43 protein-coding genes (1 of these 43 cut by a window edge) are annotated in these 43476 nt (G+C 47.4%); 29 read left to right on the top strand and 14 right to left on the bottom strand.

Translation table 11 applies throughout. The features are described 5' to 3' along the window. The 5 genes in view from ACO0KV_RS06745 to ACO0KV_RS06765 are tightly spaced (at most 54 nt apart) and all read right to left on the bottom strand, a layout consistent with a single transcriptional unit that may run on beyond the window. Positions 1-158, bottom strand: the 5' end (the start) of a protein-coding gene (locus ACO0KV_RS06745; RefSeq protein WP_423041181.1) for a BLUF domain-containing protein. It extends 268 nt beyond the left edge of the window; only the first 158 of its 426 coding nucleotides appear in the window; its start codon is at positions 156-158; the stop codon falls past the left edge of the window. Between the two features lie 17 nt (positions 159-175). Further along, the gene (folE, locus tag ACO0KV_RS06750) at positions 176-883 is read right to left on the bottom strand and encodes a GTP cyclohydrolase I (RefSeq protein ID WP_423041183.1); all 708 of its coding nucleotides are present in this window, start codon (positions 881-883) and stop codon (positions 176-178) included. 54 nt (positions 884-937) lie between these two features. Next, positions 938-1141 carry a cysteine-rich CWC family protein gene (locus tag ACO0KV_RS06755; protein ID WP_423041185.1) on the bottom strand — a complete coding sequence of 68 codons (204 nt, stop codon included), beginning with the start codon at positions 1139-1141 and terminating at the stop codon, positions 938-940. Continuing rightward, positions 1138-1365 (bottom strand): zf-HC2 domain-containing protein, encoded by a 228-nt coding sequence (locus tag ACO0KV_RS06760; protein WP_423041187.1) that lies wholly within the window; start codon positions 1363-1365, stop codon positions 1138-1140. The genes ACO0KV_RS06755 and ACO0KV_RS06760 overlap by 4 nt, the downstream gene beginning before the upstream one ends. Positions 1366-1383: 18 nt before the next feature. After that, positions 1384-1950 (bottom strand): sigma-70 family RNA polymerase sigma factor, encoded by a 567-nt coding sequence (locus ACO0KV_RS06765; RefSeq protein ID WP_423041189.1) that lies wholly within the window; start codon positions 1948-1950, stop codon positions 1384-1386. 98 nt (positions 1951-2048) lie between these two features. Here ACO0KV_RS06765 and argB point away from each other — a divergent pair, with 98 nt between their 5' ends. The 4 genes from argB to ACO0KV_RS06785 all read left to right on the top strand — a co-directional run bounded on the left by argB (position 2049) and on the right by ACO0KV_RS06785 (position 5162). Then, entirely contained in the window at positions 2049-2972 is a 924-nt protein-coding gene (gene argB / locus ACO0KV_RS06770) for an acetylglutamate kinase (RefSeq protein ID WP_423041191.1), read from the top strand. A gap of 84 nt (positions 2973-3056) precedes the next feature. Then, positions 3057-3770, top strand: coding sequence for a pyrimidine 5'-nucleotidase (locus ACO0KV_RS06775; RefSeq protein ID WP_423041193.1), 714 nt, complete (start codon positions 3057-3059; stop codon positions 3768-3770). Between the two features lie 220 nt (positions 3771-3990). Further along, entirely contained in the window at positions 3991-4566 is a 576-nt protein-coding gene (slmA, locus tag ACO0KV_RS06780) for a nucleoid occlusion factor SlmA (protein WP_423041195.1), read from the top strand. Between the two features lie 116 nt (positions 4567-4682). Further along, positions 4683-5162 (top strand): DUF962 domain-containing protein, encoded by a 480-nt coding sequence (locus ACO0KV_RS06785; RefSeq protein WP_423041197.1) that lies wholly within the window; start codon positions 4683-4685, stop codon positions 5160-5162. A 48-nt stretch (positions 5163-5210) separates the two neighbouring features. Here ACO0KV_RS06785 and ACO0KV_RS06790 read toward each other — a convergent pair whose 3' ends face one another. Beyond that, a complete protein-coding gene (locus tag ACO0KV_RS06790) occupies positions 5211-6506 on the bottom strand; it encodes a diguanylate cyclase domain-containing protein (RefSeq protein ID WP_423041199.1) in 1296 nt (431 codons plus the stop codon). Positions 6507-6891: 385 nt separating this feature from the next. Between ACO0KV_RS06790 and pabB the strand changes: the two genes are divergently transcribed. From pabB to ACO0KV_RS06835, 9 genes are all read left to right on the top strand, one after another. Beyond that, positions 6892-8790, top strand: coding sequence for an aminodeoxychorismate synthase component I (gene pabB, locus ACO0KV_RS06795; RefSeq protein WP_423041201.1), 1899 nt, complete (start codon positions 6892-6894; stop codon positions 8788-8790). Positions 8791-9026: 236 nt separating this feature from the next. Further along, positions 9027-10190 carry an ABC transporter substrate-binding protein gene (locus ACO0KV_RS06800; RefSeq protein ID WP_423041203.1) on the top strand — a complete coding sequence of 388 codons (1164 nt, stop codon included), beginning with the start codon at positions 9027-9029 and terminating at the stop codon, positions 10188-10190. A gap of 205 nt (positions 10191-10395) precedes the next feature. Then, a complete protein-coding gene (locus tag ACO0KV_RS06805; protein WP_423041205.1) occupies positions 10396-11463 on the top strand; it encodes a branched-chain amino acid ABC transporter permease in 1068 nt (355 codons plus the stop codon). Then, positions 11460-13277 (top strand): ABC transporter permease subunit, encoded by a 1818-nt coding sequence (locus tag ACO0KV_RS06810; protein ID WP_423041207.1) that lies wholly within the window; start codon positions 11460-11462, stop codon positions 13275-13277. Before ACO0KV_RS06805 ends, ACO0KV_RS06810 begins: the two co-directional genes overlap by 4 nt. Continuing rightward, positions 13274-14011 (top strand): ABC transporter ATP-binding protein, encoded by a 738-nt coding sequence (locus ACO0KV_RS06815; protein ID WP_423041209.1) that lies wholly within the window; start codon positions 13274-13276, stop codon positions 14009-14011. The genes ACO0KV_RS06810 and ACO0KV_RS06815 overlap by 4 nt, the downstream gene beginning before the upstream one ends. 128 nt (positions 14012-14139) lie before the next feature. Beyond that, a complete protein-coding gene (locus ACO0KV_RS06820) occupies positions 14140-14526 on the top strand; it encodes a tautomerase family protein (protein WP_423041211.1) in 387 nt (128 codons plus the stop codon). Positions 14527-14544: 18 nt separating this feature from the next. Continuing rightward, a complete protein-coding gene (locus tag ACO0KV_RS06825) occupies positions 14545-14721 on the top strand; it encodes a hypothetical protein (protein WP_423041213.1) in 177 nt (58 codons plus the stop codon). 32 nt (positions 14722-14753) lie between these two features. After that, complete coding sequence (locus ACO0KV_RS06830) at positions 14754-15296, top strand: hypothetical protein (protein ID WP_423041215.1); 543 nt, start codon at positions 14754-14756, stop codon at positions 15294-15296. 403 nt (positions 15297-15699) lie between these two features. Next, positions 15700-15912: a cold-shock protein gene (locus tag ACO0KV_RS06835; protein ID WP_186912779.1), complete on the top strand. Its 213-nt coding sequence runs from the start codon at positions 15700-15702 to the stop codon at positions 15910-15912. Between the two features lie 608 nt (positions 15913-16520). On the opposite strand, the gene ACO0KV_RS06840 is transcribed toward ACO0KV_RS06835, so the two are convergent. Both ACO0KV_RS06840 and ACO0KV_RS06845 read right to left on the bottom strand, forming a co-directional pair. Continuing rightward, positions 16521-16847 (bottom strand): c-type cytochrome, encoded by a 327-nt coding sequence (locus ACO0KV_RS06840; protein ID WP_423041217.1) that lies wholly within the window; start codon positions 16845-16847, stop codon positions 16521-16523. Positions 16848-16882: 35 nt separating this feature from the next. Further along, positions 16883-17857: an alpha/beta fold hydrolase gene (locus ACO0KV_RS06845; protein ID WP_423041219.1), complete on the bottom strand. Its 975-nt coding sequence runs from the start codon at positions 17855-17857 to the stop codon at positions 16883-16885. 275 nt (positions 17858-18132) lie between these two features. On the opposite strand from ACO0KV_RS06845, the gene ACO0KV_RS06850 reads away from it, so the two are divergent. Beyond that, positions 18133-19557 (top strand): hypothetical protein, encoded by a 1425-nt coding sequence (locus ACO0KV_RS06850; RefSeq protein WP_423041221.1) that lies wholly within the window; start codon positions 18133-18135, stop codon positions 19555-19557. A gap of 71 nt (positions 19558-19628) precedes the next feature. Here ACO0KV_RS06850 and ACO0KV_RS06855 read toward each other — a convergent pair whose 3' ends face one another. Both ACO0KV_RS06855 and ACO0KV_RS06860 read right to left on the bottom strand, forming a co-directional pair. Next, positions 19629-19859 carry a hypothetical protein gene (locus ACO0KV_RS06855; protein WP_423041223.1) on the bottom strand — a complete coding sequence of 77 codons (231 nt, stop codon included), beginning with the start codon at positions 19857-19859 and terminating at the stop codon, positions 19629-19631. 180 nt (positions 19860-20039) lie between these two features. After that, positions 20040-21335: an acetyl-CoA hydrolase/transferase family protein gene (locus ACO0KV_RS06860; RefSeq protein WP_423041225.1), complete on the bottom strand. Its 1296-nt coding sequence runs from the start codon at positions 21333-21335 to the stop codon at positions 20040-20042. Here ACO0KV_RS06860 and ACO0KV_RS06865 point away from each other — a divergent pair. Continuing rightward, positions 21329-21520 carry a hypothetical protein gene (locus ACO0KV_RS06865; RefSeq protein ID WP_423041227.1) on the top strand — a complete coding sequence of 64 codons (192 nt, stop codon included), beginning with the start codon at positions 21329-21331 and terminating at the stop codon, positions 21518-21520. The two genes, ACO0KV_RS06860 and ACO0KV_RS06865, sit on opposite strands and share 7 nt — an antisense overlap. Positions 21521-21982: 462 nt before the next feature. Continuing rightward, positions 21983-22594 (top strand): glutathione S-transferase family protein, encoded by a 612-nt coding sequence (locus ACO0KV_RS06870; protein ID WP_423041229.1) that lies wholly within the window; start codon positions 21983-21985, stop codon positions 22592-22594. Positions 22595-22639: 45 nt separating this feature from the next. On the opposite strand, the gene ACO0KV_RS06875 is transcribed toward ACO0KV_RS06870, so the two are convergent. Together ACO0KV_RS06875 and ACO0KV_RS06880 are read right to left on the bottom strand one after the other, a co-directional pair. After that, entirely contained in the window at positions 22640-23023 is a 384-nt protein-coding gene (locus tag ACO0KV_RS06875; protein WP_423041231.1) for a DUF423 domain-containing protein, read from the bottom strand. Then, complete coding sequence (locus ACO0KV_RS06880) at positions 23020-24504, bottom strand: peptide MFS transporter (RefSeq protein ID WP_423041233.1); 1485 nt, start codon at positions 24502-24504, stop codon at positions 23020-23022. Before ACO0KV_RS06880 ends, ACO0KV_RS06875 begins: the two co-directional genes overlap by 4 nt. A gap of 813 nt (positions 24505-25317) precedes the next feature. Here ACO0KV_RS06880 and ACO0KV_RS06885 point away from each other — a divergent pair. From ACO0KV_RS06885 to ACO0KV_RS06910, 6 genes are all read left to right on the top strand, one after another. Beyond that, a complete protein-coding gene (locus ACO0KV_RS06885; RefSeq protein ID WP_423041235.1) occupies positions 25318-25710 on the top strand; it encodes a ParB N-terminal domain-containing protein in 393 nt (130 codons plus the stop codon). 36 nt (positions 25711-25746) lie between these two features. Next, entirely contained in the window at positions 25747-26865 is a 1119-nt protein-coding gene (locus ACO0KV_RS06890) for a cysteine synthase family protein (protein ID WP_423041237.1), read from the top strand. Positions 26866-26888: 23 nt separating this feature from the next. Further along, positions 26889-28109 (top strand): ATP-grasp domain-containing protein, encoded by a 1221-nt coding sequence (locus ACO0KV_RS06895; protein WP_423041239.1) that lies wholly within the window; start codon positions 26889-26891, stop codon positions 28107-28109. Between the two features lie 141 nt (positions 28110-28250). Beyond that, positions 28251-29447, top strand: coding sequence for an MFS transporter (locus tag ACO0KV_RS06900; RefSeq protein ID WP_423041241.1), 1197 nt, complete (start codon positions 28251-28253; stop codon positions 29445-29447). After that, positions 29444-30382, top strand: a complete 939-nt coding sequence (locus tag ACO0KV_RS06905) for an ATP-grasp domain-containing protein (RefSeq protein ID WP_423041243.1) — start codon at positions 29444-29446, stop codon at positions 30380-30382. The genes ACO0KV_RS06900 and ACO0KV_RS06905 overlap by 4 nt, the downstream gene beginning before the upstream one ends. Positions 30383-30415: 33 nt before the next feature. Then, positions 30416-30952 (top strand): GNAT family N-acetyltransferase, encoded by a 537-nt coding sequence (locus ACO0KV_RS06910; RefSeq protein ID WP_423041245.1) that lies wholly within the window; start codon positions 30416-30418, stop codon positions 30950-30952. A gap of 139 nt (positions 30953-31091) precedes the next feature. Here the strand turns inward: ACO0KV_RS06910 and ACO0KV_RS06915 are convergent, their stop codons facing one another. Then, positions 31092-34673, bottom strand: a complete 3582-nt coding sequence (locus ACO0KV_RS06915) for an indolepyruvate ferredoxin oxidoreductase family protein (RefSeq protein WP_423041247.1) — start codon at positions 34671-34673, stop codon at positions 31092-31094. 337 nt (positions 34674-35010) lie between these two features. On the opposite strand from ACO0KV_RS06915, the gene ACO0KV_RS06920 reads away from it, so the two are divergent. Then, positions 35011-37326, top strand: coding sequence for a methyl-accepting chemotaxis protein (locus ACO0KV_RS06920; RefSeq protein WP_423041249.1), 2316 nt, complete (start codon positions 35011-35013; stop codon positions 37324-37326). A gap of 103 nt (positions 37327-37429) precedes the next feature. Here the strand turns inward: ACO0KV_RS06920 and ACO0KV_RS06925 are convergent, their stop codons facing one another. Beyond that, positions 37430-37924, bottom strand: coding sequence for a porin family protein (locus ACO0KV_RS06925; RefSeq protein WP_423041251.1), 495 nt, complete (start codon positions 37922-37924; stop codon positions 37430-37432). Positions 37925-38131: 207 nt separating this feature from the next. Between ACO0KV_RS06925 and dapF the strand changes: the two genes are divergently transcribed. The 6 genes from dapF (at position 38132) to dksA (ending at position 43172) form a co-directional block, all read left to right on the top strand. Next, positions 38132-38983: a diaminopimelate epimerase gene (gene dapF / locus ACO0KV_RS06930; protein ID WP_423041253.1), complete on the top strand. Its 852-nt coding sequence runs from the start codon at positions 38132-38134 to the stop codon at positions 38981-38983. An 8-nt stretch (positions 38984-38991) separates the two neighbouring features. Next, positions 38992-39651, top strand: a complete 660-nt coding sequence (locus ACO0KV_RS06935) for a DUF484 family protein (protein ID WP_423041255.1) — start codon at positions 38992-38994, stop codon at positions 39649-39651. A 19-nt stretch (positions 39652-39670) separates the two neighbouring features. Further along, positions 39671-40630, top strand: a complete 960-nt coding sequence (gene xerC, locus ACO0KV_RS06940) for a tyrosine recombinase XerC (RefSeq protein ID WP_423041257.1) — start codon at positions 39671-39673, stop codon at positions 40628-40630. Between the two features lie 175 nt (positions 40631-40805). Continuing rightward, positions 40806-41297, top strand: coding sequence for a Fur family transcriptional regulator (locus tag ACO0KV_RS06945; RefSeq protein WP_423041259.1), 492 nt, complete (start codon positions 40806-40808; stop codon positions 41295-41297). Between the two features lie 63 nt (positions 41298-41360). After that, complete coding sequence (locus tag ACO0KV_RS06950) at positions 41361-42446, top strand: CobW family GTP-binding protein (protein WP_423041261.1); 1086 nt, start codon at positions 41361-41363, stop codon at positions 42444-42446. Between the two features lie 321 nt (positions 42447-42767). Continuing rightward, entirely contained in the window at positions 42768-43172 is a 405-nt protein-coding gene (dksA, locus tag ACO0KV_RS06955) for an RNA polymerase-binding protein DksA (protein ID WP_423041266.1), read from the top strand. The last annotated feature ends 304 nt before the right edge of the window (positions 43173-43476 follow it).

The raw sequence follows: 43476 nt of genomic DNA on the forward strand, positions 1-43476 counted from the left end.
CCTTCCAATACCTGCATAAAAACGGTATCTGTATGGCATAACACACCAGTAATACCATTTTGAGGATTGTGCGAACGCGAGGTTTGCATGATCGATTGCACGGTATCGCAAATATTCGTATCGATAGCACGGCTAGCATACAACAAACGAACTAACATAGGATTCCCTGTCTGGATTAACGTTTAATAAGCGATAAAAATTCACGACGCAGATTAGGGTCTTTTAGGAAAGAACCATGCATGACGCTATTGATCATTTTGGCATCGGTATCTTTCACGCCGCGCCAATGCATGCAGAAATGATCTGCTTCCATGACGACAGCCAGACCATCCGGTTGCATTTTTTCTTGCAAGGCATCAGCCAACTGAACGACGGCTTCTTCCTGAATCTGCGGGCGGCTCATGATCCATTCAGCAATCCGTGCATACTTGGATAAGCCGATCAGATTGGAATGTTCGTTTGGCATGACACCAATCCATACCTTGCCCATAATCGGACAGAGATGATGTGAACACGCGCTTCTGACGGTGATCGGACCAATGATCATCAGCTCGTTCAGATGCGAGGCATTTGGGAATTCGGTCACGGATGGCATCGGTACGTAGCGTCCATGGAACACTTCGTTGATGAACATTTTCGCGACACGGCGTCCGGTATCTTGGGTATTGTGATCACTTTCTGTGTCGATCACCAGACTTTGAAGCACAGCCCGTAATTTTTCTTCGACTTCCGCTTGCAACTCAGCAAGTTCGCCAGGTTCGATGAACTTGGCGATATTGTCATTGGCGTGAAAACGCGTTTTACTCGCGAGCAAACGTTCGCGAATACGTTGGGAAGTGGGGACGCTGACCGCTTGGTAAGCGATGGACGTATCATTAGACATGCATAATTCCTATCGGAAAGGCCTATACGAGAACGACTATGGTAACTGAATTCTTTATAGTTTGCTTTTGGCTGCAATAAGTTCAGTTTTCCAGACCGGCAGACACACGGCACACAGGCAAGTGGCGTCAGGATTGACGCTACCCTCGGGTAAAACTGAGACGTCGAGTGCGGGTAAAACCATACACCAGCATGGCTGGCCGGTGTTGTCTGCTACCGCACAAACGAATTGAGTCTGACAACGTTGGCAAATGCTCATCGTTGTTCAGGCTTTGCGGGTGGTTGATTCGTCGGGTCAGGGTCTTGTGAAACACGGTGCATCGCTTTGCGTAAAAATTGCATCTGACCATTGAAATTGGTGCAGGCGTTGCAAATGGATAAGTGCATCTTCAGACGTGCCCGTTCGCTCAAACGCAATGGTCTGTCTAGCCCTTCAGAGATCATTCTGTGAGCTTGTTTGCAAGAGTATAAGAAAAATTGCATCAATTGGTTCCGATCTATTTAGTGATTGCCAAACCAATTCAGATCTAAGCATTCGCGAAGACGTAAACGTGCACGATACAACACCACCCATAAATTAGACGCGGTTAAGCCTAATTCCTTACAAATTTCTTCGGCATCGAGTTCAAGCCATTCCCGCATCATAAAGACCCGAGCCGTTTTCGGTGGCAAATTCTCAAGGCACATTTCTAGTACACGAAAAAAATCTTTTTCTTGCAATGTCGGTTCAGGCTCGCCCCATGCGCTCGGCATACTGACTGTGTGGCCGTTGGTGTTAAATAAGCTATCAATCAGATCAGTCTCAGACTCGTCCGCGGTGGTATCCAACGGCACTTCTCTCTTAAGACGGCGCAAGTGATCGATAATTTTGTATTTTAATATACCTGTCACATAGGTTCGCAGGCTGGACTGACCGGCAAAACTGTCTGGTTTTTCCAGTACCGCAAGTAAGGCTTCCTGAACAGCATCCTCAGCAGCGTTGTCATTTCGTAATTGCAAATAGGCGAAGCGAAGCAGGACCGGCCGCATACTTTCTAGTTGCTGATGCAAATCGATGAGGGATGTCATAAATTCAAAATGAATTGGTACCAGTAAAAGCGCTATTATCCTGTAAAATTCGGGTCTATCGAATAAACCCTTCATGATACCTTCAGGATACCGTCATTATGAGCGATTTGAACGCAAACGCAGAAGTACCAGTTGATAAATTAGCCGGTGTCGAACCCGCCATCAAAGCGGAAATTCTGGCAGAAGCCCTGCCCTACATCCGTAAATTCCATGGTAAAACCATTGTTGTTAAATACGGTGGCAATGCAATGACTGAGGAGCGCCTGAAGCATGGTTTCGCTCGCGACGTGATTCTATTGAAGCTCGTTGGTATGAATCCCGTGGTTGTGCATGGTGGTGGCCCACAAATTGACAATGCCCTTAAAAAAGTCGGCAAGCAAGGTAATTTTGTTCAGGGTATGCGTATCACCGATGAAGAAACCATGGAAGTGGTTGAATGGGTGCTTGGCGGTGAGGTTCAGCAAGATATCGTAATGTTGATTAACCACTATGGTGGTCAGGCTGTGGGTCTGACTGGTAAAGACGGTGGCTTGATCCGTGCACGTAAAATGATGATGCCGGATCGTGAGCATCCGGGCGAAATGCTCGATATCGGTTACGTTGGTGAAATCGATGCGATCAACCCAGCGGTAGTGAAAGCGTTGCAGGATGATGCGTTCATTCCGATTATTTCGCCAATCGGTTTCGGTGAAGATGGTCAGGCTTATAACATCAATGCTGATCTGGTCGCTGGTAAGATCGCCGAAATTCTCAAAGCTGAAAAGCTGATTATGATGACCAATATCCCAGGAGTCTTGGATAAACAAGGTAATCTGGTGACGGATTTGTCCGCGCGTGAAATTGATGAGATGTTTGCTGACGGCACGATTTCTGGCGGTATGTTGCCAAAAATCTCTTCCGCATTGGATGCTGCAAAATCCGGTGTCAATACCGTGCATATTATTGACGGACGTATTGAACATTCCTTGTTGCTCGAAGTGTTGACCGAACAAGCGTTCGGTACCATGATCCGCAGTCACTGATTTGTTACGGTTCTGCTTTTTCATTGACGCCTTACCTGTTGCTGGGTCTGGCGTCACTGCTTCTGCTGCGAGCCGGAGCGTGGCATGAAGCGTCGCGTTCCGCCTTCCCCATTGGTCTGGTTATTTGATCTGGACAATACCCTGCATAACGCATCGCATGCCATCTTTCCGGCAATTAACCGGAATATGAATGCCTATATTGCAAAGGTGCTGGGGGATGGATTGCACCCTGCGGACGAAGCAACCGTCAATGCGGTTCGGCAAGATTACTATCAGCGTTACGGTATTACGATGCTGGGCATGGTGCGTCATCATGGCGTTAAGGCAGAGGATTTTCTGCAAGAAGCGCATACCTTTGAGGATTTGCCGCAGATGATCCGAGCGCAACGGGGTTTACTCAGACTCTTGCGCCAATTGCCAGGCAAAAAAATATTGCTGACCAATGCCCCGCGTGACTATTCACAGCGTGTCATGCGTCACTTAGGTTTGCACAGGCACTTTGATGGGCACATCTCTGTCGAAGAAATGCGGGTTCACGGCAAATTACAGCCGAAGCCTTCCCGTGCGTATTTGCGTAAATTATTAGCGATGCACGGGTGGACACCAGAAAATTGTATTCTGGTGGAGGATAGCCTAGATAATTTACGTGCGGCAAAAACAGTCGGATTGCGTACTGTATTGGTCAATGCTTACACGCCTGCCCACTTACGCCAGCGTCCGGCGGCTTGCGTCGATATTTGCGCTAAATCCGTCGCTACGCTGCCCAGACGAAGTCGACAGTTTTTATCCTCATCTTGAGAATATCGTTTAAGCTGATGAAATAGTGGCTTAAGTCAAGCCTAATTTCTGACAGAATATTCTTTTTATCACTTCACATTCATGGTGGGTTTCACATAGAATCTAAAGCCCGCGACGAACGCGGATGCAGAAACCGTGAATAATTCAAGCGCCAGCAGCAAGTGCTGGTGTCTGCATTATTCGCCCCATGACATTATCTCGTTACTCAGATCAAAGAAAAATGGCAAGTACCAAACCCGGCGAGCGCAAACTACAGATACTCCAGACGCTGGCAAGCATGCTCGAAAATCCGAAAGGCGAAAAGATCACGACCGCTGCCCTAGCAGCGAGAGTCGAGGTCTCGGAGGCCGCTTTGTATCGTCATTTTGCGAGTAAAGCGCAAATGTTCGAAGGATTGATCGAGTTTATCGAGACGTCCATCTTTGGACTGATCAATCAAATTAGCGACCAGCAAGAAGATGGGTTGCTGCAGGCACAGGCGATTATTCAGATGTTGCTCAATTTCGCTGAGCGCAATCCCGGCATGACAAGAGTGTTGATCGGTGACGTATTGGTCAACGAAGACGAGCGTTTACAGTTGCGGATGAATCAGCTCGCAGAACGTATCGACATGGCATTTCGGCAATCTCTACGTCTTGCTGCCTCTCAGGGGCACTTGCCAGAGACGGAAGCGGCTCCGCGTGCTTCTATGTTGTGTAGCTTTATCCTTGGCCGCTGGATGCGTTTTGCTAAGACAGGCTTTAAACAATTGCCTACAGAGCAAGCAACAATTCAGATCGCTATGTTGTTACGTTAACGCTGCAATTTACGCCACGTTTCCTGTTTCCGCAGTATGATGTAGCGCCGGTACGCCAAGTGCCGAGCGCCTGACATCATAAAACTACACAGACCCAAACTGTGACAGGAGACAACATGAAACTTTCTGATAGCCACGCTGGCGAAGGCCAGGGCGCGCAGGTGAGGCGTCGTCATATTGATACTTTGCTCAGTAAATACGCTGAAAGCCATCTGCATCCGATCAACGAAATTATTCATTGCATCTGCGTTCCCGCCATCGTTTTTTCTTTTTTAGGAATGATTTGGTCTGCACATCCACTGGCAGCCTGTGCTGCGGTCATGACGAGCCTGATTTATTATTTCTCTTTGTCCGTACGTTTTGCAACAGGCATGCTCATCATGTCAGCGGCGATGTTGCTTCTGTTGCAGCAACTACCGCAGTCATCGGTGTGGAAAATTTCTTTGTTGGTTTTTGTTGTTGCCTGGATAGGTCAGTTTATTGGGCACAAAATTGAAGGAAAAAAACCATCATTTTTTGACGACCTGCGTTTTTTGTTAATTGGCCCCTTATTTGTGCTGGGTATTCTGTATCGTCGGCTGAATTTAAAATATTAGTCAACCAGCGTTATCATCTGACTGCGAGCTTAAGTATGAATGCCAAAGTCACACGTTGATATCGCCATTTTTCATGGTATCGGGATCATACAAAGACCAGGTATTACGGCCGGCACTCTTGGCGTCTTTGAGTGCTAGATCAGCAAAGTGCAAGAACAACCGTTGATCGATTGCGTGCAAAGGACAGCAGGCGATACCGATACTGCCAGTGACCGCAAAGTGCTGTCCTTTCAGTGTCATCGGCCTTTGCATCGCCAGAACCAGTCGGGCCGCAAGGTTTTTGACGGTGTCCAGATTCTCGACATTGGGTAGGACGGCGGCGAATTCATCTGCATCAACTCGGCATAAGCTGTCAGTATTGCGCAGTACCTCAGACAAACGCTGTGCAACGATCACTAAAATTTGGTCACAAACATCGTAGCCATGCGCATGGCTGATGTCTTTGAAGTGATCAAGATCGATAAACATCAATGCCATCATTTCGTGGTTCGCAATAGCATCTTCGACATGATTGGTGAGCAAACGATGAAAATAGTGGCGGTTGGGGAGTTTGGTCAAGCTGTCGTGATTATCTAAAATATGTAGCCGATTTTCTGCTTCACGACGTTCATGGGTCTCACTGTGAACGTCAATCTCCCAAGCCTCAATCCGCGTTAGCATCAGGTTGAAATGTTGATGCAGATTGCCCAGATCCTGACTGGGTTCAATCGTTGAGCGAACGCTGAAATCACCTGTTGCAGCCACTTTTTCTGCGATCTCTGCGAGGATGAAAGTCGGCTGTAGAAGTTGAATCTGGCGTTTGGCGAGTACATACGCGGTAACAATGGCTAGAATGATGAAGCCAGCAAGATTGAAGATAAATAACTGAACAATCCGGCGATATAACGGAGTTACTTTGCTTTGAGTCACTAACTGACCATGAATGCCTGTTGTATCAGAGACAGGTGTACTGATAACCAGACTGGTGGTAGAAAAATAAACCTGTGAGGTTTTCTCTAAGTTGATATCTGTTAGTTTGTCGGTACTGATTAACGTGCCGTTATTTGAGCTCAGGACTGCATGTCCTTTACTGTCGTATAGGGTGACCTCGATAATGTCCGTGTCTCTCTCTGTATTGAGCACCAGGTTTTGCATTCCACGTAAATCACCGGCCACCAGCTGATCTGATAAATTGTTCGCCAGCATTACCGTTTTCAGCAGCATTTCATTGCGGATTTGTTTGTATAGTTCACCCCCCGCAAATGCGGTGCAGAACAGCAGCGCTACGCCCATTGTCAGCGCTAATAAGCGCAAATGCTGCGTAAACATCAGTGCAGCCGGAGAATCAAGGGGTTTTTTTTCCATGTTAAGATGAGATTTGTCGATGTTGTTGCCAATGTTGGATAAGCGTTAAGCGGTTGCGGATGACCAGAGATGGTTCCGTGCCAGCAATTTGCTCAATGTGACGCTGAGGTCTTATAAGACTATCTTGGCACGGACAGGTTGTCTTGTCTCTAACTAAAGTGTAAAGGTTGGTGTTAATTGAACCTTTTTGTGTCAAAAAAATAACTTTTAATATTTTTTAGCAATTTATTGGCATTATGAAACAAATCGGGCGAACATGTTTTCATTTTCATAATGCTAACGGTGACAGTCTTTGCGTCCACTTTTCATTGACGTACAAGTCAATTGATGCAAAGCACTGCATCTGCGAGTAAACTCTGACACCATTTCATGCTTAGTTAAAACCGTGTCTCCAATTTTTGATAGTTCCGCTGTTGTCGCTGGTCTGCAGCAGACAAACCAGGCATTTGCTTTGCTCGATGACGCCCAAGCAGAGGCGTCGCAGTCTCGACTGTATGTCCATTTACAGAAGACGTTATTGTGCGAAAAAAAGTCTGAATGGCCGGCGTTTATACAACAGCTCGAAGCAGCCTTGCAGCAGGGCTATTTTGCCGTGAGTCTGTTGTCTTATGAGACGGGCGCACAATTACACGACATTGCCCCGCGTGAAACTCCCTCCGTTTCAAAAATTCTCATCTTTAAAACTTGCTATCAATTAAGTCAGTTACAGGTTCAGACTTTTTTGGAGACAATGACGGTACAGGCGCAGGCGCAGGCGTCACATGCCACAATTGCTGGCATTGCCCATATTCGCCCGACAATTAACGAACAGCAATTCGAGGCGGCCATTGCCAATGTGCAAGCCTATATTGCCGCTGGTGACACGTATCAGGTCAACTATACCTACCGCTGGCACTTTGATGTTTATGGAAGTCCGTTACAGTTATACCGACGCCTGCGTGAACGTCAGCCAGTGCCATATGGCGCGCTGATCGTATTGCCGGATGGCGAGGCGATAGTGTCTATGTCGCCGGAGTTGTTTGTCCGCCATCATCGCGGGCATTTACAAGCGCGTCCTATGAAAGGTACTGCAGCTGCGACTGGCGATACAGCGCAAGACCAGCAGGCTGCTGCAGCGCTGGCGCAAGATACGAAAAATCGTGCTGAAAATTTGATGATCGTTGATTTGTTACGCAATGACCTCGGACGCATTGCCGAAGTGGGTTCCGTCACCGTCCCTCAATTATTTGAGGTCACCCGTTTCTCTAGCGTATTGCAAATGACATCGACGATCGATGCGCGTTTGCGTCCACGACTGCAACTCGTCGATATCTTGTCTGCTTTATTTCCGTGTGGTTCGATTACTGGTGCGCCTAAACGTCGCACCATGGAAATCATTCGTGAAATTGAAACAGCACCACGGGATTTATATACGGGTGCCATTGGTTGGTTTGATCCTCCCTCTGACGATGTGATGCCGGGTGATTTTTGTTTATCTGTACCGATCCGTACCCTACTGCTACAGGCCCCACAGCCGCAACATCAGCCTCAGCGTACTCCCCAGCGTCGACGTGGTGTGATGGGGGTTGGTGCGGGTATTGTCTACGACAGTGTGGCTACCGAAGAATTTGCTGAGTGCCGCTTAAAAGCGCGATTTCTGACCGGATTACAACCGCAGTTCGACTTGTTTGAAACAATGTACGCAACGCATGAGGATGGTTGTCGTTACCAGCACCAGCATTTAGCGCGCTTGCGCAAATCTGCCGATTATTTTGGTTTTGCGTGGAATGAGTCCAGAATTCATCACCTTTTACAAGATACCTGTAACGCTCTGCCACCTCAAACCCCATACCGACTGCGGCTCAGCTTGCATCCTCAGGGTGAAGTGCAGGTGCAGACTGGTGTCTTAACGCCGTTGAGCGGACGTCCAACCGTGTTGATATCGGCTTTAACGACAGACAGTAACGATTTGTTCTTGCAGCATAAAACCAGCGTCCGTCAGCAATATGATGAGGCGTGGCAAATGGCAGAAAAGCAGGGTGCATTTGATATGGTGTTTTTCAATGAACAGGGGCACCTGACCGAAGGTGGGCGTAGCAATATTCTGTTATTTGTTCATGGGCGTTGGGTGACGCCGCCGTTAGCAGACGGTGTGCTACCAGGGGTGATGCGCTCAGTGGTACTCAATGATTCCCGTTATCGTTTGACTGAGCAGTCCTTAACCCGTGCTGATCTCATGAGTGCGGAACGTATCATGCTTTGCAATGCACTCAGAGGTGTTTTTGGAGTGGACTTGGCTGTCTAAAAGTCGTATGTCCTCGTCGGTTAGAATGGGTAAGGGCAGAGGTATGAGCAGTTGTGAGCTAGCTACGACGTATTCTCTTTAAAATACCTGTTCGACTGGTCGAGAGTTTGTACTTTTTCCGAGTAGCGGGTTAAACTCAAACGAAAGGCAGGAACATGCCTGATCGTTGAATTGCTGATTGTCCAGCAGACCAACTACCCGATTAATTATACTACTCACTATCCGGAGACTTACCCATGAAGCAACGTTTTGTTCTTGCAGCCTTACCCGCGCTATTATCCTTATTCCTGAGTGCTCCAGCGTGGTCACAGATCAAGGTTGGTGTGAACGTATCCGCCACTGGTGCTGGTGCGTCATTGGGTATCCCTGAGAAAAACACATTCGCCTTGTTGCCGAAAGAAATCGCGGGTAAAAAAGTCGAGTACATTATTTTAGATGACGCATCAGACACCACTACCGCAGTAAAAAACGCCCGCAAACTAGTATCCGAAGACAAAGTTGATTTACTGATTGGTTCGACGATTACACCGCCTTCGCTGGCGATGATTGATGTTGCCGCAGAAAGCGAAACACCGATGATTTCTATGGCGGCATCAGCGGTGATCATTTCGCCGATGGATGCAAAACGTTATTGGGTGTTCAAGTCGCCACAAAATGATTCGCATATGTCAACGGCAATCATCAGTCATATGGCAGATGCGGGTGTCAAAACCGTGGCCTTTATCGGTTTTAACGATGCTTATGGTGAAGGCTGGTACAAAGAATTTTCAAAACTGGCAGAGTTGAAAAAAATTAAAATCGTTGCCAACGAACGTTTTGCTAGACCCGATACGTCCGTCACCGGACAGGTATTAAAAATCGTCGCCAGTAATCCAGATGCTGTCCTGATTGCTGGCGCTGGTACCCCTGCTGCGCTGCCCCAAAAGACACTCAAAGAACGCGGCTATAAAGGCAAAATCTATCAGACCCATGGCGTTGCCAATAATGATTTCTTGCGCGTTTGTGGGAAGGATTGCGAAGGAACTTTTTTACCGGCAGGACCCTTGTTAGTGGCGTCACAGTTACCAGCGGATAATCCAGTGAAAACCTCTGCACTAAAATACACAGCAGCCTATGAAAAAGCCTATGGCGCGGGTAGTGTATCGACATTTGGTGGACATGCATGGGATGCAGGTATGCTGTTAGCGAATGCCGTTCCAGCTGCGCTCAAAAAAGGACAACCTGGTAGCAAAGAATTCCGTGCTGCGTTACGCGCTGCCATCGAAGGGACCAGCAACTTAGCGGTTTCACATGGCATCGTCAATATGAACCCTACCGACCATCTTGGCTTCGATCAGCGTTCTCGTGTGATGGTACAAATTGTCGGTGGTAAGTGGAAGCTGATTGGGCAGGGAAACTAATACGGTTTTCTATCGCCATGATTGAACCATAGTAGCATTGCACCGATGATGGCATCCTTCATCGGTGATTGTTTTGTGCTATTTGTCTGAAGACTGAATTAAATCAGAATTAAATCAGAATTAAAACAAGAGTAAGTAACGCCATGCCATGGTGTTTTACCTTTTCATAGCGTGTCGTCCTTACCGTTCAGAGAGTCAGTGATTTATGGATTTTTCAATTGCCGCCATTCTGGCGCAAGATGGTATTACCAGTGGGGCGGTCTATGCTTTGCTGGCACTAGCCCTGGTGCTGGTATTTTCGGTAACCCGCGTGATCTTTATCCCTCAAGGGGAGTTTGTCGCTTATGGTGCTTTAAGTTTGGCGACTATTCAGAGTGGTAAAGCGCCACAGACCGCCAGTTTGTTACTCGTCCTAGGCCTGCTGTGCTGGCTCAAAGAGATGTACGCTGTTTTACGTAAGACAGCGTCGCATACAAGCACTCCCAATCCCTTATCTGGCACACTAATATCCGGATTCAAGCTAGTGGTTTTTCCGCTTGCTTTGTGGGGTTTGACACGTCAATTTGCAATGCAAGACTGGCCATTAGTGGTGCAGGTTTTATTGGCCTTAATGCTGGTGATTCCGATGGGGCCAATGATTTATCGTCTGGCTTATCAGCCTCTGGCAGAGGCTAGTACATTAGTGCTGCTGATCGTTTCGGTGGGAGTGCATTTTGCGTTGACCGGATTGGGGCTGGTGATGTTTGGTGCAGAAGGCTCGCGCACTACCGCATTCAGCGATGCCCGTTTTGAGATTGGTGCATTGACGATTTCTGGACAAAGCTTGGTAGTGATCGCCGTGTCAATCTTGCTCATCGCCGTGCTGTATTTTTATTTTGAACGGAGCTTGTCAGGCAAAGCCTTGCGGGCGACAGCGGTTAATCGTCTGGGTGCCCAATTAGTGGGTATCGGGACAATACAAGCAGGGCGCACGGCGTTTACGCTGGCAGCAGCGATTGGTGCGCTGTGTGGTGTCCTGATTGCACCCATGACGACGGTGTATTACGACGGTGGATTTCTGATCGGTCTCAAAGGCTTTGTCGGTGCGATTGTTGGTGGTCTGGTGAGCTATCCGCTCGCGGCTGCAGGTGCGCTGTTGGTGGGCTTGCTGGAATCGTATTCTTCATTCTGGGCAAGTGCTTATAAAGAGGTGATCGTTTTCACGTTGATTATTCCTGTGCTGTTATGGCGTTCGTTGACGGCGGGTGCGCATGACGAGGAGGATGAAGTATGAAAGCGCTGAGACAATACGGCCGCTATGTCTTCATGGCGTTGATGTTATTGGTGCCTGCGTTGCCGGTGCCAGAATTCTGGATTACGCTGGGTAACTATATTGGTTTATACGCCATCGTTGCACTGGGTCTGGTTTTATTAACGGGGATCGCGGGGCTGACGTCGTTTGGCCAGGCGGCTTTTGTAGGAATTGGTGCATATGCCAGTGCTTATTTAAGCACGACGCTCGGCTATTCGCCTTGGTTAGGACTGCTTGTGGGTCTGGGCATTACCATAGTGGCCGCCATCACAATTGGCGGGATTACGATGCGCCTGTCCGGACACTATCTGCCATTAGGAACGATTGCGTGGGGCTTGTCGTTGTTTTATCTGTTCGGTAATACCGAAATGTTGGGTAAATACGATGGCTTAAATGGCATCCCAGTAATTTGTATTTTTGGGATGACGCTCGATAGTGGTCGCGCGATGTTTGCGTTGATCTGGGTGATATTGTTTCTATGTCTGATTGTGCTTCATCACTTGTTGCAGTCCCGCCCTGGGCGTGCCATTCGCGCACTCAAAGGTGGCGTAGTGATGGCAGAAGCCATGGGCGTCAATACCTTCAGAATGAAGTTAATTATTTTTGTGATTGCCGCGATGCTGGCAAGTCTTTCCGGCTGGCTCTACGCGCATTTACAACGTGCAGTCAATCCGACACCGTTTGGTCTCAATGCTGGAATTGAATATTTGTTTATGACCGTTGTGGGTGGTGCCGGATATTTATGGGGCGCGGTGCTGGGCGCAACGATACTTACGGTACTTAAAGACAAATTACAAACGATATTGCCTGCGTTGTTGGGAAGTGAAGGTAATTTTGAAATTATCGTTTTTGGGATCTTCATGGTGCTACTGTTGCAGTATGCACGAGATGGTGTCTGGCCTTATCTTGAGCGATTTTCTCATCGGCTCGTGGATGCGTGGTTGCCAGATCAGCCTACATTCGTTATCGACCCACAAGCACGTCCTCTGCCTCGTTGTCATCAGCCAGACCCTGGCGTTGTGATATTGGAAGTCGATCAGGCACGTAAGCAGTTTGGTGGACTAGTCGCTGTCAATGACATGCATTTCAGTTTGCATGCAGGACAAATTATTGGCCTGATTGGTCCGAATGGCGCTGGTAAATCGACGATGTTTAACTTGATCACTGGCGTGCTGCCATTGACTTCGGGCGCGGTGAGGTTTTATGGTAAAGACGGCTTACAAACGATAGCAGGCTTGCCGTCTCGTGAGATTGTCCGGCGCGGTATTGCGCGGACGTTTCAGCATGTGCGTTTATTGAGTTCGATGACGGTGTTAGAAAACGTCGCAATTGGTGCGCATTTGCGTGATAAAAGTAATGACGTCACAGAAGTGATCGCCAGCATGCTGCGGCGTGATCGTGCGATTGAACACAGCTTGCTCGCTGAAGCGCATCGTCAGTTGGAGCGAGTTGGTCTCGCCCACCTGATGCATGAAGAAGCAGGGAGTCTGGCGTTAGGGCAGCAACGTATTTTAGAAATTGCCCGCGCTTTATGTTGTGATCCTATCTTGCTGTTGCTCGATGAGCCAGCGGCCGGGCTACGTTACAAAGAAAAGCAAGAGCTGGCGGAACTCTTGATTAAATTACGGGCAGAAGGAATGAGCGTTTTACTAGTCGAACATGATATGGATTTTGTGATGAATCTGACTGATCATTTGGTGGTCATGGAATTCGGCACCAAGATTGCTGAAGGCACACCACAAGTGATTCAACAGCACCCTGCGGTCTTAGAAGCCTATCTTGGTGGAGTTGAATGATGCGTTTATTACAGGTCTCGCGACTCGAAGTTTTTTACGGCAAAGTCCAAGCGTTACAACCTACGTCGTTACACATCGATAGCGGACAAATCGTCACTGTCATTGGCCCGAATGGTGCAGGTAAATCAACGATGCTAAATGCCATCGCAGGTGCGTTACCGGCGAGCGGTACGCAGTCGGGCGACGTTATTTTTGGAGAGCAGAATCTGACAGGGTCGGCGATAGAAAAACGCGTCGCATCAGGTATGTCGTTGGTACCAGAAAAGCGTGAACTCTTTGCCACGATGAAGGTAGAAGACAACTTATTGCTAGGTAGCTATCGCAGATATCAAGCCGGTGAAAAAGACTATGCTGATCAGATGCATGTGGTGTATGACTTGTTTCCCCGTCTTAAAGAGCGACGTCAGCAACAAGCGGGTACCTTGTCTGGTGGTGAGCGACAAATGTTGGCCTTAGGAAGGGCGTTGATGGCAAAGCCTCGCCTGTTGATGCTTGATGAGCCGAGCCTTGGATTGGCACCGTTAATTGTGAAGGAGATTTTTCATATTATCCATCGCTTAAAACAGACGGGTGTCGCGATTTTATTGGTTGAGCAAAATGCTCGCGCCGCGTTGCAGGTGGCGGATTATGGTTATGTGCTGGAGACGGGGAGCATTGCGTTAGAAGGCGTGGCGTCTGATCTGGCGCAGGATCAGCGGGTTGTGGAGACGTATTTGGGGTTGGTGAAGAAGTGATTTTTTTGAGGTATTTCTGAGGGGCGGGCACTTCGTGGTGCCAGTCCTAACCATATCGGTATTGTATTTGTATTTATTGCTAAAAAGTCTATAATTAATTTAACACAATTCTGTTGTGAGTTTTCTCCATGCCTATCGCCAAAATTGAAGTATGTCGTTATCGTCCGCCTGAGCAAGTCGCTGCGATGATAGACGCTGTTTATCAGGCGCAACGGGAGGCGCTGAAGGTCCCCACAGACGATAAACAAATACGCTATATTGAACATAAACCAGAGCATTGTCCCGTTCCACCAGGTAAAACAGAGAATTACACTTTCGTTGAGTTTTTATTGTTTCCTGGTCGCTCTTTAGAAGCCAAACGTCGCCTGTATCAAGGGATTGTTCAGCGTTTTGGCTTAATGGGGATTACGCCGTCTGACATCCTGATTGTGTTGCATGAACCGCCTTTAGAAAATTGGGGTATCCGTGGTTTACCCGCGTCCGAAGTAGACCTTGGCTTTAATTTGCATGTTTGAAAATGACGAGAGGCAAAAATGGAAATCATGTCTGAAAATGCGTTGCTCATTGTTGTCGTACTAGCGGTCATTGCAGGTATTTTTTTGCGATTTAAAGCCTATACTGGAAAAGACGGCGAACGTTACCGCAAAATGCAAATGCAAGGCCCTTTTGTCCCAACATCGGACAATAGTAAAAATCATCATACTGAATAAAATCGCGACCTTCGAACATGGGAAGAAAAATCGTGATCAAAATTTTGATGGCAATTTCTTTGATATGGTTAAGCGGATCGATTTTTGCGCAACAAAAGCCTCCTGTGAATAATGAGAATTGGGGTGTTTGTCCATTCGAATGTTGCACATACCGTGATTGGACAGCCCAGGAGGATATACCAGTACATCGTCGCCGTGATGATAAGTCAACGGTGATCTTTCATTTGCAACGCGATGAACAGGTGGCGGCATTGACGGGTGTTGTCGTGACAGAAAAACCTGCAATTATCACGATAAATAAAACGGTAGAAGATGGCTTTATCAAGGACAACGATACGCCACAACTCACTCTGCACGCGGGTGATATTGTCTATATGTTAACCCCTTTAGGTGAGGGCGTTTATTTGTTCTGGTATCAAGGAGAAATTTATCAAAGCGGCAATAGTCTGGCCGCTATGCCCGGCGTTGCTGGTAAAGAAGGTGTCATGACTTGGTGGAAGTTAGTGAGAAACAGTGCCGGAAAAATGGGTTGGACGCGTTCCAACAAATTTAAAAATGTTGATGCCTGTGGTTGATTAATGGGTTATTTTTTCAAGTAAAACGTAAAGAATCAAGGTGAAACATCGAAACAAATTTCAGTTGAAATTTCACTTACCTGATGCGGAGTAGGCATGACGGAACTATCGGTAACATCGTTTCCTGCTCAGTGACTGACATGCATGCTTAGATGTGCGATAACGAATTGCATATTAATGAATTGCTGTTTAATTAAGCAGAAAAAAAGATTAGGTGATTTCGTAAATAGTGTGTATATTGCGTCTTGTACTTGCATCAAGTCGTTATATTGTTGGTCCCAATTCCGCATGGCTGTATCCTCTGGCTGTTCTGTTTTTTCTCCTCCGGTTTTATTTCTTGGTTTCAAGTGCCTATAGGCATTCGGACAATTTCGTCTGTGCCAGATACTAAAAGGAAAATAACATGAGTACTCAAACAGGAATCGTAAAATGGTTCAATGATGCTAAAGGCTTCGGCTTTATCGCTCCAGATGCAGGCGGTGCAGATTTGTTCGCTCACTTTCAGGACATTCAATCAAACGGCTTCAAAAGCCTGAGCGAAAACCAGCGCGTTTCTTTCGAACGCACTTCTGGTCCTAAAGGCGACAAAGCAAGTAACATCCAGGTAATCGCGTAATTTTATTGCTCAACTGGCTGACTATTCCGCCGGAATTTGTTGAGAAGTAAAAACGTTTTTACAGGTTCGTTTTCTGTCGTATTGATGTCTGATTGTTCTGAAATACCGGCCTGATGCACTATGCAGATAGCATAGGCATCTGGTGAGCAATTTTCATCTTTGCGACAAACTTTCACATGTCACTAATGCGCTCTCACGCGGATTACTGATGCATCATCCATTCTCACCGGCCGGTGACACCACGCAGATAGCATGGGTTGTCGGAAAATGGTGTAATGGATGGCAGATGTTTCATCATGCATTCTTTTATCAAAGACTATTGAAATGATGTGCGCCATTGGCTGCATTGAATTCAACGAGGTTTTGCTCTGATGGATTTGTGAAAGTTGACATTCGTTTTAACTCTGTCATCTGCAATAAGCTGACACAGACAGGAATAGGCGACTCACCCCGCAAGCACCGCGCAGATAGCACGGGCATTGCTCTAGTTAGTGACACCACGCAGATAGCATGGGTTGGTAACGAGTCGTTGCAATGAATGTATCGCCCACCAATGTTCTTTGGTGGGCTTTTTTATTTCCGTTTGCTCACCATGACTAATGGTGCGGTTATGATTTGCCAGCGACACGTTGCAGGTAACGTACTAATACCTTGATCTCTTCTTCGCTTAAGCCTTTGATAGCAGGCATCTCCCCTTTACCATAACGTATCGCATTTTCTATCGTCTTGGCGTCAGGCTGTAAGCTATCCATATCTGGGCCACTTTCGGCCATCGAATCTGCATGTTTCAGGCTATGACAAAATGCACAGGCAGGTACCGCCTTTTCTGTGAATAATTTTTTCCCTTGCTCATCATCTGTTTGGGCGAAAGCAAAGGTGCTGGTCAGCGTTATGCTAAGCAGCAATAATCCAGAAGTAAAAAAGATTTTTTGCATGATGTCGTCACCGTGTTGATATGGGAAAACTGGGTTTACTGTAAAAAAATATTTACTGCTGCGAGCGTCACGACGGGATTTTCTTCCTGTGGAACATGGCCTAATTCATCAAACATGATTAACTTACTGCCGACGATATCCTGATGAAACAAGGTCGCATTCTCAGGTGGAATTAATTTATCTTTGCCGCCCCATAAAATCAGCGTCGGCATCTGAATGCGCTTAATGAGGTTGTCATCGCCACCGCTATTAAGTTGTTTCATACGAATGCCGAGCGCCTGGCGATTACCCGCACGTAAGGTCATTGCTTCATAACGGTCAACTAAAGCGGCAGTGACTTTCTCTGGATTGCCATAGACGTTTTTCACGCTTTCTTCCACCATCGAATGCGGCAGGCAATGCGTCATGAGCCAAGACATGGCTGGCATTTTTGCCAGTTTAAAACCTAAAGGTACAGAAAGTGGTGTGAAGGGATAGCCTGCGGCATCAATCAAAATTAACCGTTCGACTCTGTTTGGCGCAGCAACAGCTGTTTCCCAAGCGATTTCACCACCCAACGAGTTGCCACCAATGACAGCCCGCTCTACGTGGAGTGTATCCATCAAATCCTGAATAAACTGGGTGTAAGTCGCGATGCTATAGTCGTTGGTTTGATTTGGTCCGGTTAAGCCAAAACCCGGAAGGTCCATCGTAATGACGCGATGCTGTTTTTTGAGTTCTTTTGCCCAAGCTTCCCACGTATGCAAACTTGACGAGGTACCATGAATTAATAGAACGGGCACAGGGTCTTCATGCCATCCTTCGTCACGGACATGGACCATTAATCCTTTCACATCGACAAATTGGGATGGTGGCGACGCCCATTGTTGTTTTAATTCATCCACACTTTTATCTGGTGCCCAGGTCAGAGCGAGCGAAATGAGAGCCATCCCACCCACTGCCGCTAGAGTGAAGGCGATAGCCAAGAGAATTTTTTTCTGAAAACTAAATGGTGCAGGTGTTGTTGACATGAAATTCACTTCATCAAATCGAAGTCGTGATTATAGAATGTGAAGCGTCTGATGACTGGAGATTTATCTTGTCCGTCAGTTGGTCATTGCTGGTAACTGCTTGTCATTGGTTATTTTACCCACACCTTACAATGCGTTACAAGCCGAATTTAAGGTACGTCATCCAATCACACCTGTTTACCGTTATTGACTTACCTGATCACTTTTATATCAGCCCGTGTTGACTTTCTCTGAGGCTGCGCGATCATATCGCTCCCAACTATGATGGAATATGTATGAAAAAATTAGCTTTGTTGGCGGTTGCCGGATTGAGTGGTTGCGTTGTTCAGGTTCCACCTGAAAGACGCTATGTACAGGCGCCTTCAGGAGGCGTCTATCAGCCTGCTTCGTCAAGTCAGGGATATTATTCAGATAATAATGCGCAACAGGATCAAGTTGTGAGTGCGTATGTTGAGCCGCCCTTGATGCAACCAGAGCCTGTGCTGGTGCAATGGGCACCACCACCAATGCTTGTTGAAGCGCCACCTCCACAGCCCTATGAGGCCGCTGTCTGGACTGGCGGTTACTGGGTATGGGAAGGTAACTGGATCTGGGCACATGGACGTTGGTCGGCACCGCCACAATATGGCTACACGTGGGTTCAACCATACTATGAAAACCGCGGTGGTGCGGTCGTGTTTGTGAATGGTTTTTGGGCTGCTCCTGGGATTCACTTCGTTCAACCATCGTACCAATTGCATCTGACTTTTGCTGCTGTCAACCGAGGCGTCATTGCTGGCCCACGTCCTATCGGTCCAGAAGGTGTTTTTGTTCCTCCGCCACCGGGTTCTGTTCGAGGTTTAATTGTGCCTGCACCGATCGGCACCTCGCCAGCCGTAGTGACTGGTGCACCACCAATAGTGCGCGGTGGGATGCGCGTTCACATCGAGAATAATAGTCACAATACAACGGTCATCAATAATGTGAGCAATCATGTCACGCTCATTGCTCCACCAGGCACGACCGCCAATGGTCAGGCGGTAAACAAATCAGTTCCGGCACAAGCACAACTCGCAGCGCAAATGACACCCGTAGTCAGAGCCATGGCACCGGAACCAGTTTCTAACAGACCGATCCCTGCTTACACACCAGGCCGCGCCCCCATAGCGTTGCCAGCACCGCAACCTGTGCATTTCAACAACCAGGCTGGACCTGGGCAAGGGCAACAGCAGATACAACCGCATCAGCCGCAATATGGCCAAGGGCAACAGCAGGCACAACCGCAGTCGCAGCCTCAGCCTCAGCCTCAGCCAGGAGCGCATGTGAGCGCGATCCCGGTACAGCAACGTCAAACCATGCCTGTATCGCAAGATCGCTTCTTGTCGCAACCGCAAGAATATAGCGGACCAGCGCCACGTCGTGCACCAGAGAATGCTCAGCCACAGCAGCAATCGCCGCAGCAGCAGCCACAATATAACCAACCGATAAATCAGCTGAAGCACATTGAATCAACACCCGTTATGCCTGTGCAACGACCTGTGAATGTTCCTAATGTTCAGGAAACCAGACCGGTGCAAAACAATCAGGCAAATGACATGCGGATGCGTGAGGAAATGGAAAGAAAATCGGTGCCCGTACAGCGCATTGAACAACGCTCAGAACAACGCGGTCAAGGTAAAGAAAAAGACGAAAAATTAAAAGGACGTGAACAAGAACGTTGATTAATGAGTATTAACATAGACCTTGCATAAAAAAATGGCGCCTCGTGCTCCATTTTTTTATTGTTGATAAATTATTTCGAGGGTGATTTTTCTGGGAACTTTGATGCATCGTTGCCAACTGCCGCCTTTGATTTTCCGTTACCTAATTTTTTAATCCGTACCGCTTTACCTTTTGACTTACAAGGATATTCTGACCACGCGGTGTGACCGTTTTCTTCGCACTTAAACACGGCTGACTGAGCCAAGCTGGTCAATGGTGTCAGCAAAGAGAGGGCGCAAGTCAGGATGATTTTTCTAATCATAATAATTGTATAATTGAGTACAAAGGGGCCAGCGATAGGTGTCGCGGCCTACATGCGCAAGCTTGCCTGATCATAACATGCACGACAAAGTGAACCGCACTTAAAAATAAAAACCCGAAGCAGACTGCCTTCGGGTTTTATTCGAGACCTGTGGAGATGATGCGATCTCCAGACAGACATTTACATCAGATTGAGCCGTTTTGCTTGCTCAGTTAATTCTGCCCTGAAATCAGGATGCGCAATAGCGATCATTTCTTTGGCGCGCTGCTTTGCAGATTTACCGCGTAACTGCGCTACACCAAATTCTGTTACCACAAAATTGATATCGTTTTTGGTCGTCGTGACATGCGTACCCGGACTAAGTGTTGGCACGATGCGGGTAATCGTATCGTCTTTCGCCGTCGATGGTAAAACAATAAATGCTTTTCCATCTTTAGAGCGGTTTGCCGCACGCACAAAATCAACCTGACCACCGGTTCCTGAATACGGCAGATGAGCCAGACTTTCTGAACCACACTGACCCAATAAGTCAATTTGTAAGGTCGCATTAATGGCGACTAATTTATCGTTTTTAGCAGCTAGATAAGGATCGTTCGTAAAGTCGACCGGATGCATTTCCATCATCGGATTACGGTGTAAAAACTGATAAAGTTTTTTTGATCCTAAGGCAAAGGTCGCAACCATTTTCCCTGGCAAATAATTCTTTTTCTTGTTCGTGACCGCACCGCTTTCTACCAATGTCAGAATGCCGTCGCCAATCATTTCAGTATGAATACCAAGATCATGTTTGCTGGTGAGTTGCATCACCACCGCATCAGGAATACCGCCGTAACCGATTTGCAATGTAGAGCCGTCTTCAATCATGTCTGCCACATACTTACCAATGGCTTGCTGAACCGGACCGATCTTTGGTAAGCCAACTTCTGTCACAGCGTCAGTACTCTCGGTAATGGCTGCGACCTGAGACACATGAATCCTGCAATCACCAAAACAATACGGTACGTTTGGATTGACTTCCAGCACAATCGCCCGCGCTTTGGCAATGGCGGCCATCGTATAATCGGCGGCCAGACTTAAGGAGAAATAACCATCTTCATCCATCGGTGACGCAATCGACAATACCACGTCAGAACGGATATAACCACGTTCGATCAGCATCGGCATTTCTGAGAAATAACTCGGAATAAAATCGATGATGCCGGCTTGCCCACCCGCGCGTGATGCGGCGCCAAAGAAGAAGGCTTCATGACGCACGTGTGCTGTTGTCTCTGGATCGAAGTAGCCGTATTTTTTCACAGCCAGAATTTGAGAAATCTTCACATCATGGAATCGACGACGATGCTCAGACAAGGCTGTCAACAGGGCAGGAGGTTCACCGACACCGGTTGGCACGATAATGCTGTCACCATCTTTGACGAAAGAGAGCGCCTCTTCTGCAGAGCACAATTTTTGCTGATATACATCCTGAAATGCCATGTTGCACCACGCTTTCTATCTATGTCGAACTCATGGATGCCGCTTTAGCTGACGGACAACATTGCCATAGCGCGGTGCAGCATGAATTCTTTTTATATAAGGAGTCTCCATCCGCTACAAGTGCCCATGTCAATGCAGATACGCTAGTGCGCTATCCGATGACGCCGATGACCAGACCACGTTGATTGTGAGCCTGAGCCAACACTTGTAGACTTAGACCCTGATCATTCTCCTCAGACCTTACATGAACATGACATTGCGGCTTACACGCGACACTGATTATCATCAAATAGCAACTTGGATTGCCGATCGTGATACTTGGATGCGCTGGGCAGGGCCAAATTTGTCTTCGTGTTATCTAAGGACGATTCGACTGTTGGTGTGTTGATAACCAGTCACTGTTTCAATGAAGAGTGGACTACCAGATCTATACAAAACAATCATTAACCTATACCAATTTGCCATTGCTTTTAAAATAACATTTACTTTATGTTTTGGCAATATTTAGGTTATCTTCCCCTCGGTGACTGCTTACACTTCTGAATCCAATCCAGCACCAGCGTTGTCTCAGCAGATTTCAGAAAACCTCGGCATAATGAAAGGCTATTCCTTTTTATAACCCTTACCACTCACTGATTGAGGTCGCTATGATAGAAGTCCATCACCTGAAAGAATCCCGTTCCCGTCGTATTACCTGGATGCTGGAAGAATTAGCCTTAGACTACACCGTGATCAGCTACGACCGTGATGCAACAACCCGCTTGGCGCCACCAGAACTCAAGGCGATTCATTCGCTAGGTAAGGCACCGATACTTAAGGACAAAGAGCTGGTGTTGATTGAATCCGGAGCGATTCTGGAATATCTGGTGGCTGAATATGGTCAAGGTCAATTTGTACCAGCCAAAGGGAGTGCTGACTATTATCGCCACCTGCAATTGATGCATTACGCCGAAGGGTCAGCGATGTTACCGTTGTTGCTGAAGCTATACGTTAGCCGTCTGGGTGAAGCAGGTGCGCCATTACATCCACGGATCAACAGCGAACTGGCAAACCATCTCGGCTATCTGAATGCCGAGCTTGAGGGACGTGATTACTTTGTCGGCGATACGCTGACGGCGGCTGATGTGCAGTTGTCATTTGTTGCGCAGATGGGCGTGCGCAATGCCGGACGCACAGTGTTCCCGAATCTGACACGTTTTGTAGATATGATCGAAGCACGTCCTGCTTATCAACGCGCGGTGCAAAAAAATGGCGAGTGATATTCACTCGCCTCATTGATGCATCGTTTTAAGATCACGACATCGTTATAGCGACTGGCGGCGGTATGCGCACCACGCCAGCGTCGCCCATGACAGTAAAAATGCGAGACCACCAATTGGTGTAATCGCACCTAGCCAGGTGATCCCTGTCAGCGCTAGTGCGTACAAGCTGCCGCTGAAAATAACGATGCCTGACAGCATCAACATACCTGATCGACGCAGCAACGTGGCGTCGCTCCATTGTGCCATCAGGATGCCAATTCCAAACAGCCCCAGCGCATGCGCCATTTGATAATGCGCCGCCGTTTGCCACACCGCCAGTAGTTCTGCGCTTAACATCGCTTTCAACCCATGTGCACCAAAAGCGCCTGCCGCGACAGCGAGTAGCATATTGATTGCTGCAACGGTAATGCAAGTAGATTGCTTCATAGCACCTCAGCCTGAGTAATTTTTGCCGGACCATTGGTGATCAGGCGACGCATGAATGGAATTAATACAAATAAGATGATACCGACGGCGACGCTGCCCCAGCCCAACATGCCAAAGACATGACTATATGTCGGATTTGTCGTCACTGGGGTGCCATCTGCTGCTTCAGGCACCATGCCAGAAAAATCACTCGATAAGATCGATGCTATCCCAGTTGCCAGCATCCACGTACCCATCATCACACCTTGATATTTTGCAGGGGCAAGACGGCCAATCATCGCATAACCCAATGGCGATATCAGCAGCTCAGCGATACTCTGAAATACGTAGCTAATAAAAATCCACTTAAACGCCACCATGCCGTTTTCTGGCGCCACCATGATGCCCAGTGGCAGTACCAGAAAACCAATACCGATTAGCACTAACGATGTTGCAAATTGTAGTGAGACGTCGATGTTCCAGCCTTTGGCGCGCAACTGCTTAAACCACATTGCCATTAATGGACCGCCAAAAACAATCACAAAGGTATTGATGTTCTGAATCCATTGCGGTGCAATTTCAATACCCATGACCATACGGTCAACATTACTCACCGTAAATAACTGCAAACCGGTCGGGGCCATCTGGTACAAAGTCCAGAATACGACAGAACCCAGCGTGAACACCAGATACGCCGACATATTGCGACGTTCGCGCAGGTCCGGATGGATGACTGTCAGGTAAATCAAAACCACTGCAACCAGACCACCAATCGCTAGAATAATCTGTGCCGTTGATTCTGCCTGATGTAGCATATAAAACACGACCGGCACCAGACCAAACAAAACGCTCAATCCCACCAGCATTTTTTTCTTGAACTCAGATGGCGTGGATAAGGACAAGGGAGTATCGCGATCTTTCAGGGTCTTCCAGTTAAAGGCTGCAAGAACGATAGAAACAAAATTACCGATCGTCGCAAAAATGAACAGGCTGGAATAGTCCTCCTGTAACTGGTAATAACCTGCTGCAGTAAAGCCGATAAAAAATCCAAGATTCATCCCCGCATAGTTCCACAAGAAAGCGCCTTCGCGACGGTTATCTTCTGGAGTGAAACGTTGTGTCAGCATCATATTGATACACGTGACATTGAGGCCACTTCCAGTTAAGAACAGCGCCAGTCCCCAATATAGTTGGATTACTGTTCCGCCAGAGATACAAGCGCAACCCAACACTTGTAACACCATGCCGCCAACAAATAAATTCCGATTGCTAATAAAGCGTCCACCGAGGTAACCACCGAACAAATGCAAGCCGTAATTGAAAGCGCCAAATACGCCCATCATCGCCGTCGCTTCTTTGACGCTGAAATTGAGTTTGTTGGTCGCGTATAAGACTAAGGTCGAATACAAAATGGCATAACCCAGTGTCGCAAAAATTTGTATAAAAAATAAGGCAGCAGAACCTTCTGGTATGCCTGATAGTTTTTGTTTAATGATGGACAAAATTGACTCCTGTTTGTTTGGCGAGCATTGTAAAGCAGAGCTTCGTCTGGCATGTGGTATTTGTACTGTGCGTTGCGACATCACGAATAAGATTCAAAAAAATCAGAAATGACCGAACAAAGGGCGATGTTTTTAGGAGAAAACTGATTTTTTTTATTTTCATTTTTCTCCTTTTTGAAATCAAGAGAAATGAATAGAAATAAATCATAAAGAAGCCCCTGCTAAGTTACAGCATAGAATTTCATCAATTTAGCATTAGCGCGATTCGCTTATTGCCGCGCAAGCAAGCACCTTGATGCTCTGCACCATTGGATAGATAGTGCAACCCAGCCTCTTAGCCTGGGTATAGGAAATGAAAATGTCCTCTCCCCAAGTAAACACCAACCCCTAGTTGTAACGAGTGGAAACTAAAAATCAAAGATGTAATTCTGTTTGATTTCGATATTTTTCCGTACATACAATGCAATAGAACTTAGCCGACTGAGTGACGTACTTAGGTAATCGTTTTTCAAGATTCAATAAGGTGGCTAAGCGCCTCTGCATTCATTGGTCAAGGTGTGACCAATGTGATGCCTGCAGCTAAATCAGTCGTAGTTGATTACAACCTCATTGTTTGCCTCGTCGTTTCCCTTGAAGACGAAGTATCCAGTGCAACAGGTTGTGTCTTCAATGTAAGAAGATGATAAGAGGTGATCAAAAACAGAGCTGGCGTTAGTTAGTAATTCAACTTTATCAAATGATGTTGGTCCTGAACTAAAAGGGACTGTCTTCAACCCTGATTATTTTTTTTAGTATTAAAAAGAAGGAGGGAATATGAATGAAGTATTTGAGCTGATGGCTGTTGAGAAATTGGTACCTCATGAAAATATCAATCATGATGCCGCCAATGAATTGCATCAGAAACTATTGCGTGACAATGCATGGACGGATCCCATTGTTGTGAGTCGTGAAGGGTTTGTCATTCTCGATGGACACCACCGCTTTGAAATCGCCAAGAGAATGCATCTGAAGTTTGTACCGGCTTACGTGGTCGATTATGACAGTGACAGTATCGAGCTCCGTCAATGGGGTACCGAGGATGATATGGATAAGCTCGCGGTATTAGCGGCTGCCAGAAACAAGACGATGTTTCCGCCAAAATCAACACAACACACGTTCCTCAAAGAACTGCAGCGTACTAACATTTGCCTGTCAGTTTTGCGTTAAACGATTGTCAGATAGTTCAATTAAAAAGCAAAGAAAATGAACTCTACATTGAAAAGCATACTTGCGTGTCTCGGTAATTCGCCTATCGTATCTATCGATAAAATTAATCAAATGTGCGGTACAAATGTGATCGTCAAACTTGAAAAAACGAATCCTGGCGGAAGCATCAAAGACCGCCCTGCGGTTTATATCATTGACTACGCGGAGAGAAACGGGCTTCTGTCTCCGGGAGGTACGATCATTGAATCATCATCAGGTAATTTTGGCATTAGTCTGGCAATGATTGGTGCTGCAAGGGGCTATCGCGTCATTATCTTGGTTGATCCGAAGGCAACCGCAACGAACATTGCATTGATGAAGGCGTATGGTGCTGAAGTCATTGTCGTTGATAAGAAAGATGATTCCGGCTCTTATCATAAAACCCGCATCCAGTTGGCAAACGAGCTTGCTACACAAATACCCAACGCATACCGTCCTGATCAATGTTTCAACGTTCTGAGCTGCTTCGCCCACAAGCATTCTACTGCGCAAGAGCTTCTTGAACAAACAGATGGGGGCATTGCTGGCGCGGTCGCTGCAGTGAGTACTGGTGGTCAGATTGGTGGGCTTGCTGAATATTTTTCTGAACAACCCAGAAAATACGTGCTTGCTGCTGTTGATGCCTACGGATCGACCATATTTGGTGGTGCTGCACATGCTTATAAAATCCCTGGCGTTGGTCTTAGCTGGACGCCGACAAATATCCCTGACGTCAATAAAATTGATTACATATACCGCGTCAAAGATGAAATGGCATATATCGCTGCCAGAGCGCTATGCCGAAATGAAGGGATATTGGTTGGCGTTTCTTCCGGCGCGGTATTGCTGGCGACACTCGCACTTTCTCGTCAATTAAAAAATAAACTTCCTTTGGTTGCAATTCTGGGAGATAGCGGCGAACGATACCTGCAGACCTTATTTAATGATGAGTGGCTACAAGAAAATGATATCTCTACTGATACTAGTCTTGAGTTACTCGACAGTTTGCTGAACGGCCTGGAATGCGAACAACAAAGCCCCTCGATCATGAGAAATGAAAAGCCAAATTTAATGAAAGAGCTTGGCGTCATGCCTTATACGATCACTGATTTCAGTGAATTGACCGAAATCCAATAAAAGTAAAACATAAAGTTAGCATCATGAAAAAAAATCTCGTTTTGGTAGAAACCCTTCACACTGGTTCTGGCTTAGAAATAATCAAAGCCGCTATCGCGCAACAAATTCATATTCACTTTTTAACGGCGGAAATAGATTGGCTTGAGAAAAACGTTCCCGATGAATTAAAGCGGTTGATGTCGATTATTCCAGTAGACTGGAATACAACAACCGTCAAAGATGAATTTATAAAATTGCGTAAAAGCGATGAGCAATTCATCCTATATACGCAGCGCGACGGTTACATTGAAGCCGTCTCTCGTGTCGCAGAAGAGTTTGGCTTGCCGTTTACCTCAGCCAAAGCAGTTCACATTGCCCGCAATAAGGATCTCGCGCGCGAGTTATTTCAGAATACTGAAATTGCTTCACCAAAATATATGCAAGCAGAAACGCTCGACGAGTTTTTCTCCGTTGTTCCGTTGATGACATTTCCATTTGTCGTCAAACCTGCTGGAGGTTCAGGCAGTAAAGACGTCGTCATCGTTTCTGATTCGACAGATCTTCCCTTCGCCGAATCTCTCTTGTCGGCATCGACGGGCGACCGTTTCTTAATTGAAGAATTCAAGGTCGGGCCCTTGGTTTCTGTGGAAACATTTTCCTGCGGTGGCGAGCATCATATTTTGGGGGTGACAAATCGACTGATGAGTCAGCAACCGTATTTTGTGGAGTTGGGCTATGCATTTCCGTGTCGCTACCAGGAAAAAATTAGAAAGCAGCTGGAAGTCGCAACCAGATTTATATTAGAGAAGCTGAACTATCGGTTTGGATTTTGTCATATTGAATTCGTCCTTGCAGAAGATGCGCCGTATTTGATCGAGATCAACCCTCGTCTTGGTGGACTCCAGTTAGGCAAGGTGATGTCATTGAGTTTTGGTGTCAATATCTATGACATTCTCATCAAAGCGCTATTTGATGAGTCGACATTCCCGACGTCACTTATCGCAAAGCAGGCTGCTGCTGGCTATGTCGTCTATGCGCCGAAACCCGGCATTATCAAAGAGATCAAAGGTATTGAGACCAGTAGTCAATACCCCTATGTCTATGAGATCTATCCAGGAATTCGTGTTGGCGATTACGCCAAACCGACCACGGACATGATGGGGTATGTGGCGCAAGTCATCGCCACAGGAGTGATGGCGGAGCAGGCCTTAGTCCATGCCCATTCAGCAGCGACAGCTATCATGATCGAGGTCGAATCTTCATAAAGCCATCAATATTAGACGATTCGATTTTACTTTCTACCCTTTCATCGGTGGTTATTGTCAGATAGAAAATAGGCATCACGTTTCAGATGATGCCTACACGCTAAGTTAGTGATTTACTCCTCCTTTATGTATAGATTTGATATGAATAGTCGACGCGTCGCGATATCCTCCATCACTTTTGTCTTTTCATTTGCCAATTTTTTGATTTTTTACAGTTACCCATTTATGTTGGGAGATCTCAACATATCGGGTGGGATCGCCGGCATCGTCGTTGGCTTTGCCAGTTGCTTTACGATGATCTTCCGGCTTGCATCCGGTATTTATATGGATAAAATCGGTGGGCGATATGTGATGACGACAGTCGCTGCAGTCTACATTGCGTCCTTCGCACTCTTGAACTCTCACATTTACCAGCTGGTGATTTTGGGACGTATTCTTATCGGCATCTCTCTTGGCATGCTGTCGACAATCTTAATGTTTCACAGTATCGCATCTGCACAGTCCAATGCACACAAAGGGCAGGGTATCGCGCTCTATACATTTTTCAGTATGCTCCCGACATGTCTGGCGCCCTATCTGTCACTTGAAATCTTGCACTACGATGGACCAGGGGCGATTGTTGTGGTCGCGATCACCTTGTCGTTCATCGGACTGGCGTTGGCTTTTTCAATCGAGAGTTCCTCCGCGAAAGTCGGCGGTCATGGTAATAATTCTCCTTTTTCTCTGCGTGATGTGGTTACTACCGTAGGAAGTCGCGACATCTGCATTGCACTTGGAAGTTTAGCTCTTCTTTACACTATTAGCGGGACGACGGTTTCCTTCTTGCCGGCGATGTTGGAATCGACAAATCAGCGCTACGCAGCACCATATTTTCTGACATTCTCGATTGCCATGCTTGTGCCGCGGTTGCTGTTAAAAGACCATATGCCTATTAGTGATGTATTTCCTGTGAAAGCATTTCTTGGCGCCGCAGCATGCGCGCTTTGTGGCGGTATGTTGAACTATTGGTTGCTATCCCATCCAGCTGTGTTAGTGGGCGCATTCTTGAACGGAGTGGCTCTCGGTTATATCTATCCGGCAATATCGGCATACGTTATTTGTCAGTGCGCTGACCATATCAAGGGGAGCATGGCCGCCATCACTTCCTGCTTCGCCGATGGCGGAGTAATTCTGGCTAATCTGACGTTGGGAGTGAGCGCGCTCTATTATCCAGGCAAGTTCATTTTGTTGTTTCCTATCGTATTTGCGGCAGGCGCTATGGCGCTATTCGTTCTTGCCTATTATTTTTCTGTAACAAAAAAATCAACCTCTTCTCTAATTGCGAGTTCTGTTCAATGAAGAATACTCTTGTTTTTCTTTCTGACTATGAAGCTGCTGAGGAATTCGAAGCAGTGTTCAACCTATTGAGACCACATGGTATCGAAGGAATTTTAGCTAAGCCAAAAGACGTCATTGTGGCGTCTGTGAATGGAGGCCAGCGCTTCTTTTTTAAAGGGCATACGCTCGCGCCAACACTCGTGATCGGCTATGCGTTTGAAGATGACCTTTTGCCTGGCATGCGATTGTTGACGCAGTTCCGCGAAGCGGGAGTTAAGGTGTTGAACGATGGTGAAACGCTCTATTGTGGCCAACACAAAGATGTCTCGTCGATGAGATTAAATGCATCGCCCGATATCCGACATATGCCCTACGTGATGTGTTCGGCAGAGTCGGTGCATTACATCATTGATGTCATTGGCTTTCCTTGTGTCGCCAAGCCAATCAACGGTGCATGCGGCTTAGGATTATATAAATTCGACGATGAAGTATCTTTTCGCGCATGGATGTCTACGCCAGTGGCAGCAGTAGGGGTGAATTCAGGGTCACATCGAGATTATTACATCCAGCCGTATATTGAAAAAAAGGATGGTGTTGATTACCGGATTGCCTGCATAGGACATCAGGCGGTATATGCCTACGAGCGACGTTCATCGAATGGTGGTTGGGTGACGAATCTCTCTTCAAATGGTCTTGGCAAGGTTGTTAGCTTGGATATTTTCGGTAACGAGGCGCTGATGATGGCAGAGTCGGCCAGTCGCGCTATTGGATCCCTGTTCTGCGGAGTTGATCTGGCGTTTGACATGCATAGACAACCCTTCATCATTGAAGCAAATACCTGTCCTGCTATTAAAATCAGTCGCTATATCCCGGGTGCCTGCGACGGACTAGAACGTGCATTTGCCACTTATCTGCTGGACAACCATCTGAATCAGATAATTGAATCAGATAACTGAGGAGGATAAACGATGACATTTCCGATTAGATGTATGTCAAAGCGACTCTTGTTCCGGCGCCCTGAGATGAGTGATGCGAGTGCGCTATTCCGTATATTTGGTGATCCTGCTACCAATCAATTCAATCCGGCAGGTCCTCTTGCCGACGAGACTGCTGCCGAGAAGCTGCTCGATAACGTGTTATCTCATTGGGAGGATTATGGCTTAGGTCCATGGGCGGTGTCGCTCAAGTCGAACGCCGATGAGATTATTGGTTTCGGTGGACTGTCTTATAAACAGTATGGCAATGTTGAACGGCTGAATCTAGGATTTCGCTTTGCCCCGTCCTCGTGGAACACTGGCATTGCCAGTGAACTGACGCAAACGGCATTATCTTTTGCGTTCATGCAGAAGAACATACCGTTAGTCTTAGGTTTGACCCGCCCACAAAATTTGCCTGCACGGTCTATTTTGGAAAAAAATGGTATGGAAAAATGTGGCACATTGAACGATGTACCGGGTGAACCAGAAAGTATTATTTATATGATCACCAAGCTAACATGGGAGGAAAAAAATCTTTGCCTTAGCTGAAAAAATGATCAACATATCCTTCTGTTTTTGTACCCTTTCGCCATATGGGGAAGATGCGTAGAGACATAGGGTGTTCGCTTTTTCTATCAAAAAAAATGACCAGACTAAGCTGGTCATTTTCTATTGGAGCGCGATCTGCTTACGCTACTTTTTGTGGTGCCTTTGCAGTATTAAATTCCGCAATCAGATTCGCTTCTTTATTTTTTGCTGCGACTAGATGACGCTCTTTGACATGACCGTAACCACGGATGTCTTCAGGAATACATGCAACCGCGACCGCTTTGGCTACATTATCCGCGGTCAACAACGGCAGTAATTTGCTGATAGTTTGCTTGTACTCGACAGGTAAAGCACGTTCCATGCGACGTTCTTCGGTATAACCAAAGATATCCAGAGCGCTACCACGCAAGGACTTCATGCTGGCGAGTACGCCAAATGCTTTCATCATCCATGGGCCAAATTGTTGCTTAATCAGGTGACCTTGCTGGTCCTTTTTTGCAAACAATGGTGGTGCCAGATGGAAGTTGATGGCGTAATCACCTTCAAACATGTCCGCAATTTTTTTCTGGAATTTACCGTTGGTATAGAGACGAGCGACTTCGTACTCATCCTTATAGGCCATCAGTTTGAACAGGTATTTCGCGACCGCTTCTGTCAAACGCAAAGGCTTGCCATTGGCGACGTTAGTTTCTGCCGCTTTGACCTGCTCCACAAAATCAGCGTATTGCTGCGCATAGGAGACGTTTTGATAGTCTGTCAGGAATGCAATACGATGATTGATTGTGTCTTCCAGAGTTGGTGCGCGTTTTAATTCAACGACTTGTGCTGGTGTGATCAGACGTTTTACTGCGATCAAATCATGCGCTGCCAAACGGCCCCAGTTGAACGCTTGTTTATTGAAATCAATCGATACTGCATTGAGTTCAATCGCGCGAGTCAGTGCCGCCAGTTCCAGCGGTACCCAGGCTTTTTGCCATGCATAACCGAGGATGAACATATTGGTGGCAATATTGTCTCCCATCAGCGCAGTTGCAATCGATGCTGCATCAATCATATCAACGCGGTCGGCACCACAGGCTTTACGGATATCCTGTTCAGCAGATTCGCCTGGGAATTGCCAGTTCGGGTTTTTGATAAAGGTGGATGTTGGCGTACCGTTGGCGTTAATCGCAGCAAATGTACGGCCTTCACCCATGCGTGACAGCGCATCTTTACCTGCGGTCACGATCAGATCGCAACCAATCACCAGATCCGCCATCCCAGTGCCCACACGGGTGGACTGGATGTCTTCTACTTTGTCAGCCAGACGAACATGCGACATCACCGCGCCGCCTTTTTGTGCTAGACCTGTCATGTCCAGTACGGAGCATGCTTTGCCTTGCAAGTGAGCAGCCATCGCCATGATCTGACCGATCGTGATGACGCCTGTACCGCCGACACCTGTCACCAGCACACCGAAAGGTACTTCGGTTTTTGGCAATGCAGGGTATGGCAGCGCGTTCACGTCTAGCGCATTGCCTGGTTCAATCTTTGTTTTTGCTGGTTTTTTGAGTTTGCCGCCTTCTACGGTAACAAAACTTGGGCAGAAACCAGTCACGCAAGAGAAATCCTTGTTGCAAGAGGATTGGTTAATCTGACGCTTACGGCCTAATTCGGTTTCTAACGGTTCGACAGAAAGGCAGTTCGATTGCACGGAGCAGTCACCACAACCTTCACACACTGCTTCATTGATCACTGCACGTTTGGCAGGATCGGGAAAGCCAGGTTTACCGTTCTTGTCGATTTTTTTCCGGCGACGACGTTTTTCTGAAGCACAGGTCTGGTCGTAAATCATCGCCGACACCCCTTTGCACTCGCGCAATTCGCGTTGTACCGCATCGAGTTCAGAACGATGACGCACGGTCACGCCTGGCGCCCAAGGGTAGCCAGCAGGATATTTTTCTGGTTCGTCTGTGACGACAATAATCGGGTTGACACCTTCGGCGGCGATCTGGCGCGAAATCATGCCAGGGTCGAGCGGGCCGTCGAATTCTTGACCACCGGTCATCGCTACGGCGTCGTTGAACAGAATCTTGTAGGTGATATTGACGTCGCCGGAAACGGCAGCGCGGATCGCCAGCAAACCGGAGTGGTAATACGTACCGTCACCGAGGTTGCAGAAGACGTGTTTTTCGTTGGTGAATGGGGCCGCACCAACCCAGGTCACACCCTCGCCACCCATGTGGGTGAAGGTCGAGGTTTCGCGGTCCATCCAAGTCACCATGTAATGGCAACCGATACCGGCCAGCGCACGGCTGCCTGCAGGTACTTTGGTGGACGTGTTATGTGGACAACCGGAACAGAAATGCGGTACACGGTCTTTGTTGGCATCCGGTTTGCCAACGGTGTTGAGCATTTGCTCTTTGGCTTCGAGGTACGCAACACGTTGCTGTACGCGTTGCTCAACTGGATGACCAGCAAAGTAGCGCGTAATACGTGAGGCAATCGCGCGGGCGATCTGCGCTGGGCTCAGTTCATAGGTTGCTGGCAGCAACCATTCGCCGTGACCGGAACCATGCAGATTGCTCCATTCGCCGGAATCATCGAACTTACCAACAACGCGCGGACGGACGCTGTCTTCCCAGTTATACAATTCTTCTTTGAGCGCGTATTCTAGGATCTGACGTTTTTCTTCAACGACCAGAATTTCTTCGAGGCCTGTCGCAAATTCGCGCACGCCTTCTGATTCTAATGGCCATGTCATACCGATCTTGTACAGACGGATACCGATTTCTTTGGCGACCTGCTCGTCGATCCCTAAATCAGCCAGTGCCTGGCGCGTATCGAGGTAGGATTTACCAGCAGTGATAATACCGATCTTTGCATCTGGACTATCCCAGATGATCTGATTGAGTTTATTGGCACGCGCATAGGCCAGCGCTGCGTACCATTTGTAGTTGTTCATCCGCGTTTCTTGCGCCAGTACAGGGTCTGGTGTACGGATGTTGACGCCATCGGCTGGCAAGACAAATTCTGTCGGAAGAATTGGTTTGACGCGGTCTGGATCAATATCAACTACCGCGCCGGATTCAACGATATCGGTCACGCATTTCATGGATACCCACAAGCCGGTGTAGCGTGACAACGCGATACCGTGCAGACCGTAATCGAGATATTCTTGCACGGTCGACGGATACAAGACTGGGATACCGCAAGCTTTTAAAATATGTTCACTTTGATGAGCGGCAGTGGATGATTTTGCAGCGTGATCATCACCGGCAACGACCAGTACACCGCCATGCTTGGACGTACCCGCCAGATTGGCATGTTTGAATACGTCACCACAACGATCAACACCAGGGCCTTTGCCGTACCACATCGCAAATACACCATCGTATTTCGCACCAGGGAACATGTTCACCTGTTGCGTTCCCCATACAGATGTCGCTGCCAGATCCTCATTCACACCAGGATGAAATTTAACGTGATACTTAGATAAATGCTTTTTTGCTTTGGCGGCAGTCAAATCAACGTTGCCGAGCGGTGAACCGCGGTAGCCACTGATGAATCCGGCGGTATTTAAGCCCGCTTTTTCATCTGCCTGACGCTGCAACATCATCAGGCGTATCAGTGCTTGTGTGCCGGTCATAAAAGCACGACCGCGTTCCAGCGTGTATTTGTCGTCCAAGGTAATGGTGTTGTCGATCAGCGCCTGCTGCTCGGGTGTGAGGGGTGCGTTCATGGGGTCTCCGTGCTCTTATATTTTCATGCTGTGATGGATTGTCACAACAAAACAGAATCACCTTGTGGGTGCATCATATACTTTAATTTATGGCCGCACATTAACATGCTGTATTGCCTGCCCCAATGGACAGTGCATCACAAAAATACCAGTACAGTATGAATGACACTTTGCCAAAGTGTATTGGTGTTATTTCAGTGGTATCGTTGTGTGCAGGGCTGTAGTAAAAAGGTTGCGGAAACACAACTTGCATTTATACTAAAACAGTATTTTCTGACGGTTTTTTTCTGTTCGTGTAACAATGTATCGACTATGCCAGTCATGCTAAGGAGTAGCCATGTCTTCTTTCGTCAGTAATATGCTACGACCCGCCAGCAAACTGCTCAATCAGTTACAACTGCGGGCTAAATTGTTTGTGGTATTTGCGATTGCGCTGCTTCCAATCTTATGGTTGAGTGGTTATTTATTGCAGCGCGCCAACACTGACTTTGATATTGCTGATGGCGAGTTTGTGGGTGTTACTTTTAGTACACATCAGATGGATCTGATTATTCAGACGCAGAAACATCGCGGACAGACTAATCTCAAGCTGGCAGGTCAACAAAACGATGCTGAGCTCGAAAAAACGCGCGCTGCACTCAAAACGGACATTGATCTCGTTACGCAGGATGTGAAATCCAAACCGGAGTGGCAACTTGCCGCTGCTTGGGAGCCCTTAGTCGTTGAACTCAATCAACTGGCGTCTGGACAAATTTCCACTGTCCCGTCAGAAAACATGCGTCAGCACACGGCACTGATTAAGCGTCTACAACAGTTGGCTTTACTTTCTGCTGAAAAAAGTGGCTTATTACTTGATCCTGAGGCAAATACCTATTTCTTGATCGACACAGCAATTCAGAAATTACCGGTGTGGGTAGAACAAATTGCGCAGTTGCGCGGACTGGGTGCGGGCTATATCAAATCAAATGCCATGGCATTAGGCGATAAGTCGCTGGTCGCTGCACGTCTTGATGCCTTAAAAACAGCGCAGGATGCGGTAGACGATTCTCAGGGGCCTTTACAACGCGCAGGAGAGACGATTCCCGCAGAATTGACACAAGCGACCGACGCAAGCAAAGCGTTTGCGGTAACTGCGCAGAAGAATTTGTTAAGTGAAGCAGTCAATGGCGATGCAGTCGCCTATTTTGAACAGGGTACCAACGGTATTAACAAAGCATTGGCCTTGCAACAGATCATGTTGACGCGTTTAAATTTGTTATTAGAGCAACGTCTCCATCATTTGCGTACCAGTGAACATTTGATCTTCGTTGGGTCGTTGGTTTGCGCGTTGTTAACGACATGCTTCCTGCTAGCGTTTTATCGCGATCTGATGACGACGGTAACAACATTGCGTGAATCAGCACAGGCGGTATCGAGCGGTGACTTAACCCGACAAATTCATGTGGATGGCAGTGACGAGCTGGCATTAACCGGGCAGACACTGGAAACCATGAACTTGAAGCTGTCTTCAATGGTGGCTAACGTCCGCAGCAACTCGCATATGGTGTCGCAGGTTGGTCAAGGATTGGCCGCGAATATTAGTGATTTATCGGCGCGGACAGAACAACAGGCCTCCAGCCTCGAAGAGACCTCGGCTAGTATTGAGGACTTGGCCGATACGGTAAAGAAAAATGCGGATAGTGCGAGCAATGTGGATCGCATGGCATCTACCGTCTGCCTGATTGCCGAATCCAGCGGAGAGACGATGCTGCAAGCGGTGAAGTCCATGCAGAAGATTCAGAGTAGCGCCGTCAAAGTGCAGGATATTGTCAGCATCATTGATAGTATTGCGTTTCAGACGAATATTCTGGCACTGAATGCGGCTGTTGAGGCAGCGCGCGCCGGTGAGCAGGGGCGTGGGTTTGCGGTCGTTGCTGCCGAAGTGCGTAATCTGGCCCAGCGCAGCGCAGCATCAGCCAAAGAAATACGCATCCTCATTGACGAGTCCGTTCATCAGGTCAAGGGGGGCGTGCAGCAGATTAACGATGTTAATAAGACGCTGAGCGATATTGTTGAAGGGATTCGCGATCTTGCCGGGAGTATTAACCAGATCTCATTGGCGTCGGTCGAACAAAGTAATGGCCTCAACCAGATTTCTGAGGCCTTACGTAATTTGGATGAGATTACACAAAGCAATGGACAAATGGCAGAGCAGGCCAAATATGTTGCCATCAGCCTTGAAGAACGCGCAGGGATGCTGGCAACGTCCGTGGCTGCCTTCAAACTCCGTCAAGGGACAGCCGACGAAGCGTATACCTTGGTAAAACGCGCTGTTGCTGTGTATCGTCAAAAAGGGCAGCAGGCATTGACGGCGATTACGGCGGACACGCAACGCTTGTTTGCAGATAAAGACATGTATGTATTTGCCTTTAATCGCGAAGGTCAGTACTTGGCTTTTGGTGGCAATGCTGCAAAGCTCAAGGTAAATTTATTCCAAGTGCCGGGTCTGGATGGTAAAAAACTAGTGGCAGATGCTTTTAATGTGGTAGGCGAGGGTGGTTGGGTTGATTATCAGATTACCAACCCAGTTTCAGGCAATATTGAGCACAAAACCTCTTATATTGAAGTGGTCGCCGAAAATATTGTCATCGGTTGCGGTATCTACAAAACGTAATCAAAACGTAGTTAATATGTTTTGATTACAACTCGCCGCCAAAGAAAAAGGCTACTGGTGAACAGTAGCCTTTTTTTAATACGTCAACGAGGTAAAGTGACGATTAGAAAGCGTAAGTAACACCAACGCTGAAGTTTTTAGTGTCGCTAGCTGGTTTTTGGAATTCCAAACGTGCGCCGACATTTGCCGTGAATTGGTACTGAACACCAACGCCATACAATGCGCCAGATTCATTTGCTGAGCTATTGTAGCCAGCGTAACTAGCACTTGCTTTATTGTTGTTGTAACCCAAACGACCAAACACTTGGAATTCTTTGCTGACTGGAATAATGCCCAGAGCGGAGATAGAAGCCTGAGTGAGATCAACAGAAATTGGGCCGAAATCTGCTTTAGCCAGGTGACGGTAACCAACTTCAGCTGCGAAGTTTTGATTGAATTTGTAGCCAGCAATTACGCCATAGCTTGTTTTATCGCCAGACAAACCATTGATAGTGGTCGAACCAACATCAGCCCCAACGTAGAAAGGAGTTGTAGTTTGTGCTTGAGCGGAGATAGAGAGAGCTGCGATAGCAACTGCAATACTTAATTTTTTCAACATCTGTACCTTGTAATTATCAATTTATTAACAATAAAAATTGGAGGTCGAATGTTACAAGTCAAATATGGTTTTCATCAAATTATTTTTAACAATTTTGTTGTTATTTTGTAACAAATAACGATGTTGAAAAAATTTAGCACCAATGCCATCAGGCGAATTACGTCAGCGCCTTTCGTCTTGCGACGTATCCCGCGATATAATGTCAGGATGAAACTCAAATTCACCAAAATGCATGGCGCCGGCAATGATTTTGTCGTGATAGACGCCATTAACCAAGACATTCAATTCACGCCAGAACAATGGAAGCAGATCGCTGACCGCCGCTTTGGCATTGGTGCTGATCAGATTCTGGTCGTTGAACGTCCGCAGCAGGCAAACGTCGATTTTCGCTACCGTATTTATAACGCCGATGGTGGTGAAGTAGAACAATGTGGTAACGGCTCACGGGCCTTTGTTCGTTTTGTTATCGAGAAAAAACTCACCGACAAGTCGCACATCCGTGTGGAAACCATGAGCGGCATTATTGAGCCCCGGATGGAAGCCGATGGCAGCATTACGGTCGATATGGGCGCCCCCGTGCTTGATCCTGTCAACGTGACATTTGATGCTGCCGGTCTTAATGCAATACCGCAAGCGGCGGATCGCTTGTGGTCTTTAGACATTCAAGGAAAACCTTGTTTGTTTTCGGTCGTATCCATGGGAAACCCGCATGCGGTGCAGGTAGTTGCTGATGTGGCCAAGTACCCGGTTGGTATTGACGGTCCTGAAATCGAACATCATGTGCGCTTTCCGCGCCGCGTCAATGCGGGATTCATGCAGGTCAATGACCGCCATCACATCGATTTACGTGTATTTGAGCGCGGTGCAGGCGAGACGCTGGCTTGCGGCACTGGCGCTTGTGCTGCCGTGGTTGCTGGAATACGTCGTGGCTTGCTTGATAGTCCGGTTCGTGTGACTATGCGCGGTGGTGAGCTGTCAATCGCATGGCAAGGCGAAGGAAAACCTGTCATGCTCAGCGGACCGGCCGTTACGGTCTTCGAAGGCGAAATTAATCTCTGATCAAAGTAATGAATTCAACTGACATCGCAACCTATCTGATCCAGCATCCGCATTTTTTTGAAGAACATGCCGAATTGCTGAGCTCTATCAAGCTTACCAGCCCTGTGATGGGGCGTGCCATCTCCCTGCAGGAGCGGCAAATGGAAGTGGTGCGCGAAAAATACCGCGCTCTGGAATTAAAACTGGCTGATTTGATGCGTATTGCAGATGAGAATCTGGATATCAGCAAAAAGTTTCAGGTCTGGACCCGGACGTTGTTATTGGCACGCAATGACGTCGATTTGCCCTATATTCTGACGCAAGGTTTGCAAGATATTTTTGATCTCCCCCATGCGACTTTGCGTTTGTGGGATGTTGCTCTGGAGTTTTCTCATACCTGGTTTTCTGAGGCAGTGAACGAAGATGCAATGCTGTTCGCCAAAGGCTTGAAAACCCCGTTTTGTGGCGCAAATCAAGATTTTGAGGCGACACGCTGGATTGATTCGACAGAGCCAGTGCAGTCGACGGCGATGCTGCCATTGCGTCTATCCGCGACTTCGCCGACGTTTGGCTTGCTGGTATTGGGTTCGCCAGATCCAGCACGTTATACCAAGGACATGGCGACGGACTTTCTGGTTAAAATTGCAGATACCACCAGCGCTGCGTTGGCGTGTCTGATTGACCAATAACGACAACGCAATTCTGACCATGGAACAACGTGACCTCCATCCTGGTACAACGCAGGATGGAAGTTCCCATCTCGACAGTATCAACGCCTATGTCGACTACCTGCGCACGCAACGCCAATTGTCGACACATACGGTGCATAGCTACCAACTTGATTTGCAAGAATTACAGCAGCTGGCTGGTTCGCAAACCTTATCTAGTCTTGATTTTCAACATATTCGACGCTTTACGTCACAGCTTCATGCCAGAGAGCTCAATGCACGCAGCATCGCCCGCAAGTTGTCGAGTTGGCGCGGCTATTTTAACTGGCTCATTGAGCTGCACGGACTGGGAAACAACCCAGTCGATGGCATCCGCGCCCCAAAGAAGAGTAAGCCTTTACCTAAAGCACTGGGTGCAGACGACGCGGTAAGGTTGGTCTCGCAGCATGGCAGTGATCAGCCGACGGCCCTCGCGAACCGTGCCATGTTTGAACTGTTGTACTCGAGTGGTTTGCGGGTATCGGAACTCACCGGTTTAGATATCAATTATATTGAGGATGGTAGCTATCGTTCGGAAGGGTGGGTTGATCTGGAGCAGGCAGAGGTGCATGTTACCGGCAAAGGGAATAAGCCGCGCATTGTTCCGGTCGGTGCGCCCGCGATTGCGGCACTGCGCGACTGGATCGCGGTTCGCAGTCATTTGCTCAAAACTGATCCGACACCGCTTTTTCTGACATCAAAAGGGACCCGTATCTCACCGCGACTGGTGCAGTTACGGATCAAAGCCCATGCACAACGTTTGGGCATTCCTGCCAATGTACATCCGCACATGCTGCGTCACTCGTTTGCGTCGCATGTGTTGCAATCGTCGGGAGACTTGCGTGCGGTGCAGGAAATGCTAGGGCATAGCTCGATTGCTGCAACCCAAGTCTATACCTCGTTGGATTTTCAGCATCTGGCAAAAGTCTACGATGCTACCCATCCTCGCGCTAAAAAATAACATACTCCCCCACCTTGTCCTAAAAATAGAGCGTTTCCGATAGATTTTTCGAGGGGTTTTAAAAATACTCCCACCAGTATATTTTTTAAGTGGCTGAAAATGTGCCATTTCTTAACTTATGCAACTCAATTGCAAAATAGGGCATAATGTTCGCTTCTTCGCCTGCGATTGCATCATGAAATCAACTCAACTTCGTCACGCTGCCGCTGAACCTGATCCAGCGACAGCCTTGTTACTGGCCAATGGTGTCCGCGCGACGGGAGCCAGAAGTCAGGTACTGGCAGTATTGCTCGACAGTAAGCGTGCTTTATCTCATTTGGAGGTACAAAGCGCTTTACCAGCAATGGACCGTGTAACGCTGTACCGCGCACTGGATTGCCTGACCGATGCAGGAATTGCCCATAAAATATCCGGCGACGACCGGGTATTTCGTTACAGTACTGGTAACGAGTCGGCAAGTGCTGGTGCCGCGGCCGGATCGCAACACACGCATGGACATTTCAAGTGTACCCGTTGCACACGCGTGTTTTGCCTCGATGATGAACAACAACCTGATTTGATGTATGAGCAGTGGCAATCGCGTCTACAAAACGCACTTGGCCCCGGATTTCAAAGCCAGGAAATAGAATTGACGATCAAAGGCTGGTGTGCAGATTGCGCCAATTAGATGGTTATCAGCTCGGTGACGCTTCCACTCAATCCCCCGATTTAACGTAAAGACGACGTACTTATGGCTCTTATCCCCACCACCATCCTTACCGGCTTTTTAGGCGCTGGCAAAACCACCTTGCTCAATCGTATTCTGCAAGAAAATCACGGCTTCAAAATCGCAGTGATTGAAAATGAGTTCGGTCAGGAGAATATTGATAATGAAATTCTGGTGCAGGACAGTAACGAACAAATCATTGAAATGAACAACGGTTGCATTTGCTGTACCGTGCGTTGTGATCTGATCATTGCACTCAGTAAGCTGATACAACAAAAAAATGAGGGTAAGATCGATTTTGATCACGTCATTATCGAAACAACAGGATTAGCGAACCCCGGACCTGTAGCGCAAACTTTCTTTGTTGACGAAGAAGTTGGCACCTACTACATGCTCGACGCTGTCGTGACCGTGGTTGATGCACGGCATGGCATGCAACAGCTTGATGCGCATGAAGAAGCGCAGCGCCAGGTTGGCTTTGCCGATAAAATTTTAATGTCGAAAACGGACCTTGTTGACGCCAGTGAGGTCGCCACGCTGCGTAGCCGCTTGTCCCGCATGAACCCACGCGCCCCTGTCTCGACGGTAGACTTTGGCAAGATCGCTATCGCGGAGGTGCTGGACCTGAAAGGCTTCAACCTCAATGCCAAACTTGATCTCGACCCCGATTTTTTGCTTGCCGAAGAGGCCGAGCATGAACATGCACATGAGCACAAAGATGAGCACTGCGGAGAAGAATGCCAGCATGATCATCATGATCATCATGAACACCATGACAAACAACACCATAATCATCATCACTCGCACCACACTGACGATATTGCAGCGTTTGTATTCAAAAGCGCCCGACCTTTCAATACAGGACAACTCGATGAGTTTCTCGGTGGATTGGTCCAGGTTTTCGGACCGCGTATGCTACGTTATAAGGGGGTGTTGTATATGCAGAACGCCGATCGAAAAGTCATTTTCCAAGGAGTTCACCAAATTATGGGTACAGATGTCGGCGCAAAGTGGGCAGATGATGAAATAAAAGAAAGTAAAATTGTATTTATTGGTAAAAATCTACCGAAAGACATATTTATTCAAGGTTTAGAGCACTGTTTGGTATAAACTATCGGGCTACTGATAATGGGCTCACAATAGGGCTCACGCAAAATCGCCCCAGCGTCATGATGGTAGCGCGTTGCACCTTGTGTGCCGCAACGTTTGCTCCATCGGCAGGGACAATTTTGTGTGAGTCCTACGAATATTGCCTGTTGTATAATAGGCAAGCATGACGTATGCAATTCACCCTATCAGTAAGGGGAGGATAATTTTCTAAAATCACGCATATTTTAGATTTTTTCTACGTATTAACCCGTTGTATCGAAAGTAAGCGAAGTGGCAACTAAATCACCTAAATCGACTGCTACAGTCAGCGCCCCCGAAGCTCTGCTCACCGAGGAACAAATCCTCGCGATGGGCGAGCAGGATTATATGAACGCTGCACAACTGGCATTTTTCAAGGCCCGTTTGCAGCAGCTTGAAAAGGATTTATTGAAGAATGCCGATGAGACGACCGAGCATCTTCGAGAAACAGTGCTGGTGCCAGATCCAGCAGACCGTGCCACGATAGAAGAAGAGCACGCGTTAGAGTTGCGCACTCGTGATCGTGAACGCAAACTCCTGAAAAAAGTGCAGCAAGCGATCGCCAGCATCGATGAAGGTGATTACGGCTGGTGCGAAGAAACGGGTGAGCCTATCGGTGTACCACGTTTGCTGGCACGTCCAACGGCGACGTTATCACTTGAAGCGCAGCAACGACGTGAAATGAAGCAAAAACTGTACGGCGATTGATTATTCAGATTTGTCTGATATAAAAGCGTGCTGCTGACAGCACGCTTTTTTGTTGCTTAAACGAGGAATTATCCTCGATCACCATCGCATCGCTCGTCGCCCTTTCACTGTTGAGTGATGAATATATTCTCTTACGCTATTGTGCCGTTGTTGACCGCAACTGCTAGATTTGTTGGACTAGGGCGTGTTGACATATAAAAAGCTGTTAACTTTTCCCGAAGTGTGTTTACATTCTAGATTTTAAAGAATGAAACGATGCTGCGACTGATGTTGAGAGATGATCAATGGGAACGAATTGCGCCTT

Origin of the sequence: Undibacterium sp. RuRC25W (assembly GCF_049339825.1) — a bacterium.
Classification (GTDB): Bacteria; Pseudomonadota; Gammaproteobacteria; order Burkholderiales; family Burkholderiaceae_D; genus Undibacterium.

Coding starts and splice junctions, on each gene's coding strand:
- folE (WP_423041183.1), bottom strand. CDS start 883: ATGTCTAATGATACGTCCATCGCTTACCAAGCGGTCAGCGTCCCCACT.
- ACO0KV_RS06755 (WP_423041185.1), bottom strand. CDS start 1,141: ATGAGCATTTGCCAACGTTGTCAGACTCAATTCGTTTGTGCGGTAGCA.
- ACO0KV_RS06760 (WP_423041187.1), bottom strand. CDS start 1,365: ATGCAATTTTTCTTATACTCTTGCAAACAAGCTCACAGAATGATCTCT.
- ACO0KV_RS06765 (WP_423041189.1), bottom strand. CDS start 1,950: ATGACATCCCTCATCGATTTGCATCAGCAACTAGAAAGTATGCGGCCG.
- argB (WP_423041191.1), top strand. CDS start 2,049: ATGAGCGATTTGAACGCAAACGCAGAAGTACCAGTTGATAAATTAGCC.
- ACO0KV_RS06775 (WP_423041193.1), top strand. CDS start 3,057: ATGAAGCGTCGCGTTCCGCCTTCCCCATTGGTCTGGTTATTTGATCTG.
- slmA (WP_423041195.1), top strand. CDS start 3,991: ATGGCAAGTACCAAACCCGGCGAGCGCAAACTACAGATACTCCAGACG.
- ACO0KV_RS06785 (WP_423041197.1), top strand. CDS start 4,683: ATGAAACTTTCTGATAGCCACGCTGGCGAAGGCCAGGGCGCGCAGGTG.
- ACO0KV_RS06790 (WP_423041199.1), bottom strand. CDS start 6,506: ATGGAAAAAAAACCCCTTGATTCTCCGGCTGCACTGATGTTTACGCAG.
- ACO0KV_RS06800 (WP_423041203.1), top strand. CDS start 9,027: ATGAAGCAACGTTTTGTTCTTGCAGCCTTACCCGCGCTATTATCCTTA.
- ACO0KV_RS06805 (WP_423041205.1), top strand. CDS start 10,396: ATGGATTTTTCAATTGCCGCCATTCTGGCGCAAGATGGTATTACCAGT.
- ACO0KV_RS06810 (WP_423041207.1), top strand. CDS start 11,460: ATGAAAGCGCTGAGACAATACGGCCGCTATGTCTTCATGGCGTTGATG.
- ACO0KV_RS06815 (WP_423041209.1), top strand. CDS start 13,274: ATGATGCGTTTATTACAGGTCTCGCGACTCGAAGTTTTTTACGGCAAA.
- ACO0KV_RS06820 (WP_423041211.1), top strand. CDS start 14,140: ATGCCTATCGCCAAAATTGAAGTATGTCGTTATCGTCCGCCTGAGCAA.
- ACO0KV_RS06825 (WP_423041213.1), top strand. CDS start 14,545: ATGGAAATCATGTCTGAAAATGCGTTGCTCATTGTTGTCGTACTAGCG.
- ACO0KV_RS06835 (WP_186912779.1), top strand. CDS start 15,700: ATGAGTACTCAAACAGGAATCGTAAAATGGTTCAATGATGCTAAAGGC.
- ACO0KV_RS06840 (WP_423041217.1), bottom strand. CDS start 16,847: ATGCAAAAAATCTTTTTTACTTCTGGATTATTGCTGCTTAGCATAACG.
- ACO0KV_RS06845 (WP_423041219.1), bottom strand. CDS start 17,857: ATGTCAACAACACCTGCACCATTTAGTTTTCAGAAAAAAATTCTCTTG.
- ACO0KV_RS06850 (WP_423041221.1), top strand. CDS start 18,133: ATGAAAAAATTAGCTTTGTTGGCGGTTGCCGGATTGAGTGGTTGCGTT.
- ACO0KV_RS06855 (WP_423041223.1), bottom strand. CDS start 19,859: ATGATTAGAAAAATCATCCTGACTTGCGCCCTCTCTTTGCTGACACCA.
- ACO0KV_RS06865 (WP_423041227.1), top strand. CDS start 21,329: ATGCCATGTTGCACCACGCTTTCTATCTATGTCGAACTCATGGATGCC.
- ACO0KV_RS06860 (WP_423041225.1), bottom strand. CDS start 21,335: ATGGCATTTCAGGATGTATATCAGCAAAAATTGTGCTCTGCAGAAGAG.
- ACO0KV_RS06870 (WP_423041229.1), top strand. CDS start 21,983: ATGATAGAAGTCCATCACCTGAAAGAATCCCGTTCCCGTCGTATTACC.
- ACO0KV_RS06875 (WP_423041231.1), bottom strand. CDS start 23,023: ATGAAGCAATCTACTTGCATTACCGTTGCAGCAATCAATATGCTACTC.
- ACO0KV_RS06885 (WP_423041235.1), top strand. CDS start 25,318: ATGAATGAAGTATTTGAGCTGATGGCTGTTGAGAAATTGGTACCTCAT.
- ACO0KV_RS06890 (WP_423041237.1), top strand. CDS start 25,747: ATGAACTCTACATTGAAAAGCATACTTGCGTGTCTCGGTAATTCGCCT.
- ACO0KV_RS06895 (WP_423041239.1), top strand. CDS start 26,889: ATGAAAAAAAATCTCGTTTTGGTAGAAACCCTTCACACTGGTTCTGGC.
- ACO0KV_RS06900 (WP_423041241.1), top strand. CDS start 28,251: ATGAATAGTCGACGCGTCGCGATATCCTCCATCACTTTTGTCTTTTCA.
- ACO0KV_RS06905 (WP_423041243.1), top strand. CDS start 29,444: ATGAAGAATACTCTTGTTTTTCTTTCTGACTATGAAGCTGCTGAGGAA.
- ACO0KV_RS06910 (WP_423041245.1), top strand. CDS start 30,416: ATGTCAAAGCGACTCTTGTTCCGGCGCCCTGAGATGAGTGATGCGAGT.
- ACO0KV_RS06915 (WP_423041247.1), bottom strand. CDS start 34,673: ATGAACGCACCCCTCACACCCGAGCAGCAGGCGCTGATCGACAACACC.
- ACO0KV_RS06920 (WP_423041249.1), top strand. CDS start 35,011: ATGTCTTCTTTCGTCAGTAATATGCTACGACCCGCCAGCAAACTGCTC.
- ACO0KV_RS06925 (WP_423041251.1), bottom strand. CDS start 37,924: ATGTTGAAAAAATTAAGTATTGCAGTTGCTATCGCAGCTCTCTCTATC.
- dapF (WP_423041253.1), top strand. CDS start 38,132: ATGAAACTCAAATTCACCAAAATGCATGGCGCCGGCAATGATTTTGTC.
- ACO0KV_RS06935 (WP_423041255.1), top strand. CDS start 38,992: ATGAATTCAACTGACATCGCAACCTATCTGATCCAGCATCCGCATTTT.
- xerC (WP_423041257.1), top strand. CDS start 39,671: ATGGAACAACGTGACCTCCATCCTGGTACAACGCAGGATGGAAGTTCC.
- ACO0KV_RS06945 (WP_423041259.1), top strand. CDS start 40,806: ATGAAATCAACTCAACTTCGTCACGCTGCCGCTGAACCTGATCCAGCG.
- ACO0KV_RS06950 (WP_423041261.1), top strand. CDS start 41,361: ATGGCTCTTATCCCCACCACCATCCTTACCGGCTTTTTAGGCGCTGGC.